At 70.9% G+C, this 41,300-nt stretch carries 38 protein-coding genes (1 of these 38 cut by a window edge); 33 read left to right on the top strand and 5 right to left on the bottom strand.

Going from position 1 to position 41,300, the window contains the following annotated elements; all coding sequences use genetic code 11:
• The 4 genes from ACWKZU_RS17890 to ACWKZU_RS17875 all read left to right on the top strand — a co-directional run.
• On the top strand, nt 1-243 hold a 243-nt coding region (locus ACWKZU_RS17890), incomplete at its 5' end, for a PadR family transcriptional regulator (protein ID WP_449283692.1).
• A 2-nt stretch (nt 244-245) separates the two neighbouring features.
• A complete protein-coding gene (locus tag ACWKZU_RS17885; protein ID WP_449283691.1) occupies nt 246-617 on the top strand; it encodes a DUF1048 domain-containing protein in 372 nt (123 codons plus the stop codon).
• Nucleotides 614-1,405 carry an ABC transporter ATP-binding protein gene (locus ACWKZU_RS17880; RefSeq protein WP_449283690.1) on the top strand — a complete coding sequence of 264 codons (792 nt, stop codon included), beginning with the start codon at nt 614-616 and terminating at the stop codon, nt 1,403-1,405. Before ACWKZU_RS17885 ends, ACWKZU_RS17880 begins: the two co-directional genes overlap by 4 nt.
• Nucleotides 1,402-2,175 carry an ABC transporter permease gene (locus tag ACWKZU_RS17875; RefSeq protein WP_449283689.1) on the top strand — a complete coding sequence of 258 codons (774 nt, stop codon included), beginning with the start codon at nt 1,402-1,404 and terminating at the stop codon, nt 2,173-2,175. The genes ACWKZU_RS17880 and ACWKZU_RS17875 overlap by 4 nt, the downstream gene beginning before the upstream one ends.
• Nucleotides 2,176-2,269: 94 nt before the next feature.
• Here the strand turns inward: ACWKZU_RS17875 and hrpB are convergent, their stop codons facing one another.
• The 3 genes from hrpB to ACWKZU_RS17860 form a co-directional block, all read right to left on the bottom strand.
• Nucleotides 2,270-4,933, bottom strand: coding sequence for an ATP-dependent helicase HrpB (gene hrpB / locus ACWKZU_RS17870; RefSeq protein ID WP_449283688.1), 2,664 nt, complete (start codon nt 4,931-4,933; stop codon nt 2,270-2,272).
• 95 nt (nt 4,934-5,028) lie between these two features.
• Nucleotides 5,029-5,835 carry an ABC transporter permease gene (locus tag ACWKZU_RS17865; RefSeq protein WP_449283687.1) on the bottom strand — a complete coding sequence of 269 codons (807 nt, stop codon included), beginning with the start codon at nt 5,833-5,835 and terminating at the stop codon, nt 5,029-5,031.
• Entirely contained in the window at nt 5,832-6,737 is a 906-nt protein-coding gene (locus ACWKZU_RS17860) for an ABC transporter ATP-binding protein (RefSeq protein ID WP_449283686.1), read from the bottom strand. Before ACWKZU_RS17860 ends, ACWKZU_RS17865 begins: the two co-directional genes overlap by 4 nt.
• Nucleotides 6,738-6,832: 95 nt before the next feature.
• On the opposite strand from ACWKZU_RS17860, the gene ACWKZU_RS17855 reads away from it, so the two are divergent.
• The gene (locus tag ACWKZU_RS17855) at nt 6,833-7,822 is read left to right on the top strand and encodes a TetR/AcrR family transcriptional regulator (RefSeq protein ID WP_449283685.1); all 990 of its coding nucleotides are present in this window, start codon (nt 6,833-6,835) and stop codon (nt 7,820-7,822) included.
• A 28-nt stretch (nt 7,823-7,850) separates the two neighbouring features.
• Here the strand turns inward: ACWKZU_RS17855 and ACWKZU_RS17850 are convergent, their stop codons facing one another.
• Nucleotides 7,851-8,744, bottom strand: a complete 894-nt coding sequence (locus ACWKZU_RS17850) for a hypothetical protein (protein WP_449283684.1) — start codon at nt 8,742-8,744, stop codon at nt 7,851-7,853.
• A gap of 110 nt (nt 8,745-8,854) precedes the next feature.
• Between ACWKZU_RS17850 and ACWKZU_RS17845 the strand changes: the two genes are divergently transcribed.
• From ACWKZU_RS17845 to dapF, 28 genes are all read left to right on the top strand, one after another.
• Nucleotides 8,855-9,346, top strand: a complete 492-nt coding sequence (locus tag ACWKZU_RS17845; protein ID WP_449283683.1) for a hypothetical protein — start codon at nt 8,855-8,857, stop codon at nt 9,344-9,346.
• Nucleotides 9,346-9,666 (top strand): hypothetical protein, encoded by a 321-nt coding sequence (locus ACWKZU_RS17840; protein WP_449283682.1) that lies wholly within the window; start codon nt 9,346-9,348, stop codon nt 9,664-9,666. Before ACWKZU_RS17845 ends, ACWKZU_RS17840 begins: the two co-directional genes overlap by 1 nt.
• 96 nt (nt 9,667-9,762) lie before the next feature.
• Nucleotides 9,763-11,355: a phosphoglycerate dehydrogenase gene (gene serA, locus ACWKZU_RS17835; RefSeq protein WP_449283681.1), complete on the top strand. Its 1,593-nt coding sequence runs from the start codon at nt 9,763-9,765 to the stop codon at nt 11,353-11,355.
• Between the two features lie 105 nt (nt 11,356-11,460).
• Nucleotides 11,461-11,940 (top strand): SRPBCC domain-containing protein, encoded by a 480-nt coding sequence (locus ACWKZU_RS17830; protein ID WP_449283680.1) that lies wholly within the window; start codon nt 11,461-11,463, stop codon nt 11,938-11,940.
• A 262-nt stretch (nt 11,941-12,202) separates the two neighbouring features.
• Nucleotides 12,203-14,476 carry a polyribonucleotide nucleotidyltransferase gene (locus ACWKZU_RS17825; RefSeq protein ID WP_449283679.1) on the top strand — a complete coding sequence of 758 codons (2,274 nt, stop codon included), beginning with the start codon at nt 12,203-12,205 and terminating at the stop codon, nt 14,474-14,476.
• A 335-nt stretch (nt 14,477-14,811) separates the two neighbouring features.
• Nucleotides 14,812-16,212, top strand: a complete 1,401-nt coding sequence (locus ACWKZU_RS17820) for a M16 family metallopeptidase (protein WP_449283678.1) — start codon at nt 14,812-14,814, stop codon at nt 16,210-16,212.
• A 20-nt stretch (nt 16,213-16,232) separates the two neighbouring features.
• Nucleotides 16,233-16,964, top strand: coding sequence for a 4-hydroxy-tetrahydrodipicolinate reductase (dapB, locus tag ACWKZU_RS17815; protein WP_449283677.1), 732 nt, complete (start codon nt 16,233-16,235; stop codon nt 16,962-16,964).
• On the top strand, nt 16,961-17,437 hold the full coding sequence (locus tag ACWKZU_RS17810) for a tetratricopeptide repeat protein (protein ID WP_449283676.1): 477 nt from the start codon (nt 16,961-16,963) through the stop codon (nt 17,435-17,437). Before dapB ends, ACWKZU_RS17810 begins: the two co-directional genes overlap by 4 nt.
• 132 nt (nt 17,438-17,569) lie before the next feature.
• Complete coding sequence (locus ACWKZU_RS17805) at nt 17,570-19,171, top strand: APC family permease (RefSeq protein ID WP_449283675.1); 1,602 nt, start codon at nt 17,570-17,572, stop codon at nt 19,169-19,171.
• Nucleotides 19,172-19,831: 660 nt separating this feature from the next.
• Complete coding sequence (locus ACWKZU_RS17800) at nt 19,832-20,221, top strand: hypothetical protein (protein WP_449283674.1); 390 nt, start codon at nt 19,832-19,834, stop codon at nt 20,219-20,221.
• Between the two features lie 105 nt (nt 20,222-20,326).
• Nucleotides 20,327-21,277, top strand: coding sequence for a diguanylate cyclase domain-containing protein (locus tag ACWKZU_RS17795; RefSeq protein ID WP_449283673.1), 951 nt, complete (start codon nt 20,327-20,329; stop codon nt 21,275-21,277).
• Between the two features lie 81 nt (nt 21,278-21,358).
• Nucleotides 21,359-22,168 carry a thymidylate synthase gene (locus ACWKZU_RS17790; protein ID WP_449283672.1) on the top strand — a complete coding sequence of 270 codons (810 nt, stop codon included), beginning with the start codon at nt 21,359-21,361 and terminating at the stop codon, nt 22,166-22,168.
• A 98-nt stretch (nt 22,169-22,266) separates the two neighbouring features.
• On the top strand, nt 22,267-22,794 hold the full coding sequence (locus tag ACWKZU_RS17785) for a dihydrofolate reductase (RefSeq protein ID WP_449283671.1): 528 nt from the start codon (nt 22,267-22,269) through the stop codon (nt 22,792-22,794).
• Nucleotides 22,795-22,996: 202 nt separating this feature from the next.
• Nucleotides 22,997-23,974, top strand: a complete 978-nt coding sequence (gene dapA / locus ACWKZU_RS17780; protein WP_449283670.1) for a 4-hydroxy-tetrahydrodipicolinate synthase — start codon at nt 22,997-22,999, stop codon at nt 23,972-23,974.
• A gap of 83 nt (nt 23,975-24,057) precedes the next feature.
• Nucleotides 24,058-25,734 (top strand): ribonuclease J, encoded by a 1,677-nt coding sequence (locus ACWKZU_RS17775; RefSeq protein ID WP_449283669.1) that lies wholly within the window; start codon nt 24,058-24,060, stop codon nt 25,732-25,734.
• 3 nt (nt 25,735-25,737) lie between these two features.
• Nucleotides 25,738-26,853 (top strand): lipid II:glycine glycyltransferase FemX, encoded by a 1,116-nt coding sequence (locus tag ACWKZU_RS17770; protein ID WP_449283668.1) that lies wholly within the window; start codon nt 25,738-25,740, stop codon nt 26,851-26,853.
• The gene (murJ, locus tag ACWKZU_RS17765; protein WP_449283667.1) at nt 26,853-28,472 is read left to right on the top strand and encodes a murein biosynthesis integral membrane protein MurJ; all 1,620 of its coding nucleotides are present in this window, start codon (nt 26,853-26,855) and stop codon (nt 28,470-28,472) included. Before ACWKZU_RS17770 ends, murJ begins: the two co-directional genes overlap by 1 nt.
• A complete protein-coding gene (locus ACWKZU_RS17760; protein WP_449283666.1) occupies nt 28,469-29,503 on the top strand; it encodes a lipid II:glycine glycyltransferase FemX in 1,035 nt (344 codons plus the stop codon). The genes murJ and ACWKZU_RS17760 overlap by 4 nt, the downstream gene beginning before the upstream one ends.
• 69 nt (nt 29,504-29,572) lie before the next feature.
• A complete protein-coding gene (locus tag ACWKZU_RS17755; protein WP_449283665.1) occupies nt 29,573-32,485 on the top strand; it encodes a DNA translocase FtsK in 2,913 nt (970 codons plus the stop codon).
• On the top strand, nt 32,485-33,093 hold the full coding sequence (pgsA, locus tag ACWKZU_RS17750) for a CDP-diacylglycerol--glycerol-3-phosphate 3-phosphatidyltransferase (RefSeq protein WP_449283664.1): 609 nt from the start codon (nt 32,485-32,487) through the stop codon (nt 33,091-33,093). The genes ACWKZU_RS17755 and pgsA overlap by 1 nt, the downstream gene beginning before the upstream one ends.
• On the top strand, nt 33,090-33,659 hold the full coding sequence (locus ACWKZU_RS17745) for a CinA family protein (RefSeq protein ID WP_449283663.1): 570 nt from the start codon (nt 33,090-33,092) through the stop codon (nt 33,657-33,659). Before pgsA ends, ACWKZU_RS17745 begins: the two co-directional genes overlap by 4 nt.
• A 167-nt stretch (nt 33,660-33,826) precedes the next feature.
• A complete protein-coding gene (locus ACWKZU_RS17740; protein WP_449283662.1) occupies nt 33,827-34,147 on the top strand; it encodes a helix-turn-helix domain-containing protein in 321 nt (106 codons plus the stop codon).
• Nucleotides 34,148-34,246: 99 nt separating this feature from the next.
• Nucleotides 34,247-34,468, top strand: coding sequence for a DUF3046 domain-containing protein (locus ACWKZU_RS17735; RefSeq protein WP_449283661.1), 222 nt, complete (start codon nt 34,247-34,249; stop codon nt 34,466-34,468).
• A gap of 250 nt (nt 34,469-34,718) precedes the next feature.
• Nucleotides 34,719-35,798, top strand: a complete 1,080-nt coding sequence (recA, locus tag ACWKZU_RS17730; protein WP_449283660.1) for a recombinase RecA — start codon at nt 34,719-34,721, stop codon at nt 35,796-35,798.
• A 4-nt stretch (nt 35,799-35,802) separates the two neighbouring features.
• Nucleotides 35,803-36,738, top strand: coding sequence for a regulatory protein RecX (locus tag ACWKZU_RS17725; RefSeq protein WP_449283659.1), 936 nt, complete (start codon nt 35,803-35,805; stop codon nt 36,736-36,738).
• 48 nt (nt 36,739-36,786) lie between these two features.
• Nucleotides 36,787-38,358 carry a tRNA (N6-isopentenyl adenosine(37)-C2)-methylthiotransferase MiaB gene (gene miaB / locus ACWKZU_RS17720; RefSeq protein ID WP_449283658.1) on the top strand — a complete coding sequence of 524 codons (1,572 nt, stop codon included), beginning with the start codon at nt 36,787-36,789 and terminating at the stop codon, nt 38,356-38,358.
• A 1-nt stretch (nt 38,359) separates the two neighbouring features.
• On the top strand, nt 38,360-39,286 hold the full coding sequence (miaA, locus tag ACWKZU_RS17715) for a tRNA (adenosine(37)-N6)-dimethylallyltransferase MiaA (RefSeq protein ID WP_449283657.1): 927 nt from the start codon (nt 38,360-38,362) through the stop codon (nt 39,284-39,286).
• Between the two features lie 265 nt (nt 39,287-39,551).
• On the top strand, nt 39,552-40,427 hold the full coding sequence (gene dapF, locus ACWKZU_RS17710; RefSeq protein WP_449283656.1) for a diaminopimelate epimerase: 876 nt from the start codon (nt 39,552-39,554) through the stop codon (nt 40,425-40,427).
• Between the two features lie 151 nt (nt 40,428-40,578).
• Here the strand turns inward: dapF and ACWKZU_RS17705 are convergent, their stop codons facing one another.
• Nucleotides 40,579-41,300 carry the 3' portion of a zinc-binding dehydrogenase gene (locus ACWKZU_RS17705; RefSeq protein WP_449283655.1) on the bottom strand. 370 nt of this gene lie beyond the right edge of the window, so the window shows 722 of its 1,092 coding nt (coding positions 371-1,092); the start codon falls outside the window, past its right edge — the gene reads right to left on this strand; its stop codon occupies nt 40,579-40,581.

Here is a 41,300-nt window from a genome sequence, read left to right as displayed (position 1 = left end):
GAGATCACCGCCCGTCTCCGCGAGCGCGGCTTCGCCGATATCGCGGAGGGGACCGTGTACGCGCTGCTCGTGCGCATCGAGCAGCGGGGCCTCGTCGACGTGGAGAAGGTGCCCTCCGAGAAGGGGCCGCCCCGCAAGGTGTACGGGCTCAACGCCCACGGCCGGCAGCGGCTCGACGAGTTCTGGGAGACGTGGGGTTTTCTCGCAGAACGACTGGAACAGCTCCGAGAGGAAGAGGGATAGACATGGCCGCGAAATGGATCGAGGCCCTCACCGGGCCGCTCGAGCAGAAGAAGCAGTACCGCCAGGCGAAGGCGCGCCTCGAGGCGCTGCCCGAGCCGTACCTCACGGCCGCGAGCGCCTGCAATCGGTATCTCACCTACTACGGCGGGGTCACCGAGGGCGACACGATCGTGCAGATGTTCGTCGATCTCGTCGACCTGTGGGAGCGCGCGGCGGTCGACGGCACGCCCGTGGCCGATATCGTCGGCGACGACCCGGTGGAGTTCGCGGAGAGCTTCGCGCAGGCGTACGGCGGGAAGCGCTGGCTCGACAAGGAGCGCGAGCGCCTCACCCGGGCGATCGACGAGTCCCGGAGGAAGGAGGCCGGATCATGACCGACGCGGCCATCCGCGTGCGGGGCCTGCGGAAGGCCTTCACGGGAGTGGAGGTGCTCCGCGGCGTGGACCTCGAGGTGAGCCGCGGCAGCGTCTTCGCGCTGCTCGGGTCGAACGGGGCGGGGAAGACGACGGCGGTGCGGATCCTGTCCACCCTGCTGCGCGCCGATGCGGGCACGGCCGAGGTGGCCGGCTTCGATGTCGCCTCCAGGCCGGACCGGGTGCGCGAGTCGATCAGCCTCACGGGCCAGTTCGCCGCCGTCGACGAGGTGCTCAGCGGCCGCGAGAACCTCGCGCTGATCGCGCGGCTCCGCCATCGGGACGATCCGGGCGCCATCGCGGACGAGATGCTCGCCCGCTTCTCTCTCGCCGAGGCGGGGGAGAAGCGGGTCGCCGCCTACTCGGGAGGCATGCGCCGCCGCCTCGACATCGCCATGAGTCTCATCGGCGATCCCGCCGTGGTGTTCCTCGACGAGCCGACGACGGGCCTCGACCCCCGGGCGCGCATCGAGGTCTGGCGCGCCGTCGCCGAGCTCGCCCGCGGCGGCACCACGGTGCTGCTCACCACGCAGTACCTCGAGGAGGCCGAGCAGCTCGCCGACCGCATCGCGATCCTGCACGAGGGCCGCATCATCGCCGAGGGCACGCTCGACGAGCTGAAGCGCCTGCTGCCCCCGGCGAGAGTCGAGTACGTCGAGAAGCAGCCCTCCCTGGAGGAGATCTTCCTCTCGATCGTCGGCGGCAGCCGGGAAGACGGCGCAGGAGAAGACGAAGGAGGCGCACGATGACCGCGCACACCCTCGGCGACACGGCCGTGCTCACGGGCCGGTCCCTGCGACACGTCCTGCGCAGCCCGGACACCATCATCACCACGGCGATCATGCCGATCGCCTTCCTGCTGCTGTTCGTCTACGTGTTCGGCGGCGCCATCGACACCGGACAGGGCGCGGGAAGCGCCGGCTACGTGGACTACCTGCTGCCGGGGATCCTGCTCATCACGGTCGCCTCCGGCATCGCGTACACCGCGTTCCGGCTGTTCACCGACATGCAGAGCGGCATCGTCGAGCGGTTCCGGTCCATGCCGATCGCGCGTTCCAGCGTGCTGTGGGCGCACGTGCTCACCTCGCTCGTCGCGATCCTCGTCTCGCTCGTGATCGTCACCGGCGTCGCCGTTCTCATGGGGTTCAGGTCGGGCGCCGGGGTGCTCGAGTGGCTCGCGGTCGCGGGCATCCTCCTGCTGTTCACGCTCTCCCTGACCTGGATCGCGGTGATCCCGGGGCTCACCGCGAAGACCGTCGACGGCGCGAGCGCGTTCTCCTACCCGCTGATCCTCCTGCCGTTCCTCAGCTCCGCGTTCGTGCCCACGGACTCCATGCCCGCCCCGGTGAGATGGTTCGCCGAGCATCAGCCGGTGACGGCCATCGTCGACACGCTCCGCGGGTTGCTCGCGGGGCAGCCGGTCGGCACGGACATCTGGGCCGCGCTCGCCTGGTGTCTCGGCGTGCTGGTCGTCGCCTACGCCGTCGCGATGGCGATCTACCGCCGGAAGGTCGCGTAGCGGGATCGCTGCGCCGAGATCCCGATCTCCGTCGTCTCCCGGGCGCGGGAACGGCAGGAATCGGGATCTCGAGACGGCGGGCGCGCCGGCGAGATCAGGGACGGCGCTTCGTGCGGGCGGTGGCCTCGGCGGTCCACGGATCCTCTGGCCAGGGGTGCTTCGGGTAGCGGCCGCGCATCTCGCGGCGCACCTGCTGATAGGGGCCGTTCCAGAACGAGGAGAGATCGTCGGTGACCGCGAGCGGGCGACGCGCGGGGGAGAGCAGGTGGAAGAGCACCGGCACGCGGCCGTCGACCAGCCGCGGTGTCTGCGCGAGTCCGAAGAGCTCCTGCAGCTTCACCGCGACCACCGGCCGCCCGGCGGGATCGGTGTCGCCGCGCGGGTCCGGATAGTCGACCCGCACGGTCGAGCCCGAGGGAACCGCGAGACGCTCGGGGGCGAGCTCGTCGAGGCGCGCCGCCTCGGGCCACGGCAGCAGGCGGCGCAGGGCGGCGGCCACGTCGATGCGGTGCAGGGAGGCGTCGGGTCGCAGCCGGTCGAGGTCCGGTCCGAGCCAGTCCTCGATCCCGCGCAGCAGCGCCTCGTCGTCCATCGCCGGCCACGGGGCGCCGAGCTCCCGGTGCAGCAGCGCGAGGCGGGCGCGCAGCGCGGATCCCGCATCCGACCACTGGAGCGCTCCGAGGCCCGCCTCCCGCAGGTGGGCCGCGAACGCCGGGCCGGTGTCCGCTGCGGTGGGGGCGACGGCGGTCGACGCGAGCGGGATCGCCCCGAGCCGGCGCTCCTCGCGCACGCGCACCCGGCCGTCCTCGATGCGCGCCGAGCGCTCGCGGACGACGAGCGCCCCCGCGAGACGCAGCGCCTCCTGCTCGGAGAGGGGCGCGGCGAGCCGGATCACCGCGCCCGTCCCGTCTGCGACGCGTCCGTCGGCGCGCTGCACCTCCCGCACCGCGATCCACTCGCTCGCCAGCGGCCCGCTGCCCTCGGGCAGGGCCGCCCGGGTGCCGCTCGCGAGCAGGTAGGCGCGGGATCCCTCGCCCACCCGCCGCGCGATCCACTCGGGCCGCGCCAGCGCCACCACGGTGCCGGGAGCTTCGGCGTCGCCGCCGGCGACGACGCCGCGCTCAACCGAGTCCCGGCCGCCGGTCGAGCGGAGCGCGGCGGAGTCGAAACCCTCTCCCTCCCCGCCGGTTGCCCCCTCGCCCGCGATGCGCTCGAGACGCCGGCTCTCGCGGCGCCAGCGATCCGCCCCGGGCGCCCGACCCGAGCGCAGCTCGCGCAGCAGCCGCGGCAGGTCTGCGGTCGGGTCGCGGTGATCGTCGGAGATCGCCGCCACGATCTCCGCAGCCGACCGCGCATCTCCCAGCTCGGCGGCGCCCTCGAGCAGCGCACGGGCCTCCCGCACGCCCACCGGCAGCCGCGCGACACGAGCGCCCAGCGGCGTGGGGCGACCGGCGCCGTCGACGAGGCGCAGCGCCTGCAGCACCGCGACGGCCTCGTCCATCGCAGGGGAGGGCGGAGCCGTGGGCAGGGCGAGTCCCGCGCCGCCCGGCGTGCCCCAGGCGGCGAGCAGCAGCGCCGCGTCGGTGAGGTCGGCGGAGGCGATCTCGGGGGCGGACTCGGCCGGCATGCGGGCGAACTCGGCCTCGGAGCAGACGCGCACCGCACGCCCCGGCGCCTGCCGCGCCGCGCGGCCCGCTCGCTGCTCGGCGCTCGCCCGGGAGGCGCTCACGGTGACGAGCCCCGTCATGCTCCGTGCGCGATCGCGACGCACCTCGCGCGAGAGGCCCGAGTCGATCACCAGGCGCACTCCCGGCACCGTGAGCGAGCTCTCGGCGAGCGCGGTGCTCACCACGATCCGCGGCGGATCCCCGGCCCCGCGGCCCCGCACCGCGCGATCCTGCTCCCGCGCCGGGATCCGGCCGTGCAGGGGGAGCACTTCGACTCGCCGCCGCTCGCGCAGCAGTCGCACCACCTCGTCCACCTCGTGGGCACCGGGCACGAACACGAGCGCGTCGCAGCCCTCCGCCCGCTGCGCGGAGGCGGCGACGTCGGCCAGGTGCGCGAGATACTCGCGGGTGACGCCGCGTCGGTCGAGGCGCGCGCCCTCGAACGGGGCGTAGTCGATGCGCAGCGGGTGCAGCGGCGACGGGATCTCGATGACGGGCGCGGCGCCGGATCCTGCGGGGCCGGCGCTCCCGGCACCGGCGCTCCCGGCCGATCCGAGGAGGTCCGCGATGCGAGCCGCGTCGAGCGTGGCGGACATCGCCACCACCAGGAGATCCTCCCGCAGCGCGCGGAGCTCGGCGAGCATGCCGAGCAGCAGGTCGCCGTCGAGCGAGCGCTCGTGCACCTCGTCGAGGATCACCGCCCCGACCCCGTCGAGCGACGGGTCGGCGAGCAGCCGGCGCAGCAGCACGCCCGGCGTGAGCGCTTCCACACGAGTGCGGTCGCCGACCCGGCGCTCGCCGCGCACCGTGAACCCGACGGGACCGCCGAGCGCGCTCCCGTCGAGTTCCGCGATGCGCGAGGCCGCGGCGCGCACGGCCACCCGGCGCGGCTGGGTGAGCAGCACGCGTGCGCTCCCGCTCCCGCGCCCAGCCAGCAGATTCGACACGAGCGGCGGCACGAAGGTGGTCTTGCCGGTGCCGGGCGGCGCGGTCACGACCAGGGCTCCGGCGGCCGCGGCGCGCTCGAGTTCGGCGCGGCCCGCGGCGACGGGCAGGCCCGCGCCGAGCGCGTCGAGGTCGAAGAGGTGCACCTCACCAGCCTAGGGCCGCACCGGCGCCGCGGCGGCGAGTCCCGAGCGGCCGCCCGTCGCGAGTCGAGGCGACCACTCGGAACTCCGTGCGACCCTCAGCGCCGCGGGAAGCGCCACGCGATCACGGCGGCGCCGGCCACCACGATGCCCGCGCACCAGAGCGCGGCGAGGAGCGGCTGCGATCCCGGATCTCCTCCGGTGAGCCAGGCGCGCACCGCGTCGGTGATCGGGGTCACCGGCTGGGCCTCCGCGATCGGGCGCAGCCAGGCGGGCATCGTGCCGATCGGCACGAACGCGCTCGACAGGTAGGGCAGGAAGAGGATCGCGAAGCCGTAGCCGTTCGCCGCCTCGGGCGTCGAGGCGAGCAGCCCGATCGCCGCGAAGACGACGGTGACCGCGACGATCCAGCACAGAACGATGGCGATCGCGCCCAGCCACTCCAGCGGGTCCGCCGTGGGCCGGAACCCGACCAGCAGGCCGACGCCCAGCACGATCGCGGTCGCCAGCAGGTTGCGCAGCACGCTCGCCACGACGTGCCCCACGAGGCAGGTGGCCGCGGGAATCGGCAGGCTGCGGAAGCGCTGCATCGCACCGCCGGTCACGTCGCGGTTCACCGACACCGCGACCGACGCGGCGCCGAATCCGGAGCACAGCACGATGATGCCCGGGATCACGTAGTCGACGTAGCCGCCGCTCGGGTCGATCGCACCGCCGAAGACCGTGGTGAACAGCAGCATCAGCATCACGGGGAGCATGATCGCGAGCAGCAGCCCCTCGCCGTCGCGCAGACTGTGCCGCAGGCTGCGGCCGACGAAGATGCGACTCGCGGTGATCGGCCCGACCCCGGGATGGGGCCGAGGGCCGGCCGGAGCGGGCGGGCGGGGGTCGATCGCGGCGGTCATGCGGCCACCTCCCGGGCTCCGGGGCGCGAGCTCGCCGCGCGTGCGGGCTGCCCGGTGAGCGCCAGGAAGGCGTCGTCGAGGGTGGGACGGCGCAGTTCGAGGCGCAGGCCGCGATCATCCGCGCCGAGCGCCGCGAGCTCACGACCGAGGTCGCCCGCGCCGCCCGGTGCGCCGAGGGTGCGCCGCACGTCGCCGGCCTCGTCCACGAGCACGGCGGTCTCGGTGCCGACCAGTGAGATGAGGCGCTCGACCGTGCCGTCGGCGACGATGCGGCCGTCCTGCAGGATCGCGACCCGGTCGGCGAGCGCCTCGGCCTCGTCGAGCGTCTGAGTGGTCATGAAGACGCAGCACCCCTCGGCGGCTCGGGCGGCGATGTCGTCCCACAACCGTGACCGGCTCGCGGGATCGAGGCCCGTGGTGGGCTCGTCGAGGAACAGCACGGCCGGCGTCAGCACGAGAGAGGCGGCGAGATCGACGCGCCGCCGCATGCCGCCCGAGTAGCCCGACACGGGGCGGTCGGCCGCCCGCGCGAGGTCGAAGGAGGCGAGCAGCTCCTCGGCCCGTCTGCGCGCGTCGAGCGTGCCGAGGCCGAGCAGGCGCGCGATCATCACGAGGTTCTCGCGCCCGGTGAGGGCCTCGTCGATGGCCGCGTACTGGCCGGTCGCGCCGATGCGCCGGCGCACGCGGGCCGCTTCCCGCTCCACGTCGTGGCCGAGGATCCTGGCGCGCCCGGAGTCCGGGCGCATGAGAGTGGTGAGGATCGAGACGAGGGTCGTCTTGCCCGCGCCGTTGGGCCCGAGCAGTGCGAAGATCCCTCCGGATATCTCGAGCGAGAGCGAGTCGAGCACGGTGTGCGCGCCGAAGCTCTTGCCGAGTCCGTCGAGTTCGATGACGGGGGACATGGCCGCCTCCTTTTCTGTGTCGGTTATAAACAGTATGCATCATAAACAGTTACTTCGCCACGCAGTTATGATGGAGGGCGACGAAGGAGGTCGGCATGACGGAGGCAGGGGTATCGCGCACGCTCGCGCTGGCGTGGGGTCTCGCCGCGGCGCCCCAGCGCGGACCGAAGCGCGAGCTGTCGCTCGAGCGCATCGTCGAGGCGGCGATCGGGATCGCCGATGCGGAGGGGCTCGCCGCCGTCACGATGCAGCGCGTGGCCCGCACCTTCGAGTTCAGCACCATGGCGCTCTACCGCTACGTCGCGACGAAGGACGAGCTGCACCATCTGATGCTCGACGCGGCGATGGGCGGGGCGTTCTTCGGTGTGGAGGAGACGGGGGATTGGCGGGAGGAGCTGAGTGCGTTCGTGCGTCGGCTCGTGGAGGGGTACCGCAGGCATCCCTGGGTGCTCGACATCCCGCTCGCGCCCGACATCCACATGATGCCGGGGCAGGTGCGCGCGGCCGACGAGGGACTGCGCGTCATGCGCGAGCTGCCGCTCGGCCCGGACGCCAAGCTCGGGGTGCTGTCACTGCTCGCCGCCTTCGCGCGCGGCCAGGCGTCGGTGGAGCGGGAGGTGCTGGCCGGCGAGGTCACCCCGCCCGAGACCCGCGCGCTGATCGAGGAGGCCGTCACCCCGGCGCAGTTCCCGCAGGTGGCGGCGCTCGTGCGCAGCGGCGTCTACTTCGGCGAGCCGGTTGCGGGGGAGGGGGCGGGCTCGGTGCGGGACGGCGCGCCGGATCCCGACCCGCTCGACGACGCGGACGAGATGCTCGGCTTCGCCACGCAGGTGCTGGTCGCCGGGCTCTCGGCGATCCTCGGGGAGCTGCCCGCGGCGCCGACGGCCAGCGCGGCTCCTGCGGCGGAACTGACGCCTCCGGAGGCCGCGGAGGCGGCCGAGGCCCGGCTGCGCGAGCACGTGGAGCTGCGCAAGCGCACGCAGCGCCGCGTGCGCGAGCTCGAGCGCGAGGAGGCCGCGCTGGTGAAGGCGCGGGATCGGGCCCGGGAGTTCGCGAAGGCGTACGCGAAGCAGGCCCGCGGGTAGCGCGCCGGCGGGCGGCCCGGCCGCGGGATCAGCCCTCGGCGGGCGACTCCTCGTCGGTGTCGCCGGTCGCGGGATCGGTCGTGTCTTCTGCGGGCTCCGCCGGATCGGGCTCGACGGCGGGCGCATCGCCGGCCAGTTCCGCCTCGACGGCATCGACCTGCTCCTGCGTGTAGCCGCAGTAGTTCACGGCCTCGCTCTGCCAGCGCTTCGTGAGACGGTCCTTGCCGGCCTCGTGGGCCGCCGCGACCGTGCCCTCGTAGATCTGGCCGTCCTGCGACTCCTTGTTCACATCGGGCACCGCCTCGCAGACGTGGAACACCGACCCGCCCTTCACCCAGAAGACGCGGTCCTCGCCCGTGAGCTGCTGCACGATGTTCGTCTCCTCGGCGTACTGCTCCTGCGAGGGGGACTGGTAGGAGATGCCGAACGCGGCGGCGATGAGCAGCACCACGATGCCCACCCCGCCGGCGAGCGCCTTCTGCTTGCCGTCCATGTTCTTGTTGAGGAAGATCAGGATGATCAGCGGCAGGAACGCGATGATCGCCATGATGGCGCCCAGCTGGTTCTGCACGAAGAAGCGCACGCGGTCCCGCTTCGATGCGGGGTCGAGCCGGTTCGCCTGCTTCCAGAACAGCGACCCGGTCACCGAGAGCACGCCGGTCACGACGATCGCGCCGATGAGCAGCCACATGTTCACGGGGACCTGCTTGAGCACCCAGAAGATCGCGAACGCCTCGATGCCGATGGCGACGATCCAGGCCGCCCACGAGATCCAGCGCAGCCGGGTCGCCTTCGACTTGGCCTCGGGCTCCGGCGTCCATACCGGCTCGTCGCCGTCGTGCTCCCCGGCCTTCCCGCCGGCCCGGGACGAGGCCTTCGGGCTCTCGACGCGGACGACCTTCTTCTTCGGCGATTCGGCCATGTTCGCTCCTTGCACAATCGATCCTGGCGTTCAGCATAGGGCGTCTCGGCGACCCGCACCCCATCGCCGCTCTCCGGAGTCTCCGAGTCGCGTGTCGCTAGGGTGGAGGCATGCGAAAGAAGACTGCCCGCGAGGCGCGCGAGAGCGCGCTCGCGAGCGGCTGGACGGTGGAGGCGGGTCCGGAGCCCGCCGCGGCCGTCGGGGGCGTCGTCGACGCCCCGGCCGAGCCCCATCCCGATGCCGTTGACGCGCCCGGATCCCTCGACGGCGCCCCCGGAGATGACGGCCGCCCCCAGCTCGGCAACGGAGCGCTCGTGCTGCTCGGCGTCTTCGGGGGGCTGTACCTGCTCTACGCCTGGATCTGGCTGAGCTGGGCGCGGTACTACGCGGGGGTCAACGCCGAACTCGCCGCGGCGAGCGGGTCGCTGGGCGCGGTGCTGCAGCAGATCGTGTTCTGGGCGGCACCGCTCGCGCCGCTGCTGTGGTTCCTCGCGGTGCTGCTGCTCAATCGCGGGGCCGGCACCCGCCGCATGGCGCTCTGGATCGTGATCGGCGCGATCGTGCTCCTGCCGCTGCCCGTCTTCGCGGGGGGCGGGGCCTGATGGCGGGCAGGATCGCAGCCTGGGCCATCGGGCTGCTGCTGACCGGGCTGTACGCCTCGACGGTGGTCGCCGGCGTCGGAAATCTCGTGCTGCTGCCGCAGATGGCGGCGTCGATGGGGCTGGGGATCACCCCGACCGGCTGGTTCTGGCTGGGATTCGGGGTGCTGATGCCGGTGGTGGTCTTCGCCCTCTCGCTCGTAATCGGCCGGGGCCGCTCGGCGTCGCTGCGCCTGCTGGTGCTCGCCGCGGGGCTGGGCGTGGTCGCCGCGGTGCAGCTCGAGGTGATGCACCTCGTGCCCCAGTCCGGTTTCTTCGCGTGACGACCGCGGACCGCTCGGGCCGCCGCGCGGGGTAGACTGAAACCCCGGTGCCGTGCGCCGGGTCATTTTTGCCGCTGACTCCGAAGGAACCGCTTGATGTCTGCGCCGGTCGTGCTGATCGCCGAACAACTCTCGCCCGCCACCATCGCCGCGCTCGGCCCCGACTTCGAGGTGGTGCACGTCGATGGCACCGACCGCGATGCGCTGCGCTCGGCGCTCGCGACCGCGGACGCGGTGCTCGTGCGCTCCGCCACGCAGATCGACGCCGAGGCGCTCGGCTGGGCGCCGCAGCTGAAGATCGTCGCCCGAGCCGGCGTCGGCCTCGACAACGTCGACATCAAGGCGGCGACCCAGGCCGGCGTCATGGTCGTCAACGCGCCGACCTCGAACATCATCAGCGCGGCCGAGCTCACGGTCGCCCACATCCTCGGCCTCGCGCGCCACCTGCCGCGCGCCCACGCCTCGCTCTCCGCCGGCGCGTGGAAGCGCTCGTCCTTCACCGGGATCGAGCTCTACGAGAAGACCATCGGCATCATCGGCCTCGGCCGCATCGGTGCGCTCGTGGCCGAGCGCCTGCGCGGCTTCGGCGTCGAGCTCGTCGCCTACGACCCCTACGTCACCGCGACGCGCGCGCAGCAGCTCGGCGTGCAGCTCGTCTCGCTCGAGGAGCTCATCGAGCGCGCCGACTTCCTCACGATCCACATGCCCCGCACGCCCGAGACGCTGGGCATGATCGGCGCCGAGCAGCTGCGCGCCATGAAGTCCACCGCGTACGTCGTGAACGTGGCGCGCGGCGGCCTGATCGACGAGGCGGCGCTCGCCGAGGCGCTCGCGAACGGCGAGATCGCCGGAGCGGCGCTCGACGTGTTCATGCAGGAGCCCCCCGCCGACACCTCGCTCACCGGCCTGCCGAACGTCAACGTGACCCCGCACCTCGGCGCGTCCACGGAGGAGGCCCAGGAGAAGGCCGGCGTCTCGGTCGCCAAGTCGGTGCGCCTCGCGCTCGCCGGCGACCTCGTGCCGGACGCCGTGAACGTGGCCGGCGGCGTCATCGACGAGTACGTGCGCCCCGGTCTGCCGCTCACCGAGAAGCTGGGCCAGGTCTTCGCCGGCCTCGCGGACGGCCCGATCGCGTCGCTCGACATCGAGGTGCACGGCGAGCTGGCCGAGCGCAACGTCGAGGCGCTGCGCCTCGCCGCGCTCAAGGGCATCTTCTCGAAGGTGGTCAGCGAGCCGGTGTCGTACGTCAACGCGCCGCTGCTGGCCGAGCAGCGCGACGTCGAGGTGCGCTTCAGCGTCGACGCGATCTCCGAGAGCTACCGCAACGTCATCACGATCCGCGGCTCCCTGACCGACGGCACCCAGGTGTCGGTCTCGGGCACGCTCACCGGCCCGAAGCAGATCGAGAAGATCGTCGAGGTCAACGGCTACGACGTCGAGCTGCCCATTCCGGAGCACCTCATCGTCTTCAGCTACACCGACCGCCCGGGCATCGTCGCCGTCTACGGCAGCCTGCTCGGCGAGGCCGGCGTCAACATCGCGGGTCTGCAGATCGCGCGCGACGAGAAGAAGGGCACCGCCCTCTCCGTGCTCTCCGTCGACGCGCCCGTCGAGGAGTCGATCATCGACCGGCTGCGCGAGGCCATCGGCGCCGAGCGGCTCGTCACGATCGACGTCGACGCGCTGTAGCGTCGCGGCCAAGCGCCCGGAGGGCCCCCGTTCCCCGATCCGGGGACGGGGGCCTTCGTGCGCCCGCGTCTTCCGCGGGAGACGACCCGCGGGTAGGGTCGAGGCATGAGCAGAGACGCGCCCGTGACCGAACTCGAGTTCACGGTCTCCGGCTTCGTCTCGAAGCCGCCGGCCGAAGTCTACGAGGCCGTCGCCGATCCGGCGATCCTCAGCAGCTACTTCACGACCGGCGGGGCGCAGGGGCGTCTCGAGACCGGGGCCACGGTGCGCTGGGACTTCGCGGATTTCCCGGGGGCGTTCCCGGTGCGGGTGCGCGAGGCGAGGGCGCCGGAGCGGATCGTGCTGCGCTGGGACGGGGACCCCGGGGCGACCCGTGATCCCGACGGCACGGAGGTGACGTTCGAGTTCCGCGCGGTCGACGACGGCGCGCGCACCGAGGTGCGGGTGACGGAGCGCGCCTGGCGGCCCACGGCCGCGGGTGCGGAGGGCGCCTTCGGCAACTGCATGGGCTGGACCGGCATGCTCGCGGCGATGAAGGCCTGGCTGGAGTACGGCATCAACCTGCGCGAGGGCTTCTACAAATAGGCGGGTGCTGCTGCGATTCAGCGGGTGTTCCGGGTCTTTCCGGGGCCCGGGTGGTAGTCTGAACGGGTGGGCGTTCCGCTCACGAACACGAAGAATCGAGCGCGTCGGCTGGCGGGCTGGTCTTCGGTGGTGGATCCCCCTGCTCGCTTCCACCGTGCAGGGTGGTCTTCTACTGAACATCAGCACCCGCGGCGGCTGCGCAGCGAATGCGCGCAGCGTCTCGAGCTGCCCGTCGCGCGCTCACGTATGCGAAGGAGAACCCGTGGAGGGTCCTGAGATCAAGTTCGCCGAGGCCGTGCTCGACAACGGCAAGTTCGGCAAGCGCACCATCCGTTTCGAGGCCGGTCGCCTCGCGCAGCAGGCGCAGGGCGCCGTTGCCGCCTACCTCGACGAGGAGACGATGCTCCTCTCGGCCACCAGCGCGTCGAAGCACCCGAAGGATCACTTCGACTTCTTCCCGCTGACCGTCGACGTCGAGGAGCGCTCGTACGCCGCGGGCAAGATCCCCGGCTCGTTCTTCCGCCGCGAGGGCCGCCCCTCGACCGAGGCGATCCTCGTCTGCCGTCTCATCGACCGCCCCCTGCGCCCGTCGTTCGTCGACGGCCTGCGCAACGAGGTGCAGATCGTCATCACCGTGCTCTCGATCGCCCCGGGCGAGTTCTACGACGCGCTCGCGATCAACGCGGCGTCGGCGTCGACCCAGATCTCGGGCCTGCCCTTCTCCGGCCCCATCGCGGGTGTGCGCCTCGCGCTCATCGGCGACCAGTGGGTCGCGTTCCCGAACGTGGAGCAGCTGAAGGACGCGGTGTTCGACCTGACGGTCGCCGGTCGTGTGGTCACCCAGGCCGACGGCTCCGAGGACGTCGCCATCATGATGGTCGAGGCCGAGGCGACCGAGGGCTCCTGGAACCTGATCCAGTCCGGCGCCACGAAGCCCGATGAGGCCATCGTGGCCCAGGGCCTCGAGGCCGCCAAGCCCTTCCTCACCCAGCTGGTGAAGGCGCAGGAGCAGCTCGCCGCTCAGTCCGCGAAGGAGGTGCAGGAGTACCCCGTGTTCCTGTCCTACGGCGACGAGGTCTACGCCGCGGTCGCGGAGCTGGCCGAGGCCGAGCTCGCCGGCATCTACCAGATCGCCGACAAGCAGGAGCGTCAGGACGCCGACGACGCGCTGAAGGCGCGGGTCAAGGAGGCCATCGCGGCCAAGGTCGAGGCGGGCGAGCTCGACGCATCGGCCGAGGGCCAGGTGTCCGCCGCCTACAAGTCGGTCACCAAGAAGATCGTGCGCGGCCGCATCCTCTCCGAGGGCGCCCGCATCGACGGCCGCGGCCTGCGCGACATCCGCGCGCTCGACGCCGAGGTCCAGGTGATCCCGCGCGTGCACGGCTCGGCGATCTTCCAGCGCGGCGAGACCCAGATCCTGGGCGTCTCCACGCTGAACATGCTGAAGATGGAGCAGCAGATCGACTCGCTGTCGCCCGTGACCTCGAAGCGCTACCTGCACCACTACAACTTCCCGCCCTACTCGACCGGTGAGACCGGCCGCGTGGGCAGCCCGAAGCGTCGCGAGATCGGCCACGGCTTCCTGGCCGAGCGCGCGCTCGTGCCGGTGCTGCCGAGCCGCGAGGAGTTCCCCTACGCGATCCGCCAGGTGTCCGAGGCGCTCGGCTCCAACGGCTCGACCTCGATGGGCTCCGTGTGCGCCTCGACCCTGTCGCTGCTCAATGCGGGTGTGCCGCTGCGCGCGCCCGTCGCGGGCATCGCGATGGGCCTCGTGTCCGACGAGGTCGACGGGGAGACCCGCTACGCGACCCTGACCGACATCCTGGGCGCCGAGGACGCGCTGGGCGACATGGACTTCAAGGTCGCCGGCACCTCGGAGTTCGTGACCGCGCTGCAGCTCGACACCAAGCTCGACGGCATCCCCTCGGACGTGCTCGCGGGCGCGCTGTCGCAGGCCAAGGAGGCGCGCACCACGATCCTCGACGTGCTGTCGCAGGCGATCGACGCCCCCGATGAGATGGCGCCCACCGCGCCGCGCATCATCAGCGTGCAGATCCCCGTCGACAAGATCGGCGAGCTGATCGGCCCCAAGGGCAAGACGATCAACGGCATCCAGGACGAGACCGGCGCCGACATCTCGATCGAGGACGACGGCACCGTGCTGATCGGCGCGACCGACGGCGCTGCGGCCGAGGCCGCCCGCGCGCAGGTCAACGCGATCGCCAACCCGCAGAACCCCGAGGTGGGCGAGCAGTACCTCGGCACCGTGGTGAAGAACGCCGCCTTCGGCGCCTTCGTCTCGCTGCTGCCCGGCAAGGACGGCCTGCTGCACATCAGCGAGGTGCGCAAGCTCGCCGGCGGCAAGCGCATCGACAGCGTGGACGACGTGCTCTCGATCGGTCAGAAGATCCTCGTGAAGATCACGAAGGTCGACGACCGCGGCAAGCTCTCGCTCGAGCCTGTGATCGAGGAGTCCGACGCCGCCGAGGAGGCTCCGGCCGCCGAGGCCGCACCGGCGGAGGCCGCTGCGGAGTAATCCGCGGAGCAGCCCGCTCGGATCCCGACCCGGGATCCGCGAAGCGCCCGTCTTCCCGTCGAGGGAGGGCGGGCGCTTCGGCGTGCCTGAGCCCCTGTGCCGCGTGCTCCGTGCCCGTGCCCCGCCACCCCGTGGCCCGCGCCCTTGCGCCCCTGCGCCCCGCGTCCGGGACACGATCCGTGGTACCCGAATCGCCCATTCGGGGCCGGGGCGATTCGGGTACCACGGATCACGAGAGGAGCGTCCCCGGTGAGGCCCCTGCGAGCGGGTGGGCCGCCCCGGAGCAACCTCCCGAGCGCGGTCGGCGTTCAGCCCGGCGGCAGTAGGCTGGAGTGATGCACGATCCGATTCTCCTGCCCCTCGACCTGCCCGAGCTCGAAGCCGAACTGAACGGCGGCCTCGTGCGCCGGACGGTGCATCCGAGCGGGCTGCGCGTGCTCACGGAGCGCATGCCCGGATCCCGCAGCGCCTCCATCGGCTTCTGGGTGGGGGTCGGCTCCCGCGACGAGCAGGCGGAGCGCGGCGACGCCCCCGGCAGCCTGGGTTCGACGCACTTCCTCGAGCACCTGCTCTTCAAGGGCACGCCGACCCGCGACGCGTACACCATCGCCACGAGCTTCGACCGCATCGGCGCCGAGCACAACGCCCTCACCGCCAAGGAGTACACCTGCTACTACGCGAAGGTGCGCGATGCCGACCTCGACGGCGCCGTGACGGTGCTCGCCGACATGGTCACCAACTCCACCCTCGACGACTCCGAGTTCGAGAACGAGCGGGGCGTGATCCTCGAGGAGCTCGCCATGGCCGCGGACGACCTGGCCGATGTCGCCAACGAGCGCTTCTTCGAGGCCGTGCTCGGCGAGCACCCCCTCGGCCGTCCCATCGGCGGCAACGCCGAGACCATCCGGGCCGCCCACCGCGACGACGTGGACCACCACTACCGCGAGCGCTACGATCCCTCCACCCTCGTCGTCACCGCGGCGGGAGCTATCGACCACGACCGCCTGGTGGATCAGGTGCTCGCCGTGCTGAACCTCTCGCCCGAGGAGCGCTGGCACACGGACCGGAGCGCGGCTCCCGCGCGCCGGGCGCAGCTGTCCGGGGGAGATCCGGGGAGCGCCCGGGCCGAGACCGCGGCTCCGGCCGGGGCATCCGCGGACACGGCGCCCCGAATCCACCTCACCGAGCGCCCCTCCGAGCAGGTCAACCTCATGATCGGCACCGAGGGCCTGTGCGCGAGCGACGACCGGCGCTTCGCCTTCGGCATCATGAACTCGGTGCTCGGCGGCGGCATGTCGAGCCGGCTCTTCCAGGAGATCCGGGAGAAGCGCGGCCTCGCCTACACGGCGTACTCCTTCGGGGCGAGCTACTCCGATGCGGGCGTCTTCGGCATGTACGCCGGTACCGCCCCGGAGAAGGCCGCCGAGGTCGCCGAGCTGACCCGCCTCGAGCTGCAGAAGCTGGCCGACGGCGGCATCACGGAGGAGGAGCACGAGCGGGCACTGGGCCAGATCGCGGGATCGTCGGCCCTGGCACTCGAGGACTCGGACACCCGCATGGGGCGCCTGGCACGCGCCGAGCTGGGCAGCGGCGAGCTCTACGACCTCGACACCTCGCTCGAGCGCTTCGCGGCCGCGACCGCCGAGGAGATCCGAGGGGTCGCCGCGCTGTTCGCGGCGCGCCCGCTCACCGTCGTCGCCGTCGGCGAGGTCGAGCGCGCGGGGCTCGGCGCATGAGCGCCGGTAGTCTGGACGGCATGTCGACAACGGTGGCGGTGACGGGCGCCCGGGGGCGCCTCGGAAGCCTGGTCTGCGAAGTGGTGGAGGAGCACCCCGGCTTCGAGCTGGTGGCGCGGCTGAACAGCGCCTCCGACCCCGAGGAGGGCGCGGGCGCCCGGATCCTCGTCGACGTCAGCCATCCCGATGCGTCGCCCGACATCGTCGAGCGCGCCCTCGAGCGCGGGCAGCGGGTGATCGTCGGAACGAGCGGCTGGTCGGCGGACCGGCTCGAGCGGTTGCGCGAACGGGTCGCGGAGGTCCCGGGGGCCGGGGTCATCGTCGTGCCCAACTTCTCGCTCGGCTCGGTGCTCGGCACGGCGCTCGCCACCATCGCCGCGCGCTACTTCGACGCGATCGAGGTGATCGAGGCGCATCACCCCGGCAAGGTCGATTCCCCGAGCGGCACAGCCGTGCGCACGGCCGAGCTGATGGCGGAGGCGCGGCAGGGCCGCCCCGTCGAGGCCCCGTTCGCGGAGCAGCCCGCCCGCGGCCAGCTGGTGGCCGGGATCCCGGTGCACAGTCTGCGCCTGGCGGGCGTGATCGCGAAGCAGGAGGTGCGCTTCGGCGGTGCGGGGGAGGTGCTCACGGTCACGCACGACACGCACTCGAACGAGTCGTACCGGGCCGGCATCCGCGCCGCGCTGGAGGCCGCGGCGACCGCCGACGGACTCACCGTCGGGCTCGACCGGGTGCTGGGGATCGGCGCGTGAACCCACGCCTGCGCGCCATCGTCGGCGTGAGCATCATGAGCGCGCTGCTCGTGCTCTACTTCGTGTTCGCCGGCATCCGCGCGTTCGCGCTGCTCGCGTCGGCCGAGCCCGTGCCGGTGATCATGGGCGCGGCGATGCTGATCCTGCCCCTGATCGGCGTCTGGGCGCTGCTGCGGGAGCTGCGGTTCGGGCACAGCGCCACGAGGCTCGCCGACCGGCTCGCCGCGGAGGGCCTCCTGCCCGACGAACCGGTCGCGACGCACCCCTCCGGGCGCCCGATGCGCGAGGACGCGGATGCAGCCTTCCCGCGCTACCGCGACGAGGCCGAGGCGGATCCCGAATCGTGGCGCGCCTGGATGCGCCTCGGCATCGTGTACGACGCCTGCGGCGACCGCAAGCGCGCCAGGGCCGCGATCCGACAAGCGATCGCCTGCGAACGCAACGATATTCGTGGGGAATCGGCCAAGAGTTAGGGAAATCCGAAGTTCCGACCTACAATCGTCGGCGGACGACAGCGGCTCGGGGCCCGGATGACCCCGCGGGGATACCCGCTGCCGAGATGCGCGAACACGTGGTGAAGCGTGGGAAAGCAGCGGAAGAAGCACATGGCCAAATACGACCTCACAGCACCGGAGCCGGCGACGCGAACGCTGGACTCGGTGACCGGCATCAGCAAGAAGGGGCTCCCCTCCGGCACCGTGGGGGTGCTCGGCGCCCTCGTCATCGGCATCTCGACCTGCGCCCCGGCGTACACGTTGACGTCGGCGGTCGGTCCGGCCGCGAGCGAGGTGGGCTACCAGACGCCCGCCATCTTCCTCATGGGCTTCATCCCCATGCTCCTCGTGGCGCTCGGATACCGCGCCCTCAACGCCGCCATGCCCGACTCGGGCACCTCCTTCACCTGGGCGGCCCGCGCCTTCGGCCCCTGGATCGGGTGGATGGCGGGCTGGGGCCTCATCGCCGCGACCGTGCTGGTGCTCTCCAACCTCGCGGGCATCGCCGTGGAGTTCCTGTTCCAGTCGATCAGCATCGTGGCGGGCGACCCGGCCATCGCCGACCTCGCCGGCAACCGCTTCATCAACATCGCGGTGTGCCTCGGATTCATGGCGCTGGCCACCTTCATCTCCTACCGGGGCATGACCTCGACCAAGATCTTCCAGTACATCACCGTGCTCTTCCAGATGATCGTGCTCGTCTGGTTCATCATCGCCATGTTCGTCGGCGCCGCCGATCCTGCGAACGCCGAGGGCCGCATGCCCGAGCTCTCCTGGTTCAACCCGCTCGAGGTCGACGGCTTCAGCGCCTTCGCCGCCGGCATCGCCGTCTCGATCTTCGTCTACTGGGGCTGGGACACCGTGCTCACCATGGGTGAGGAGACCAAGCCCTCGAAGGGCCGACTCTCGACCGAGAGCAAGGCCGCCATGATCCTCGTCGGGATCCTCGTGGTGCTCTACGTCGGCACGGCCGCGGCCACGGTGGCCTACGCCGGTCTCGGCGACGGACCCACCGGTCTCGGCAACCCGGACATCGCCGAGAACGTGTTCGCGGCGCTCGCGCACCCCGTGATGGGCCCCGCCGCGATCCTGCTGTCGCTCGCGATCCTCGTGAGCGCCATGGCCTCCATCAACTCGACCGCGATCTCGCCCGCGCGCACCCTGCTCGCGATGTCGCACTACCGCGCCCTCCCGCAGTCGATCAAGCGGATCCACCCGAAGTACAAGTCGCCGTACGTCGCCCTGCTGTGGTCGTCGGTCGTCGCCTCGGTCTTCTACGCCGTGATGCGCTTCATCAGCGAGGACGTGCTCTGGGACACGATCACCGCACTCGGCATGATGGTCTGCTTCTACTACGGCATCACCGCGCTCGCGAGCCCCTGGTACTTCCGCAGGACCGCTCTGCGGGAGGGCGCGGGATCGGTGATCTCCAAGATCGTGCTGCCCGCGATCGGCGGCATCCTGCTGCTCATCGTCTTCGTGCAGACCACGGTCGACAGCATGGACCCGAGCTTCGGATCCGGCAGCAACATCGGCGGCATCGGCCTCGTGGGCATCATCGGCGTCGTGGTGCTCGGCCTCGGCGTGGTGCTCATGTTCATCCAGTCGCGGGTGTCGCCCGAGTTCTTCCGGGGCGAGGTGCTCGCGAAGGCAGACGCCAGCAACGATACCTCCGCGGTCGAGGTGTTCGACGACGGGCTCGGCAGCGCCTGATGAAATGACGGCAGAAAAGAGGACATCTTCCAGATGAGCCTTGTCGCCCGCCCGTGCCCTGTAGGAGTCTTCTTCCGGGATTCTCCTGAGAAGACGTCATATGTGATCGCGGCAGAGTCCCCTTACCTTTGGACAGCTTGAAGACGAGGGACCTATGTCATGCATAACTACGAGAGCTCAGATGCGGCGGCCTTTTCTGCTAGCCATCGCTGCGCCCTTGAGGCTGGCACTTTCTGCCTCCATCCCTCAGACTGCTCACGCAGCTCCGCAGCGATTTGTCGTGATTGAAAAGAAAGAGTCAAAGCACGTTACGGGGGGTGTGTTCTCCACGTGCAAGATCACGACCGCGGGTGGGACCTGTTCCATTACAAGGGGAAAGAGCGCCGCCGTCACGATCGGGGTGAGCCTTGGGGCCAGCAGAGGAGTAGTCTCAGCTGGATTGAATATCTCCAACGCAACGACTGTCACAGTGAACGTTTCTTGCACTTCTCCGAAGTTGAAGACTGGTCAGACCTGGAAGGCCCGTTCGGTCGGGTCGAAATACACCTACAAGCTGCAACAGCAGCAGGCCTATAAGACCAAGATCGGAAAGACCTACTGGAAGACGGTGAAGACGAGCGGGGTCTTGACCGCCTTCGAGCCGTATTCTTCCGCTGTATCATGCGGTCTGTAGGTCGTCCCCTGCTGCTGCTGCTCGGTGCGTGTTCGATCGCGGTATCGCTCGCGCTGGCTGGATGCGGGAAGCAGGTGCAGACTCCGGTAGGTGAACTGCGTGGCGGCTCGCTGGAAGAGGTGACTGAACGGGTGAGCGAGTCGAGTCTGCTGCTGATCCAGGATGCCTCTTCTCGGATAGGGCTCGAGGCGCAGTATGCCGAGGATTCCTATCCCGATCGGTGGGCGATCGTCGCTCTCTGCGCGGACGCGCCCTCCCTCGAGGGGTCAGAGACGGTGGAAGTCGCGGTCGTGCCCGAGGAATCTATGTCAGAACACGTTTTGCTGTCAGACTTGTTCGAGGACGCGGTCGCATGCGAGGGACTCGCTTTTCGATGACTCGCCTCCGCGCGGTATGCTGCTCGCCTCGCCGCTGGACTCGCAGGTCGAGTCGATAGAAGCTTGAAGCGAGGCGTGCTGGAAGAGAGTGAATGAGGTGAGCGAGTGCCGCTATTCCGGATACCGCAGTCGGATCGCTCCATCGCGACTGCCGCCTACCTCTTCGCGGGCGCGCTGTTCGCCACCCTCAACGTGACGGTGTTCCGGGTCGACGAGAACCCCCGCATCGACGTGCTCGTCACCGCGGTGCTCAGCACGCTCGTCGGCTGCGGAGTGCTCATCCGCGGCAGGCGCTTCTCGACCACCGCGGCCGGCGTGCTGATGACGCTCGTGACGGTGTTCGTGGTGCCCACGGTGGCCTTCACGCCGAACGAGGTCCGGGCGCTGAACTTCGGGCTGCTCTTCTTCCCGTTCTTCATCTACGTGGTCTGGTTCCTGCCGATGCGGGTGGCCCGCCTGCTGGGGTACACCTGGCTGCTGCTCTACGCCGTGATCGTCATCGTGCGGTTCGGCGAGCCCATGTATCCGGTGCTGACCACCCTCGCGCTGACGGGTGCGGTGCTCGGCGAACTGGTCGGCCGCTTCAAGCGGCGGCTCGAGCGAGCATCGATCACCGATCCGCTGTGCGACGTGTGGAACAAACGCGGCTTCGAGCGGCTGCTCCCGAAGGCCATCTCGAACGCCGAGCGCACCGGGCGCCCCCTCTCCCTGCTGTACGTGGACCTCGACGAGTTCAAGACGATCAACGACCGGCTCGGCCACGGCGAGGGCGATCGCGTGCTGCGCGAGTTCTCCCGCGCCATGCAGGATCGCGTGCGGCAGCAGGACGTCTTCGCCCGCTTCGGCGGCGACGAGTTCGCGCTGCTGCTCGTCGACTGCGACGCGGACCAGGCGAGACTCACCGGCGAGCGGCTGCAGCGCGAGGTCGATGCGACGCCCTGGTCGTTCGGGATCTCCGAGTGGAGCCTCGGCGAGCAGCCCGACGAGTTCATCTCGCGCGCCGACATGCGGATGCTGAGCGGGAAGCAGGAGCGGCGCGGCGCGGCGCGCGCGTGAGCGGCCCGGCATGCGCATGAGCGGCCCGGCATGCGCGGCGGCTCACGGGTCTCGCGAGCCGCCGGGGGTAGACTCGGGGGCGTGACTGCGAACCCGATCCCGACCCCCTACGAGGACCTGCTGCGCGAGGTCTACGAGCACGGCACCCCGAAGTCGGACCGCACCGGCACGGGAACCCGCAGCCTCTTCGGACGGCAGATCCGGTACGACCTCTCCGAGTCCTTCCCGCTCATCACGACCAAGCGGGTGCACTTCAAGTCCGTGGCCGTCGAGCTGCTGTGGTTCCTGCGCGGCGAGGGCAACATCGACTTCCTGAAGCAGCACGACGTCACCATCTGGGACGAGTGGGCCGACGAGAACGGCGACCTCGGTCCCGTCTACGGCGTGCAGTGGCGGTCGTGGCCCGCCCCGAACGGCGAGCACATCGATCAGATCGCGAGTGTCATCGAGCAGCTGCGCAGCAACCCCGATTCGCGGCGCATCATCGTCTCCGCCTGGAACGTCGCCGAGCTCGACGAGATGGCGCTCGCTCCGTGCCACGCCTTCTTCCAGTTCTACGTCGCGGACGGCCGGCTCTCCTGCCAGCTCTACCAGCGCTCCGCCGACATGTTCCTCGGGGTGCCGTTCAACATCGCCAGCTACGCCCTGCTCACGCTCATGATCGCGCAGCAGACGGGGCTCGAGCCCGGCGAGTTCGTGTGGACCGGCGGCGATTGCCACATCTACGACAACCACGTGGAGCAGGTCGAGCGTCAGCTGGCCCGCGATCCCTACCCGTACCCGCGCATCGAGATCCGCAAGGCCGACTCGATCTTCGACTACACGCTCGACGACTTCGAGGTGATCGGCTACGAGCACCATCCGGGCATCAAGGCCCCGGTAGCGGTGTAGGGGCCGGTCCGCGGCGATCCCGCGCGGGTGAAGCGCACCGCGGGGGATCCCAGAGAGAGACTGCGACTTCGCGCAGGACGACGAGGAGAGGCGGAGCCATGAGGATCGGCATGATCTGGGCCGAGGCCCGCGGCGTCGACGGCCGCGGCGCGATCGGGCGCGGGGGAGAGATGCCCTGGCACCTCCCCGAGGATCTCGCCCACTTCCGCCGCGTCACGACGGGGGCGCCCGTGCTCATGGGGCGACGCACCTGGGAGTCGCTGCCCGAGCGCTTCCGTCCGCTTCCCGGCCGCGAGAACGTCGTGGTGTCGCGGGATCCCGGCTTCGACGCGCCCGGCGCGATCGTGGCGCACTCGGTCGAGGAGGCGCTGGCCGAGATCGGGGATCGCGGTGCGCAGCTCGGGTGGATCATGGGCGGCGGGCAGCTCTACCGTGCGGCGATGCCACTGGCCGACGAACTGGTGGTGACGCGGATCGAGCTCGACGTGCCCGACGCCGACACCTTCGCGCCGGAGATCGGCCCCGAGTGGGAGCTGGTCGATCCCGGCGAGCCGCTCGTCGCCGCGAGCGGTCTCGGCTATCGCTTCGAGCGCTGGGTGCGCGTTTCCGCGGCCGGCGAGCGCTAGGCCGAGCCGGTGCCTCGGAGAGGCCGGCGCTTCGGTGTCGGACCGGCGCGACGAAGGAGCGGCGCGCCGGGGGTTCCCGGTCTCGGCGAACGGCCGACGAGTCGGATCGGTCGGCCCCTGCGCGAGTGACGGGCCGTCGGATCCGCCCGGCCGGAGCGGGCTCGGGACGGTCAATGTCGGAGGAGTCCGGTAGCCTAGTGAGGTGGCAAACCAGGAAAACCCCTTCGGTCAGGTACTCGTCGCGCTCGTCACGCCCTTCCAGGCGGACGGCGAGGTCGATTGGGCCGCGACCGAGAAGCACATCGACGACTGCATCGCGAGCGGTGCCGACGGCATCGTGGTCACCGGCACGACCGGTGAGACCTCCACGCTCACCGACCCCGAGAAGATCAAGCTCGTCGAGGTCGCGAAGTCGGTGTCGAGCGGTCGCGCGAAGGTGATCACGGGCGGCGGGTCCAACGAGACGGCGCACGCGATCGAGCTCTACCGGGCCAGCGAGAAGGCCGGCGCCGACGGCGTGATGATCGTCACCCCCTACTACAACAAGCCCACCCAGGCGGGGCTGCTCACGCACTTCCGCATGGTCGCCGACGCCACCGAGCTGCCGGTGATCCTGTACGACATCCCCGGCCGCACCGGCGTGCCGATCAAGTACGAGACGATCCTGCGTCTCGCGAAGCATCCGAACATCCTCGCGGTGAAGGACGCCAAGGGCGACTTCAGCGAGGTGAGCCGCGTGCTCAACCAGACCGATCTCATGTACTTCTCGGGCGACGACGCGAACGTGCTGCCGCACCTCGCGATCGGCGCGACCGGTCTCATCGGCGTGACCGCGAACATCGCGGCGGCGCCGTACCGGGCCATCATCGACGCGGTCAACGCGGGCGATCTGCACACGGCCCGCGACATGCACCAGCGGCTCGAGCCGCTCGTGCGCGCCGTCATGACCCACGTGCCGGGCACGGTGGCGGCGAAGTACATCCTGCACGGCCTGGGCCGCATCGGCAGCCCGCGCGTGCGCCTGCCCCTCGTCGGCCCGGAGGAGTGGGAGGCCGCCCTCATCGAGGACGAGCTCGCGCTCGTGGGCGACGTGCCGGGCATCGATCTGTCGAACTTCAGGCCGGACCGCAACGCGGCAGCCGGCGGTGCACTGCCCAAGATCGCAGGCACCACCCGCTAACGAAGCGGCCCCCTGAGCCTGTCGAAGGGGGGTGACCGATAGCCGTTCCCCCTCGACGGGCTCAGGGAACGGGCAAGGAATATATGACGAATCCCCCCTACGCTCCTCCCGCTCTCGAACCGGGAACCCTCCGCATCACGCCGCTCGGCGGTCTCGGCGAGGTCGGTCGCAACATGACCGTCTACGAGATCGACGGCAAGCTGCTGATCGTCGACTGCGGCGTCTTCTTCCCCGAGGTGCAGCACCCGGGCGTCGACCTGATCCTCCCCGACATCACCAAGATCGAGGACCGCCTCGGCGACATCGTGGCGGTGGTGCTCACGCACGGGCACGAGGATCACATCGGCGGCGTGCCGTACCTGCTCAAGCTGCGCGAGGACATCCCGCTCGTCGGATCCAAGCTCACGCTCGCCTTCGTCGAGGCGAAGCTCAAGGAGCATCGCATCCGCCCGGTGACCCGGGTGGTGGCCGAGGACGACCGGGTGCAGTACGGCCCCTTCGACCTCGAGTTCATCGCCGTGAACCACTCGATCCCCGATGCGCTCGCCGTGGCCATCCGCACCGACGCCGGCCTCGTGATCGGCACCGGCGACTTCAAGATGGATCAGCTGCCCCTCGACGGCCGCATCACCGACCTGCGCGCCTTCGCGCGGCTCGGCGAGGAGGGCGTCGACCTCTTCATGACCGACTCGACGAACGCCGACGTGCCGGGCTTCACGCCGCTCGAGAAGGACATCGGCCCGGTCATCGAGCAGGTCATCGCCAAGACGCCGGGCAAAGTCGTCGTCGCGAGCTTCTCGAGCCACGTGCACCGCGTGCAGCAGGTGCTCGACGCGGCGCATGCGAACGGGCGGCGCGTCGTGCTGCTCGGCCGCTCGATGGTGCGCAACATGAAGATCGCGGCCGATCTCGGGTACCTCGAGGTTCCCGAGGGCGTGCTGGTCGACCTCAAGAAGAGCGGCGACATCCCCGACCACCGCATCGTCTACATGTCCACGGGCTCGCAGGGCGAGCCGATGGCGGTGCTGAGCCGCATGGTCAACCGCGAGCATCAGGTCGAGGTGGGCACGGGCGACACCGTGATCCTCGCCTCGAGCCTCATCCCGGGCAACGAGACCTCCGTCTACCGCGTGATCGACGGCCTCATCAAGCTGGGCGCCCACGTGGTGCACAAGGGCAACGCGAAGGTGCACGTCTCGGGGCACGCCGCCGCGGGCGAGCTGCTCTACTGCTACAACATCGTGCGGCCCAAGAACGTCATGCCCATCCACGGCGAGTACCGCATGCTGGTGGCGAACGCCGCGCTCGCGATCGAGACGGGCGTACCGCAGAACCGCACCGTCATCGCCGAGAACGGCACGGTCGTCGACCTCGTCGACGGCGTGGCCCGCGCGGTGGGCCAGCTCGACACCGATTTCATCTACGTCGACGGCAAGAGCGTCGGCCGCGTCACCGACGACGATCTGCGGGATCGCCGCACGCTCGCGGAGGAGGGCTTCATCTCGGTGATCACCGTGGTGGAGACCACGCTCGGCCAGATCGTCTCGGGCCCCGAGGTCCACGCGAAGGGCGTCGCGGAGGACGATCACGTCTTCGACAAGATCAAGCCGCAGATCGCGAGCGCCCTCGAGGACGCGATGAAGGACGGCGTCACGGATCACCACCAGCTGCAGCAGATCGTGCGCCGCACGATCGGTCGCTGGGTGGGCACCAAGCTGCGCCGCAAGGCCATGATCGTGCCCGTCGTGGTGGTGGTCTGAGCGGTGGCGGGATCCCTCGCGGGTGCCGCCTCCTCCGGAGGCGCGGTCGCGCGCTTCGCCGATGAGGCGGAGCGCGCCGGCTGGGACGCGCTCGTCGCGGCCAACCCGGGCGGGGGCGAGGTCTGGATGGGCGACGCCTATCTCGACGTGAAGCGCGAGCAGGGCGCGTATCGCGACTACCGGGTGGTCGTGGATCGGCCCTCCCGCCCGTCCATCGCGGTCGGCGTGCTCGCGAAGCGCGTGCCGCTGCTCGGGGAGTGGTGGCACCTGCCGGCGGGCCCGGCCGGGGAGGACGTCGCCGCGGTGCTCGGAACGGCTTCGGCGGTGGCGGATCTCGCGCGCTCGCGCGGCGCGTTCCTGCTGAAGATCGAGCCGCGCCTCGATCCCGGCGCGCGCGCCGCGATCCTCGCAGCGGGGTACCGGGACACCGTGCGCATCATCCCGAACCCCTCGACGGTGCTCCTCGACCTCGGCGAGCCCGGGCGCTCCGACGCGGAGCTGCTCGCGGGCCTCGGCAAGAAGGCGCGCAACTCGATCAACCGCGCCCGCCGCGACGGCATCGAGGCGTCCCGCGTGCCCGCGAGCGACGAGAACTGCGCAGCCCTGTACCGCCTGCTGCAGGAGACCGCCGAGGGGCGGTTCGTGCTGCGCTCCGAGGAGTACTACCGCGCGTTCTGGCAGGGCTTCGAACGCGCCGGATCCGGCCAGATGTTCCTCGCCCACCGCGCCGGTGCAGATGGAGAGCCCGAGTTGATCGCGGGCGCCTACGCGATGGCGCTCGGCGACAGGACCACCTACAAGGACGGCGCCTCGGTGCGCGCCAAGTCGGCGTACGGGGCCTCGCACGCGCTGCAGTGGGAGGTGATCCGCTGGGCCGCCGAGCGCGGCGCGCGGGTGCACGATCTCTGCGGCGCGCCCCCGTCGGATCGCGCGGACGACCGCGACCACCCCCTCTTCGGGGTCGGGCAGTTCAAGCGCTCCTTCGCGCCCGAGATCACCGACTACGCCGGCGCCTTCGACCTGCCGCTGAAGCCGCGCGCCTACGCGCTCTGGGTGCGGCTGGGGGATCGCCTCGCGCGGCGCTGGTCGCTGGCCGTCAGGAAGGATCCCTACTACTGATGGCCGCCGGAATCATGCGCGCGAGCGCGGTCATGGCCTCGGGCACGATGGTCTCGCGCATTCTCGGGCTCGCGAAGGCCATGCTGCTCGCGTACGCCATCGGCTCGGTGGGCTCGGTGTCCGCCGACGCCTTCCAGAACGGCAATCTGCTGCCGAACACGCTGTACATGATCCTGCTCGGCGGCATGTTGAACGCCGTGCTCGTGCCCCAGATCGTGAAGGCCGCGCAGAACCCCGACGGCGGGGCCGGGTACATCAACAAGATCCTGACGCTGATCTCGGTGGGCATGTTCGCGATCACGGTGCTCGCGATGCTCGCGGCGCCGTGGATCGTGTGGCTCACGGCGATCGCCTGGCCGCCGGAGCAGCTCGCGCTCGCGACGGCCTTCGCCTACTGGTGCCTGCCGCAGATCGTGTTCTACGGCCTCTACACGGTGCTTGGCGAGGTGCTCAACGCGAGGAGCGTCTTCGGGCCGTTCACCTGGGCGCCGGTGCTCAACAACGTGATCGCGATCGCGGGCATCGTGGTGTTCATGCTGATGTTCGGGGCCGACCCGACGGGCCGGCAGCGCACGGTCGTCGACTGGGACGCGACCTCGATCGCCGTGCTCGGCGGCAGCGCGACGCTCGGGGTGGCCGCGCAGGCGCTGATCCTCTTCGCCTCGTGGCGCAAGGCCGGCCTGCGCTACCGTCCCGACTTCAAGTGGAAGGGCATGGGGCTCGGCCGCACCGCGCGGATCGCGGGCTGGAGCCTCGCGACGATCACCGTGATGCAGCTCGGCGGCTTCGTCACGAACAACGTCGTCGCGATCGGCACCGGCGAGGGGCCGTCGACGAGCGCCATGGCCAACGTCTGGCTGATCTTCATGATGCCGCACTCCGTCATCGCCGTATCGCTCGCCACCGCCTACTTCACGAGGCTCTCGGAGTGGGGGCAGACGGGGCGCATGAGCGAGTTCGTCGAGGACTTCTCGGCCTCGGCGCGGCAGATCGCGCTCGTCATGGTGCTCGCGGCGGCGGCGCTCTTCGCAGCCGCTCCCTTCGTGGCCCGCATCATCAACTTCGGCGCGACGCCGCTGCAGGTCGATCAGTTCTCCCAGGCACTGCAGGCCTACGTCGTGAGCCTCGCCGCCTACAGCTTCCTGTTCATCGTGCAGCGCGCCTTCTACGCGCTCTCCGACACGCGCACGCCGTTCGTGTTCACGACGATCCAGATGGGGATCGTGATCGCGCTCTCCCTGCTGCTCGTCTTCGCCCCCGAGGCCATGATCGGCATGCTGTTCGCGCTCGTGTGGTCGTTCGCGACGATCGTGCAGGCGCTGCTGGCGACCTGGCTGCTGCGACGCAAGATCGGATCGATCGACGGGCGCCGGATCGCGCAGAGCCTCGTGCGCTACGTGCTCGCCGCGATCCCGGCGCTCCTCGCGGGGCTGCTCGTGACCTGGCTGCTGCGATCGGCGGTGCCCGGCTACGACGCCGTGCTCGCGATCCCCTTCGCCGTCGCGGTCGCCGCGGTGGTCGGCGCCGTCTACGTGATCCTGCTCGGTCTGCTGCGCTCCCCGGAGCTCGCCGAGCTCACCGCCTTCGTCTCCCGCAAACTCGGAAGGAACCGCTCGTGACCTCCCTCTCCGTCGCCCCCTGCACGGATCGCGCCCTCTGGGACACGACGGTGAGGGATCTGGGCGGCCACCCGCTGCAGCTCTGGGGCTGGGGCGAGCTCAAGTCGGCCCACCGCTGGAGCGCCGAGCGCGTGCTCGTGCGCGCGGGCGCGGGACCCGACGCCCGCATCGTCGGTGCGTGCCAGCTGCTCACCCGCTCGCTGCCCGGCCCGCTGGGCGGCTTCGTGTACGCTCCCCGCGGCCCGGTGCTCGCGCGGAGCGGTGAGTATCCCGAGCGCCTCGCGGCCTCGCCGGCGCCCGCGGAGGTGGCGGACGCCGTGGCCGACTACGTGGAGAGCTCCCGTCGCGCCGTCGCGGTGTCGATCGAACCCGATGAGGATGCGGGGGAGTTCCCGCTCGGCGACCGGTGGCGGGAGGCCAGGACGCCCGTGCTGCCGGCGCGCACGCTGATCCTCGACCTGCGGCGCTCGGAGGACGAGCTGCTCGCCGACATGTCGAAGAAGCACCGCCAGTACGTGCGGAAGGCGGGGCGCGAGGAGTCGCTGTCGATCCGGCCGGTCGAGACGCTCGAGCAGCTCGACGCGTGCCTCGAGGTGTACCGGGAGACGAGCGAGCGAGCCGACTTCGGGCTGCACGAGGACTCCTACTACCACGACGCCTTCACGATGCTGGGGGAGGACTCGCCCGTCTGGGCGGCCTACGTGGAGGATCGCCCGGTCGCCTTCCTGTTCATGGCGAAGTCGGCGCGCACCGCCTTCGAGCTCTACGGCGGCATGGACGAGACCGGGCAGCGGCTGCGCGCCAACTACGCGCTCAAGTGGCACGTGATCCGGCACATGAAGTCGCTCGGGATCGAGCGCTACGACTTCGGCGGGCTGATCAACGACGGCGTCACGACGTTCAAGAAGGGCTGGGCCTCGCACGAGAACCTGCTCGCGGGGTCGTGGGACCGCCCCGGTCCCGGGTACACGATCTGGACCGAGGGGCTGCCCCTCGTCAAACGGGTCGTGCGCAAGCTGCGCCGCCGCTGATCACTTCCGATTCCGCGGGGGCCGGAGCGTCACCTCGCGAATGTCGGAGGTCGAAAGTACCCTCGTAGTATGGCCAGCAAAGCTTCGTCGCGCGAAAAATCGGGCAAGACCACGGCACGGGGTTCCCGTTCCGCGGGCACCCGTGCGACCGCGAGGACAAAAGTGCTCGCCGAGCCGGAGCCCACGGAGGGCGTGCTCGTGCGCGCCTGGAACGGGCTCGCGCACGGGGTCGGCGGCGCCGCCCGGGCGTTCCGGATCGAGCCCCTCGCTCCCGAGGATCGCCGCGACGGCGTGCCCCTGCTGCTGGTGCTGCTCGCCGTGATCGGCGCGGTCGTGGAGTGGTTCTTCATCGGGCAGCCGCTCGCGGTGCAGCTCGACGCGTGGACCTTCGGCGGTCTCTTCGGCCGTGTGGCGTTCGGCCTCCCCATCATCATGGTCGGCTTCGCGATGTGGCTCTTCAACCACCCGTCGAGCGTCAACGACAACCGCCGTATCGCGATCGGCCTGTTCCTCACGATCACGAGCATCGCGGGGCTCTCGCACATCTACGGCGGACAGCCGATCCCGCGCGACGGGATGCCCGCGCTCGCCGAGGCCGGCGGGCTGCTCGGCTGGATGGTCGGGGCGCCGCTGCTCTTCCTCACGGTGTGGGTGGCCACCCCCGTGCTCTCCCTGCTGCTCGCCATGTCGGTGCTGATCATCACGAAGACGCCGCCGGGTCGCATCCTGGGTCGCCTGCGCGAGGCGTACGCCTTCCTCTTCGGGGTGGTCGAGGGCGAGGCGGCCGACGGCGCGAAGCCCGAAGTCGCTGAGACGAAGAAGTCGCGCCGCTCGCGGAAGAACGATCAGGACGCCCTGTTCGACCTGGAGGACCAGGAGGGCGACGGCTCCTCCGTGCCCTGGTGGCGACGCACCGACTCGGGTCGCGAGGAGGATCCGGACTACGCCGGCGACCGCGCGGGGCTCGACGCCGCACTCGGCGGCTCGGCCGACGAGGCGAAGGCCGACGGGGCCTTCGAGTCCGCGCTCGCGCCCGAGGCCTCGACCGGCGTGTTCCCCTCCGACCTCTTCGACGAGCTCGACCAGGCGGAGGCCGCGGTGCAGGCCGTCGGCGGCGTGCGCGCCTCCGGTCTGAGCGACGACTCGTGGGACGGCTTCGCGGGAACCCCCGAGGAGGTCGCGGCACCCCCCGCCGAGGCCGCGCCCACGGCGGCCTTCGCGGTCGCACCCCCGCACGACCCCGCGGCGAGCCGCGCGGAGTACCGCCTGCCCGACCAGTCGACCCTCGCGGCGGGCGATGCGCCCAGGACCCACACCGACGCGAACGATCAGATCATGGCCGCGATCGCCCGCGTGTTCGAGGAGTTCAAGGTCGACGCCAGGGTGTCGGGCTTCTCGCGCGGCCCGACGGTCACGCAGTACGAGGTGGAGCTCGGCCCGGGTGTGAAGGTGGAGAAGGTCACGGCGCTGTCCAAGAACCTCTCCTACGCGGTGGCCTCGAACGAGGTGCGCATCCTCTCGCCGATCCCCGGCAAGAGCGCCATCGGCATCGAGATCCCGAACAAGGACCGTGAGAACGTGGCGCTCGGCGACGTGCTGCGCTCGAACAAGGCGCAGCGCAGCGCGCACCCCATGACCATCGGCGTCGGCAAGGACGTCAAGGGCGGCTTCGTCGTGGCGAACCTCGCCAAGATGCCGCACCTGCTCGTGGCGGGCGCCACCGGCTCCGGCAAGTCGAGCTTCATCAACTCGATGATCACGAGCATCCTCATGCGCGCGACGCCGGCCGAGGTGCGCATGGTGCTGGTCGACCCGAAGCGGGTCGAGCTCACCGTCTACCAGGGCGTGCCGCACCTGATCACCCCCATCATCACGAACCCCAAGAAGGCGGCCGAGGCGCTGCAGTGGGTCGTGAAGGAGATGGACATGCGCTACGACGATCTGGCGAGCTTCGGCTTCCGCCATATCGACGACTTCAACGAGGCCGTGCGCTCCGGCTCCATCGTGCTGCCCGAGGGCAGCCAGCGCGTGCTCAAGCCGTACCCGTACCTGCTCGTGGTGGTCGACGAGCTCGCCGACCTCATGCTCGTCGCGCCGCGCGACGTCGAGGACTCGATCCAGCGCATCACGCAGCTCGCCCGCGCCGCGGGCATCCACCTCGTCCTCGCCACGCAGCGGCCCTCGGTCAACGTGGTCACCGGCGTCATCAAGTCGAACGTGCCGAGCCGCTACGCCTTCGCCGTGGCCTCGGGCACCGATTCGCGCGTCATCCTCGACGAGGTGGGCGCGGAGCGGCTGATCGGCCAGGGCGACGGCCTGCTGCTGCTCAACGGGGAGTCGACGCCGATGCGCGTGCAGGGCGCCTGGGTCGGCGAAGCCGAGATCGCCCAGGTGGTCAGCCACGTCAAGGCCCAGGCCCAGCCCGAGTACCGGGCCGACGTGGCGCAGGCGGCCGAGAAGAAGGAGATCGACGAGGACATCGGAGACGATCTCGAGGTGCTGCTCGCCGCGATCGATCTCGTGGTCACGTCGCAGTTCGGCTCGACCTCGATGCTGCAGCGCAAGCTGCGCGTCGGGTTCGCGAAGGCCGGTCGCCTCATGGACCTCATGGAGTCCCGCGACATCGTCGGCCCCTCGGAGGGGTCGAAGGCGCGCGACGTGCTCGTGACTCCCGAGCAGCTGCCCGAGGTGATCGCCCGCATCAAGGGCGGCTCGCCGGCGGGCCCCGCAGCCGCGGCCTTCGCGCCGCCGGTCGCGCCTCCCGCCACCCAGGTGCTGCCGCAGCAGGTGGAGCCTCCGGCGGCCGAGCGGGCGCAGCCGGCCGTCGAGGAGTCCGCCACGGACGTGCTCGAACCGCTGACGGAGTCCGACGGATTCGGCGATGCGCGATACGACGACCCGATCGCCCAGTACCAGGCCGGCCTCGATGAGGTCGAGGGCGACGACGACGAAGACGCGTGGCAGCTGACGGGGCGGGACTGATGACGAGCAGCGAGAGCGCGGGGCCGGCACCGGCGAAGCCGGGCAACTGGAACGCGCCCAATGTCATCACCACCGCGCGCATCGTCGCGACCCCCTTCTTCGTGTGGATGCTGCTCGCCGATGACGGCGCGAACGGACCGTGGCGCTGGGCTGCGGCGGTGTTCTTCGTCGTGGCCATCGCCACCGACGCGTGGGACGGGTATCTCGCGCGATCCCGCGGCCTGATCACCGATCTGGGCAAGCTGCTCGACCCGATCGCCGACAAGTTCCTCACGGGCTCCGCGCTCGTGGGCCTCTCGATCCTCGGCGAGCTGCCCTGGTGGGTGACCGTCGTCGTGCTCGTACGCGAGATCGGCATCACGATCCACCGCCTCATGATCGCTCACGACGTGGTGGTCGCGGCGGCGTGGATGGGCAAGCTCAAGACCGTCGCCCAGTCGGTCGCGATCACCCTGGCGCTCCTGCCCCTCGCGAGCGTGCTCGGACCGGCCGCTCCGATCGCCTACTGGGCCAACGTCGTGACGATGACCATCGCGGTGCTGCTCACGATCCTGAGCGGCGTCGACTACGTCCTCGGCTTCGTGCGCGCGCGGCGGGGCGCCCGGTGACGGGCGGGCTCGAGCAGCCCGACGGGGTGCCGCTCGTCGCCGAGCGGGCGCTCGCGGCGGGAGCCATCGAGTGGGCCGCCGCGCGCGGGCTCCGCATCGCGGTCGCGGAGTCCCTCACCGGAGGGTTGCTGGCAGACGCGCTGGTGAAGATACCGGGGGCCTCACGGGCCCTGTCCGGCGGGATCGTCGCCTACGACACCTGGTTGAAGCACTCGCTGCTGGGCGTCGATCTCGACCTGCTGCGGGAGAACGGGCCGGTGGACGAGCAGGTCGCGATGCAGATGGCCGCGGGAGTGCGCGCGGCGTGCGCGGTACCCGCGGATGACGGCGGCTCTCCGGCGACGCCCGCCGACATCGGCGTCTCCACGACCGGGGTGGCGGGTCCCGACCCGGATCCGCAGACCGGACAGCCCGCGGGCACGGTCTGGATCGCGGTGAGCGCGGGGGATCGGACGCGTGCGAAGCGCTTCGCGTTCACGGGGGATCGGGCCGCGATCCGCCAGGCCGCCGTGCACGCGGCGCTGGAGTTCCTGGCCGCCGAGACGTCCGATCTCACCAAAATCTGAGTCGACTCGACTCAAGTTCAGCGAAGTTTCAGGAATAGACCCGCTAACCTCGGGGTTACTCTCAGTGACACCGATCAGACTGGACGGTGTTCCCGCAGCGGCAATCCCGCTTGCGAGCGGGTATGGTGGAGGCACGGCCCCGGTCGTGCGAGTGAAGGAGGGCCCACATGGTGCTGATGCGTCAGGAGATCGGCGACGTGCTGCGTGACTTCCGTCTGCAGAAGGGCCGCACGCTGCGTCAGGTGGCCGGGGAGGCGAGTGTCGCGCTGGGATATCTGAGCGAGGTGGAGCGCGGTCAGAAGGAGGCCTCGAGCGAGATTCTCGCCGCGGTCGCCGATGCGCTGGACACCCCGCTCTCGGTGATCATGGGTGAGGTGAGCGAGCGTCTCGCGGTGGTCGAGGGTCTCTCGATCCCGCTGACCGATCGCGTGCCCGACACGATTCCGGCGGATCTGGTCTCGGGGTATGCGCCCGAGCTCGTATCCTGACCCGGTGCGACGAGCAGGCTTCCGCGCGGACTGCGCGCGGTCCCGGCGCCCGACCCTCGCGGGTCGGGCGCTTCGCCGTTTCCCGGGGGTGATGTCGTCGTGCGGTTGAGCGAGTTCCGGCGGGCGTGCGTCGCCGAGTTCGGCGAGGACTACGCGGGTGTGCTGTTGCGCGACCACTGGCTCGCGGCGCTCGGCGGGACGGCGAACGAGGCCCTCGAGCGAGGCGTCGCCGCGCGAGCGGTCTGGGAGGCGCTCTGCGTCGACCTCGGGGTGCCCGAGCATCGTCGCTACGGCCGCGGCCTGCGCGATCCCCGTGAGTGAGCGCGGTGCGACCGCGACACGCGGATCCGAATCCTTCGAATATGTGTTCGAAAGGTGCTATCTTCGTGCACAGGTGAGTTGAACCGCTCTCTCATCCACAGATCGACCGCTCGACCCGTCAGTGTCGGTGGTTCCTCCTAGGGTGTGAAGCAGTCGGCCATCGATGCCTTGTCTGCCCCGCCTCGGGGTCAAGACAGTCGGTAGGCAGCAACCCAGCGGCGCGACCGCGCACACACGAAGGAGCAGGACCATGGCAGCACCCAAGGATCGCGAGAAGGCGCTCGAAGCCGCACTCGCGCAGATCGACAAGAACTTCGGCAAGGGCGCGATCATGCGCATGGGCAGCGTCGAGCGCGCGCCCGTCGAGGTGATCCCCACCGGGTCGGTCGCGCTCGACGTCGCCCTCGGTATCGGCGGGCTGCCGCGCGGCCGCATCATCGAGATCTACGGCCCCGAGTCCTCGGGCAAGACGACGCTCACGCTCCACGCCATTGCGAACGCGCAGCGCGCCGGGGGCATCGCCGCCTTCATCGACGCCGAGCACGCGCTCGATCCCGAGTACGCGAAGAAGCTGGGGGTCGACATCGACGCCCTGCTGGTCGCGCAGCCCGACACCGGCGAACAGGCGCTCGAGATCGCCGACATGCTCATCCGCTCCGGCTCCGTCGACCTGGTCGTCATCGACTCGGTCGCGGCGCTCGTGCCGAAGGCCGAGATCGATGGCGAGATGGGCGACAGCCACGTCGGTCTGCAGGCCCGGCTCATGTCGCAGGCGCTGCGCAAGATCACCGGCAGCCTCAACGCCACGAAGACCACGTGCATCTTCATCAATCAGCTGCGCGAGAAGGTCGGCGTGTTCTTCGGCAGCCCGGAGACCACGTCCGGCGGAAAGGCGCTCAAGTTCTACGCCTCGGTGCGACTCGATATCCGTCGCATCCAGACGCTGAAGGACGGCACCGATGCGGTGGGCAACCGGACCCGCGTCAAGGTGGTCAAGAACAAGATGGCTCCGCCCTTCAAGCAGGCCGAGTTCGACATCCTCTACGGCGTGGGCATCTCCCGGGAGGGGTCGCTCATCGACTACGGCGTCGAGCACGGTTTCATCAAGAAGAGCGGCGCCTGGTTCACGTACGACGGCGATCAGCTGGGGCAGGGCATGGAGAACGCGCGTCGCTTCCTCATCCAGCACCCCGAGGTCGCCTCCGAGATCGAGGAGAAGATCCTCACGAAGCTCGGCGTGAACGGACGCGGCGAGGAGGAACCGCAGGCGGATGCGCCGGTCGCCCCGGTCAGCCCGGTGTCCGAGACGCAGCAGCGCGCGAGCGCCTGATCCCGTGGCGGTTCGGTTTCTGCCGGAGCCCGGTGAACGCTCCGCCGAGGCGGCCGAGGATCGCGGCGATCTCGCCGAGGTGATCGAGCTGCGCGCGTTGCTCAAGCGACGCGCGTGGGACGCTCCAGGGGGAGCTGCGGGCGGAGCCGGCTCTGCGGACGCTTCGGTCGACTCTGCAGACACTCGGGCCGATGCCGGGGGCACGCGGGCCGCTGCCACCGGCGCTTCGGCCGTCGGCGCACCGATCGAACCTGTCGGCACCGAACCCGACGGGGCCGACATCGACGGAGCCGAACCCTTCGGCACCGAACCCGACGGGTCCGACATCGACGCCGCCGGTGCTGCGACCCGGCACGGAGGTGTCACCGGCGCCGCCGCGGCGATCTCGACCGGTTTCGGGAGTCTCTCCCGTGAGGAGGGGGAACAGTGCGCGAGTGAACGCGAGGGCCCCTCCGCCACCGAGGACGGGGTGCGGATCCTCGCGCGGCGCGCGCGGTCGAGCGGCGAGCTCCGGGACGAGCTGCTGCGACTCGAGCACGACCCCCACGAGGTGGAGCAGGTCGTCGCCGAGTTCGAGAGCAGCCACTACCTCGACGACCTCGGGCTCGCCCGCGTGCTCACCGAGAAGCTGCGCGACACCAAGCGCGCAAGCCGATCCCAGATCCGGTTGAAGCTGCGCGAGCGCAGACTGCCGGACGCGGTCATCGATGAGGCCGTGGGCGAGCTCGATGCCGACGAGGAGTTCGTGATCCTGCGCGAGACCGCGCAGGATCGCGCCCGCAAGCTGGCGGGTCTCGACCGCCAGACGGCGGAACGGCGCCTGCTCGGATTCCTCGCCCGGCGGGGCTGGTCGGGCGAGCCGGCCATGCGCGCGGCGCGCGAGGCGCTCGACGGAGCCTCGCGGAGCGGCGGGCCGGGCGGCGGGGTGCGCTTCCGCTAGCGCGGCGGGCGGCGAACGGCGCGGCCGCGCGTCGGTAAACTGGAACGCATGAGTCTCGCAACCGCCGAACCCACCGCGATCGCGCCGTCGCCCGCCGCACTGCGGCCCGATGGAAGCCCCCGGAGCTACACGGTGCGCACGCTCGGCTGCCAGATGAACGTGCACGACTCGGAGCGTATGTCGGGCTCCCTCGAGGCCGCCGGCTACGTGCCCGCTGACGATCCCGAGCACGCCGACGTCGTCGTCATCAACACCTGCGCCGTGCGTGAGAACGCCGCCAACAAGCTCTACGGCAACCTCGGCCACCTCGCCGGCGTGAAACGCGAGCGCGAGGGCATGCAGATCGCGGTCGGCGGCTGCCTCGCCCAGAAAGACCAGGGCACCATCGTCGAGAAGGCCCCCTGGGTCGACGTGGTCTTCGGCACCCACAACATGGGCTCGCTGCCGCAGCTGCTGGAGCGCGCGAGGCACAACGCCGAGGCCCAGGTCGAGATCCTCGAGGCGCTCGAGATCTTCCCCTCGACGCTGCCCACGAAGCGCGACTCGGCATCGAGCGGCTGGGTGTCGATCTCGGTCGGGTGCAACAACACCTGCACCTTCTGCATCGTGCCCTCGTTGCGGGGCAAGGAGAAGGACCGCCGCCCGGGCGACGTGCTGGCGGAGGTGCAGGCGCTCGTCGACGACGGCGCCATCGAGGTCACCCTCCTCGGGCAGAACGTCAACACCTACGGCGTCGAGTTCGGAGACCGGCAGGCCTTCGGCAAGCTGTTGCGCGCCATGGGCGAGATCGATGGGCTGGAGCGCGTGCGCTTCACGAGCCCCCACCCCGCCGCCTTCACCGAGGATGTGATCGCCGCGATGGCCGAGACCCCCAACGTCATGCCGCAGCTGCACATGCCGTTGCAGTCGGGCTCCGACACGATCCTCAAGGCCATGCGTCGCTCCTACCGCTCCAAGAAGTTCCTCGGCATCCTCGACGCCGTCCGCGAGCGGATCCCGCACGCCGCGATCACCACCGATATCATCGTCGGCTTCCCCGGAGAGACGGACGAGGACTTCGAGGACACGCTGCGGGTGGTGGAGCAGTCCCGGTTCTCCAGCGCCTTCACCTTCCAGTACTCGATCCGCCCGGGCACCCCCGCGGCCACCATGGAGCATCAGATCCCGAAGGCGGTCGTGCAGGAGCGCTACGAGCGGCTGATGGCGCTGCAGGAGCGCATCTCGCTCGAGGAGAACCAGGCGCAGATCGGCCGCACTGTCGACGTGCTCGTGTCGGTCGGCGAGGGCAAGAAGGACGCGGAGACCCGCCGCCTCTCGGGCCGCGCCGAGGACAACCGCCTGGTGCACTTCGCCGTGCCCGAGGGCGCGGAGGAGCCCCGGCCGGGCGACGTGGTGACCGTGCGGGTATCCGAGGCCGCACCGCACTTCCTGATCGCCGACGCCGCCGCTCCGTCCGACGCCGCGGGCGCGCCCGACGTGTACGACGTGCGCCGCACCCGCGCCGGCGACGCCTGGGACCGCCGCCAGGCCGACAGCTGCGGCGTACCCGCGCCCGCCGCCGGCACCCCGAAGTCCGTCGGCCTCGGCATGCCGACCATCCGCACCATCACCACGCGCTGACGTGGCGCGGTCAGCACTCCCCGGCGCTCCCGAGCCGCGTCTGTGGGCGATCGTCGGTGCGACGGGCGCGGGCAAATCGGCGCTGTCGCTCGACCTCGCCGAGGAGCTGGCCTCGGCCGGCCGACGGGTGGAGATCGTCAACGCCGATGCGATGCAGCTGTACCGGGGCATGGACATCGGGACGGCGAAGCTGCCGCTTCGCGAGCGGCGCGGGATCCCGCATCACCTCTTCGACGTGCTCGAACCGGGTGAGGAGGCCGCGGTCGCCTGGTACCAGTCGCTCGCACGATCGGTGATCGAGCAGCTCGCGGCGAGCGGCTCCGATGTCATCCTGGTCGGCGGCTCGGGGCTCTACGTCTCGAGTGTGCTCTTCGACTTCCGCTTCCCGCCGCGCGACGAGGCGCTGCGAGCCCACCTCGAGTCGGAACTCGAGGACGAGGGCGTCGAATCGCTGCTCGAGCGGCTGCGCGCGGTGAGCCCCGAGACCGCGGACGCCGTCGACACCCGCAACCCGCGCCGTGTGGTGCGCGCCCTCGAAGTGGCGCTGCTCGGCGGCGATGCGCAGGTGACGCTGCCCGAGGAACCGCGGCTGTGGCGCCCCGGCACCAGCATCCTCGGCGTGCGCTGCGAGCGCGCCGTGCTCGTCGAGCGGCTCGACCGGCGCGTCGAGCGGATGTGGGCCGGCGGTCTGCTCGACGAGGTGCGCGGGCTGATCCCGGACGGCCTGCGGGAAGGGAGGACCGCGAGCCGCGCGATCGGCTACGCCCAGGCGCTCGCGCAGCTCGAGGGACGCATGACGGAGGCGGAGGCGATCGCAGAGACCCAGGCCCTCACCAGGCGCTATGCGCGCCGTCAGGTGAGCTGGTTCAAGCGCTACCCCGGAGTCGAGTGGATCGACGCCGCGGCCGTCGAGGACGGCGCGCCGTGACGGCGGGCGGCGCGGCTTCGCGATCCGCAAGTTCGCGGCGGCGGACGAGGACGCCGTGGCGGCGCTGTGGGAGGTCTGAGGGCTGACCCGTCCGTGGAACGACCCGCGCGCCGACATCGCCCGCAAGTCGAGCGTGCAGCCGGGTGATCGGGCCGGTGATGGCGGGCTACGACGGGCACCGCGGCTGGCTCTACTCCCTCGCGAGCGCACCCGACCGGCGCGGCGAGGGCATCGGCCGCGCGCCGTGCGCCCGTAGACTGGAGCAATGACCACGCTCTCCTTCACCAAGGGCCACGGCACGGGCAACGACTTCGTGCTCTTCACCGACCCCGAGGGGGAGCGCGCACTCACGCCCGAGCAGATCCGCTTCCTCTGCGATCGCCGCTTCGGCATCGGCGCCGACGGCGTGATCCGCGCCGTGCGCTCCCGCGCGATTCCCGAGGGTGACGCGATCCTCGATGAGGAGCCCGAGGCCGAGTGGTTCATGGACTACTGGAACGCCGACGGCACCCCCGCGGAGATGTGCGGCAACGGGATCCGCGTCTACGCGCACTATCTCATCTCCGAGGGGCTCGTCGCGCCCGAGCGCCGCGACACGCTGCCCATCGGCACGCGAGCCGGCGTCAAGGACGTGCTCGCGGGGGTCTCGGGCTACACGGTGGATCTCGGCCGCTGGCGCCTCGCGGAGGAGCGGCTCGTGGCGGCGCACGGCCTCGACGTGGCGCGCCCGGGGCTCGGGATCGACCTCGGCAATCCGCACGTGGTCGCCGCCCTCGCGCACGTCGGCGAGCTCGAGGGCCTCGACCTGCACCGCGCCCCGGCGCTCGATCCCGCACCCGCCGAGGGTGCGAACATCGAGTTCGTCGTGCCCGAGGAGCCGCTGGTGAAGGACGGCGTGGCGCGCATCCGCATGCGCGTGCACGAGCGGGGCGTCGGCGAGACGCTCTCCTGCGGCACGGGCACTGCGGCGGCCGCGCTCGCCTTCCGCCACTGGGGCGGAGCGGGCATGCCGAACCACTGGAGCGTCGAGGTGCCCGGCGGCCGTCTGGCCGTGCGCATGTTCCCCACCGAGGAGGGGGAGCACGTGTCGCTGAACGGCCCCGCGGAGCTCGTGTACTCCGGGGAGATCGAGCTGCCGTAGGCCGGCCCGGGCCCGCTTTGAAGTCATCCTGCGTGAGCGGAGCGAATCGCGGGATCCATACCTCGAGGCGCGCGGCGAGTCCGGACCCCGCCCGGCACGACGGCGCCCGCCGTGCTCCGCCGAGCGGCGACTCGGCGGAGCATCGCTTGCGCTACGACAGGTCCGTGACCACCACGCGAGCGATCTTCGGATCCTTGAGCGAGGCGTAGCCCTCGTCGATCTCGGAGAGCGAGATCTCCTTCGACACCAGCGAGTCGAGCTCGAAGCGGCCCTCGAGGTACAGCTTCGCGTAGAGCGGGATGTCCCGCTTGGCGTTCGTCGAGCCCATGTACACGCCTTCGATGCGCTTCCTGCCGGTGAGCATGCCGATCGAGGAGATCGAGAGCGTCGCGGCGGGATCGAGCACGCCGATGAGGTAGAGGCCGCCGCCGGGCGCCACCATCTCGAGGGCCTGCTCGGTGACCGCTCCCACACCGACGAAGTCGAACACGGCGTCGGCGCCGCTGCCGGTGATCTCCCGCACCTCGGCGACGGGATCCGTCTGCGTGGAGTCGATCACGTGGGTGGCGCCGAAGGCCTTGGCGCGCTCGAGCTTGTCGTCCGCGATGTCCACGGCGATGATGGTGGCGGCCCCCGCGGTGACCGCTCCGTTGATCGCGTTGAGGCCGACCCCGCCGAGGCCGATCACCACGACCGTGTCGGAGGGCTGCACGTCCGCGGTGTTCAGCACCGCTCCGGCGCCCGTCACCACGCCGCAGCCGAGGAGCGCGGCCTGCGGCCACGGCATCTCCTCCGGCACGGGCGCGAGCTGGTTCTCGTGCACGAGCACCTGCTGGGCGAAGCCGCCGAGCCCCATGCCCTGCGCCACGGGCG

The sequence above is a fragment of the Leucobacter sp. genome, from assembly GCF_053528595.1.
The sequence above is the reverse complement of the archived record's forward strand: the minus strand, read 5'-3'. Positions and strand labels throughout refer to the sequence as shown.

Coding starts and splice junctions, on each gene's coding strand:
- ACWKZU_RS17800 (WP_449283674.1), top strand. CDS start 19,832: ATGCGGTCTGTAGGTCGTCCCCTGCTGCTGCTGCTCGGTGCGTGTTCG.
- ACWKZU_RS17775 (WP_449283669.1), top strand. CDS start 24,058: ATGACGAATCCCCCCTACGCTCCTCCCGCTCTCGAACCGGGAACCCTC.
- ACWKZU_RS17845 (WP_449283683.1), top strand. CDS start 8,855: ATGCGAAAGAAGACTGCCCGCGAGGCGCGCGAGAGCGCGCTCGCGAGC.
- ACWKZU_RS17885 (WP_449283691.1), top strand. CDS start 246: ATGGCCGCGAAATGGATCGAGGCCCTCACCGGGCCGCTCGAGCAGAAG.
- miaB (WP_449283658.1), top strand. CDS start 36,787: ATGAGTCTCGCAACCGCCGAACCCACCGCGATCGCGCCGTCGCCCGCC.
- recA (WP_449283660.1), top strand. CDS start 34,719: ATGGCAGCACCCAAGGATCGCGAGAAGGCGCTCGAAGCCGCACTCGCG.
- ACWKZU_RS17880 (WP_449283690.1), top strand. CDS start 614: ATGACCGACGCGGCCATCCGCGTGCGGGGCCTGCGGAAGGCCTTCACG.
- ACWKZU_RS17805 (WP_449283675.1), top strand. CDS start 17,570: ATGGCCAAATACGACCTCACAGCACCGGAGCCGGCGACGCGAACGCTG.
- ACWKZU_RS17740 (WP_449283662.1), top strand. CDS start 33,827: ATGGTGCTGATGCGTCAGGAGATCGGCGACGTGCTGCGTGACTTCCGT.
- ACWKZU_RS17855 (WP_449283685.1), top strand. CDS start 6,833: ATGACGGAGGCAGGGGTATCGCGCACGCTCGCGCTGGCGTGGGGTCTC.
- pgsA (WP_449283664.1), top strand. CDS start 32,485: ATGACGAGCAGCGAGAGCGCGGGGCCGGCACCGGCGAAGCCGGGCAAC.
- ACWKZU_RS17860 (WP_449283686.1), bottom strand. CDS start 6,737: ATGTCCCCCGTCATCGAACTCGACGGACTCGGCAAGAGCTTCGGCGCG.
- ACWKZU_RS17830 (WP_449283680.1), top strand. CDS start 11,461: ATGAGCAGAGACGCGCCCGTGACCGAACTCGAGTTCACGGTCTCCGGC.
- ACWKZU_RS17785 (WP_449283671.1), top strand. CDS start 22,267: ATGAGGATCGGCATGATCTGGGCCGAGGCCCGCGGCGTCGACGGCCGC.
- ACWKZU_RS17865 (WP_449283687.1), bottom strand. CDS start 5,835: ATGACCGCCGCGATCGACCCCCGCCCGCCCGCTCCGGCCGGCCCTCGG.
- dapB (WP_449283677.1), top strand. CDS start 16,233: ATGTCGACAACGGTGGCGGTGACGGGCGCCCGGGGGCGCCTCGGAAGC.
- ACWKZU_RS17820 (WP_449283678.1), top strand. CDS start 14,812: ATGCACGATCCGATTCTCCTGCCCCTCGACCTGCCCGAGCTCGAAGCC.
- ACWKZU_RS17850 (WP_449283684.1), bottom strand. CDS start 8,744: ATGGCCGAATCGCCGAAGAAGAAGGTCGTCCGCGTCGAGAGCCCGAAG.
- serA (WP_449283681.1), top strand. CDS start 9,763: ATGTCTGCGCCGGTCGTGCTGATCGCCGAACAACTCTCGCCCGCCACC.
- ACWKZU_RS17755 (WP_449283665.1), top strand. CDS start 29,573: ATGGCCAGCAAAGCTTCGTCGCGCGAAAAATCGGGCAAGACCACGGCA.
- murJ (WP_449283667.1), top strand. CDS start 26,853: ATGGCCGCCGGAATCATGCGCGCGAGCGCGGTCATGGCCTCGGGCACG.
- ACWKZU_RS17840 (WP_449283682.1), top strand. CDS start 9,346: ATGGCGGGCAGGATCGCAGCCTGGGCCATCGGGCTGCTGCTGACCGGG.
- dapF (WP_449283656.1), top strand. CDS start 39,552: ATGACCACGCTCTCCTTCACCAAGGGCCACGGCACGGGCAACGACTTC.
- ACWKZU_RS17875 (WP_449283689.1), top strand. CDS start 1,402: ATGACCGCGCACACCCTCGGCGACACGGCCGTGCTCACGGGCCGGTCC.